Source organism: Geodermatophilus saharensis (assembly GCF_900188205.1).
Taxonomy (GTDB): domain Bacteria; phylum Actinomycetota; class Actinomycetes; order Mycobacteriales; family Geodermatophilaceae; genus Geodermatophilus; species Geodermatophilus saharensis.
Genome location: NZ_FZOH01000003.1, coordinates 590,598 through 648,268, shown reverse-complemented (window position 1 = coordinate 648,268; position 57,671 = coordinate 590,598). Strand labels below are relative to the sequence as shown.

The 57,671-nt window shown below is 75.3% G+C and carries 52 protein-coding genes (2 of these 52 cut by a window edge); 35 read left to right on the top strand and 17 right to left on the bottom strand.

Going from position 1 to position 57,671, the window contains the following annotated elements:
- The 8 genes from CHC04_RS10985 to CHC04_RS10950 all read left to right on the top strand — a co-directional run.
- Window positions 1–25, top strand: partial view of a sugar phosphate isomerase/epimerase family protein gene (locus CHC04_RS10985; protein WP_089403911.1) — the end only. Its footprint begins 947 nt before the window's first position; the window shows 25 of its 972 coding nt (coding positions 948–972); its start codon lies off the left edge, out of view; it ends in the stop codon at window positions 23–25.
- A complete protein-coding gene (locus tag CHC04_RS10980; protein ID WP_141233760.1) occupies window positions 22–969 on the top strand; it encodes a sugar phosphate isomerase/epimerase family protein in 948 nt (315 codons plus the stop codon). The genes CHC04_RS10985 and CHC04_RS10980 overlap by 4 nt, the downstream gene beginning before the upstream one ends.
- Window positions 966–1,946, top strand: a complete 981-nt coding sequence (locus tag CHC04_RS10975) for a sugar phosphate isomerase/epimerase family protein (protein WP_089403910.1) — start codon at window positions 966–968, stop codon at window positions 1,944–1,946. The genes CHC04_RS10980 and CHC04_RS10975 overlap by 4 nt, the downstream gene beginning before the upstream one ends.
- Window positions 1,946–2,356 carry a C-glycoside deglycosidase beta subunit domain-containing protein gene (locus CHC04_RS24550; protein WP_089403909.1) on the top strand — a complete coding sequence of 137 codons (411 nt, stop codon included), beginning with the start codon at window positions 1,946–1,948 and terminating at the stop codon, window positions 2,354–2,356. Before CHC04_RS10975 ends, CHC04_RS24550 begins: the two co-directional genes overlap by 1 nt.
- Window positions 2,353–3,411 (top strand): sugar phosphate isomerase/epimerase family protein, encoded by a 1,059-nt coding sequence (locus CHC04_RS10965; RefSeq protein WP_089403908.1) that lies wholly within the window; start codon window positions 2,353–2,355, stop codon window positions 3,409–3,411. Before CHC04_RS24550 ends, CHC04_RS10965 begins: the two co-directional genes overlap by 4 nt.
- 14 nt (window positions 3,412–3,425) lie before the next feature.
- A complete protein-coding gene (locus CHC04_RS10960) occupies window positions 3,426–4,202 on the top strand; it encodes a TIM barrel protein (protein ID WP_089403907.1) in 777 nt (258 codons plus the stop codon).
- Entirely contained in the window at window positions 4,199–5,122 is a 924-nt protein-coding gene (locus CHC04_RS10955; RefSeq protein WP_089403906.1) for a ThuA domain-containing protein, read from the top strand. Before CHC04_RS10960 ends, CHC04_RS10955 begins: the two co-directional genes overlap by 4 nt.
- A 348-nt stretch (window positions 5,123–5,470) precedes the next feature.
- Complete coding sequence (locus CHC04_RS10950; RefSeq protein ID WP_089403905.1) at window positions 5,471–6,364, top strand: helix-turn-helix transcriptional regulator; 894 nt, start codon at window positions 5,471–5,473, stop codon at window positions 6,362–6,364.
- A gap of 87 nt (window positions 6,365–6,451) precedes the next feature.
- Here CHC04_RS10950 and CHC04_RS10945 read toward each other — a convergent pair whose 3' ends face one another.
- The 5 genes from CHC04_RS10945 to CHC04_RS10925 form a co-directional block, all read right to left on the bottom strand.
- Complete coding sequence (locus CHC04_RS10945; RefSeq protein WP_089403904.1) at window positions 6,452–7,717, bottom strand: multidrug effflux MFS transporter; 1,266 nt, start codon at window positions 7,715–7,717, stop codon at window positions 6,452–6,454.
- A gap of 200 nt (window positions 7,718–7,917) precedes the next feature.
- Window positions 7,918–9,012 (bottom strand): LacI family DNA-binding transcriptional regulator, encoded by a 1,095-nt coding sequence (locus CHC04_RS10940; RefSeq protein ID WP_176449937.1) that lies wholly within the window; start codon window positions 9,010–9,012, stop codon window positions 7,918–7,920.
- 136 nt (window positions 9,013–9,148) lie between these two features.
- Window positions 9,149–9,985: a carbohydrate ABC transporter permease gene (locus CHC04_RS10935; RefSeq protein ID WP_089404059.1), complete on the bottom strand. Its 837-nt coding sequence runs from the start codon at window positions 9,983–9,985 to the stop codon at window positions 9,149–9,151.
- A gap of 37 nt (window positions 9,986–10,022) precedes the next feature.
- Window positions 10,023–11,018: a carbohydrate ABC transporter permease gene (locus tag CHC04_RS10930; protein ID WP_089403903.1), complete on the bottom strand. Its 996-nt coding sequence runs from the start codon at window positions 11,016–11,018 to the stop codon at window positions 10,023–10,025.
- 7 nt (window positions 11,019–11,025) lie between these two features.
- Entirely contained in the window at window positions 11,026–12,288 is a 1,263-nt protein-coding gene (locus CHC04_RS10925; protein WP_217897293.1) for an extracellular solute-binding protein, read from the bottom strand.
- Window positions 12,289–12,423: 135 nt separating this feature from the next.
- On the opposite strand from CHC04_RS10925, the gene CHC04_RS10920 reads away from it, so the two are divergent.
- From CHC04_RS10920 to arfA, 4 genes are all read left to right on the top strand, one after another.
- Window positions 12,424–13,695 carry an endo-1,4-beta-xylanase gene (locus CHC04_RS10920; RefSeq protein WP_089403901.1) on the top strand — a complete coding sequence of 424 codons (1,272 nt, stop codon included), beginning with the start codon at window positions 12,424–12,426 and terminating at the stop codon, window positions 13,693–13,695.
- Window positions 13,696–13,769: 74 nt separating this feature from the next.
- A complete protein-coding gene (locus CHC04_RS10915; RefSeq protein ID WP_089403900.1) occupies window positions 13,770–16,139 on the top strand; it encodes a beta-xylosidase/alpha-l-arabinosidase in 2,370 nt (789 codons plus the stop codon).
- Window positions 16,139–17,125, top strand: coding sequence for an acetylxylan esterase (locus CHC04_RS10910; RefSeq protein WP_089403899.1), 987 nt, complete (start codon window positions 16,139–16,141; stop codon window positions 17,123–17,125). The genes CHC04_RS10915 and CHC04_RS10910 overlap by 1 nt, the downstream gene beginning before the upstream one ends.
- A complete protein-coding gene (gene arfA, locus CHC04_RS10905; protein WP_089403898.1) occupies window positions 17,125–18,627 on the top strand; it encodes an arabinosylfuranosidase ArfA in 1,503 nt (500 codons plus the stop codon). Before CHC04_RS10910 ends, arfA begins: the two co-directional genes overlap by 1 nt.
- A gap of 45 nt (window positions 18,628–18,672) precedes the next feature.
- On the opposite strand, the gene CHC04_RS10900 is transcribed toward arfA, so the two are convergent.
- The 3 genes from CHC04_RS10900 to CHC04_RS24905 all read right to left on the bottom strand — a co-directional run bounded on the left by CHC04_RS10900 (window position 18,673) and on the right by CHC04_RS24905 (window position 20,488).
- Window positions 18,673–19,488 carry an alpha/beta hydrolase gene (locus CHC04_RS10900; protein ID WP_089403897.1) on the bottom strand — a complete coding sequence of 272 codons (816 nt, stop codon included), beginning with the start codon at window positions 19,486–19,488 and terminating at the stop codon, window positions 18,673–18,675.
- A gap of 38 nt (window positions 19,489–19,526) precedes the next feature.
- The gene (locus CHC04_RS10895) at window positions 19,527–20,255 is read right to left on the bottom strand and encodes an enoyl-CoA hydratase/isomerase family protein (RefSeq protein ID WP_089403896.1); all 729 of its coding nucleotides are present in this window, start codon (window positions 20,253–20,255) and stop codon (window positions 19,527–19,529) included.
- 80 nt (window positions 20,256–20,335) lie between these two features.
- A complete protein-coding gene (locus CHC04_RS24905; RefSeq protein ID WP_245817113.1) occupies window positions 20,336–20,488 on the bottom strand; it encodes a hypothetical protein in 153 nt (50 codons plus the stop codon).
- A 53-nt stretch (window positions 20,489–20,541) separates the two neighbouring features.
- Between CHC04_RS24905 and CHC04_RS24900 the strand changes: the two genes are divergently transcribed.
- A complete protein-coding gene (locus CHC04_RS24900) occupies window positions 20,542–20,811 on the top strand; it encodes a hypothetical protein (RefSeq protein ID WP_245817112.1) in 270 nt (89 codons plus the stop codon).
- A 181-nt stretch (window positions 20,812–20,992) separates the two neighbouring features.
- Here the strand turns inward: CHC04_RS24900 and CHC04_RS10885 are convergent, their stop codons facing one another.
- Entirely contained in the window at window positions 20,993–21,478 is a 486-nt protein-coding gene (locus CHC04_RS10885) for a DUF1579 family protein (protein WP_089403895.1), read from the bottom strand.
- 105 nt (window positions 21,479–21,583) lie between these two features.
- A complete protein-coding gene (locus CHC04_RS10880) occupies window positions 21,584–21,766 on the bottom strand; it encodes a hypothetical protein (RefSeq protein ID WP_089403894.1) in 183 nt (60 codons plus the stop codon).
- Between the two features lie 382 nt (window positions 21,767–22,148).
- Here CHC04_RS10880 and CHC04_RS10870 point away from each other — a divergent pair, with 382 nt between their 5' ends.
- On the top strand, window positions 22,149–24,335 hold the full coding sequence (locus tag CHC04_RS10870; protein WP_089403892.1) for an alpha-galactosidase: 2,187 nt from the start codon (window positions 22,149–22,151) through the stop codon (window positions 24,333–24,335).
- Window positions 24,336–24,418: 83 nt separating this feature from the next.
- A complete protein-coding gene (locus tag CHC04_RS10865; protein WP_176449936.1) occupies window positions 24,419–25,618 on the top strand; it encodes an MFS transporter in 1,200 nt (399 codons plus the stop codon).
- Between the two features lie 58 nt (window positions 25,619–25,676).
- On the opposite strand, the gene CHC04_RS10860 is transcribed toward CHC04_RS10865, so the two are convergent.
- A complete protein-coding gene (locus CHC04_RS10860) occupies window positions 25,677–27,596 on the bottom strand; it encodes a universal stress protein (protein ID WP_141233758.1) in 1,920 nt (639 codons plus the stop codon).
- 307 nt (window positions 27,597–27,903) lie between these two features.
- On the opposite strand from CHC04_RS10860, the gene CHC04_RS10855 reads away from it, so the two are divergent.
- From CHC04_RS10855 to CHC04_RS24100, 7 genes are all read left to right on the top strand, one after another.
- Entirely contained in the window at window positions 27,904–28,335 is a 432-nt protein-coding gene (locus CHC04_RS10855) for a universal stress protein (RefSeq protein WP_089403889.1), read from the top strand.
- Between the two features lie 305 nt (window positions 28,336–28,640).
- Window positions 28,641–29,663: a zinc-dependent alcohol dehydrogenase family protein gene (locus tag CHC04_RS10850; protein ID WP_089403888.1), complete on the top strand. Its 1,023-nt coding sequence runs from the start codon at window positions 28,641–28,643 to the stop codon at window positions 29,661–29,663.
- A gap of 19 nt (window positions 29,664–29,682) precedes the next feature.
- A complete protein-coding gene (locus tag CHC04_RS10845; RefSeq protein ID WP_089403887.1) occupies window positions 29,683–30,093 on the top strand; it encodes a (R)-mandelonitrile lyase in 411 nt (136 codons plus the stop codon).
- A gap of 34 nt (window positions 30,094–30,127) precedes the next feature.
- Window positions 30,128–31,165 carry an NAD(P)-dependent alcohol dehydrogenase gene (locus CHC04_RS10840; RefSeq protein WP_089403886.1) on the top strand — a complete coding sequence of 346 codons (1,038 nt, stop codon included), beginning with the start codon at window positions 30,128–30,130 and terminating at the stop codon, window positions 31,163–31,165.
- Window positions 31,166–31,420: 255 nt separating this feature from the next.
- Window positions 31,421–32,815: a hemolysin family protein gene (locus CHC04_RS10835; RefSeq protein WP_089403885.1), complete on the top strand. Its 1,395-nt coding sequence runs from the start codon at window positions 31,421–31,423 to the stop codon at window positions 32,813–32,815.
- Window positions 32,812–33,837, top strand: coding sequence for a CNNM domain-containing protein (locus CHC04_RS10830; protein ID WP_089403884.1), 1,026 nt, complete (start codon window positions 32,812–32,814; stop codon window positions 33,835–33,837). Before CHC04_RS10835 ends, CHC04_RS10830 begins: the two co-directional genes overlap by 4 nt.
- 138 nt (window positions 33,838–33,975) lie before the next feature.
- Complete coding sequence (locus tag CHC04_RS24100) at window positions 33,976–34,620, top strand: sensor histidine kinase (RefSeq protein ID WP_089403883.1); 645 nt, start codon at window positions 33,976–33,978, stop codon at window positions 34,618–34,620.
- Window positions 34,621–34,648: 28 nt separating this feature from the next.
- Here CHC04_RS24100 and CHC04_RS10820 read toward each other — a convergent pair whose 3' ends face one another.
- On the bottom strand, window positions 34,649–37,405 hold the full coding sequence (locus tag CHC04_RS10820; RefSeq protein WP_245817111.1) for an ATP-binding protein: 2,757 nt from the start codon (window positions 37,403–37,405) through the stop codon (window positions 34,649–34,651).
- 543 nt (window positions 37,406–37,948) lie between these two features.
- Here CHC04_RS10820 and CHC04_RS10815 point away from each other — a divergent pair.
- The 4 genes from CHC04_RS10815 (at window position 37,949) to serA (ending at window position 42,117) form a co-directional block, all read left to right on the top strand.
- Window positions 37,949–38,737: a sigma-70 family RNA polymerase sigma factor gene (locus CHC04_RS10815; protein WP_176449935.1), complete on the top strand. Its 789-nt coding sequence runs from the start codon at window positions 37,949–37,951 to the stop codon at window positions 38,735–38,737.
- 86 nt (window positions 38,738–38,823) lie between these two features.
- Window positions 38,824–39,738, top strand: coding sequence for a sensor histidine kinase (locus tag CHC04_RS10810; protein ID WP_217897292.1), 915 nt, complete (start codon window positions 38,824–38,826; stop codon window positions 39,736–39,738).
- 105 nt (window positions 39,739–39,843) lie between these two features.
- Window positions 39,844–40,689, top strand: a complete 846-nt coding sequence (locus CHC04_RS10805; RefSeq protein ID WP_089403879.1) for an SDR family NAD(P)-dependent oxidoreductase — start codon at window positions 39,844–39,846, stop codon at window positions 40,687–40,689.
- A 222-nt stretch (window positions 40,690–40,911) separates the two neighbouring features.
- Window positions 40,912–42,117: a phosphoglycerate dehydrogenase gene (serA, locus tag CHC04_RS10800; protein ID WP_089403878.1), complete on the top strand. Its 1,206-nt coding sequence runs from the start codon at window positions 40,912–40,914 to the stop codon at window positions 42,115–42,117.
- A gap of 9 nt (window positions 42,118–42,126) precedes the next feature.
- Here the strand turns inward: serA and CHC04_RS10795 are convergent, their stop codons facing one another.
- On the bottom strand, window positions 42,127–42,828 hold the full coding sequence (locus CHC04_RS10795) for an NRDE family protein (protein ID WP_245817110.1): 702 nt from the start codon (window positions 42,826–42,828) through the stop codon (window positions 42,127–42,129).
- A gap of 41 nt (window positions 42,829–42,869) precedes the next feature.
- The gene (locus CHC04_RS10790) at window positions 42,870–44,144 is read right to left on the bottom strand and encodes a HupE/UreJ family protein (RefSeq protein ID WP_089403877.1); all 1,275 of its coding nucleotides are present in this window, start codon (window positions 44,142–44,144) and stop codon (window positions 42,870–42,872) included.
- A gap of 176 nt (window positions 44,145–44,320) precedes the next feature.
- Here CHC04_RS10790 and CHC04_RS10785 point away from each other — a divergent pair, with 176 nt between their 5' ends.
- Window positions 44,321–44,902, top strand: coding sequence for a hypothetical protein (locus CHC04_RS10785; protein WP_089403876.1), 582 nt, complete (start codon window positions 44,321–44,323; stop codon window positions 44,900–44,902).
- Window positions 44,903–44,938: 36 nt separating this feature from the next.
- Here the strand turns inward: CHC04_RS10785 and CHC04_RS10780 are convergent, their stop codons facing one another.
- Window positions 44,939–45,841 (bottom strand): AraC family transcriptional regulator, encoded by a 903-nt coding sequence (locus CHC04_RS10780; RefSeq protein WP_089403875.1) that lies wholly within the window; start codon window positions 45,839–45,841, stop codon window positions 44,939–44,941.
- A gap of 41 nt (window positions 45,842–45,882) precedes the next feature.
- Here CHC04_RS10780 and CHC04_RS10775 point away from each other — a divergent pair, with 41 nt between their 5' ends.
- Together CHC04_RS10775 and ftsH are read left to right on the top strand one after the other, a co-directional pair.
- Window positions 45,883–46,722, top strand: a complete 840-nt coding sequence (locus CHC04_RS10775) for a phytanoyl-CoA dioxygenase family protein (protein ID WP_089403874.1) — start codon at window positions 45,883–45,885, stop codon at window positions 46,720–46,722.
- A 216-nt stretch (window positions 46,723–46,938) separates the two neighbouring features.
- Window positions 46,939–49,032, top strand: coding sequence for an ATP-dependent zinc metalloprotease FtsH (gene ftsH / locus CHC04_RS10770; RefSeq protein ID WP_089403873.1), 2,094 nt, complete (start codon window positions 46,939–46,941; stop codon window positions 49,030–49,032).
- A gap of 22 nt (window positions 49,033–49,054) precedes the next feature.
- Here ftsH and CHC04_RS10765 read toward each other — a convergent pair whose 3' ends face one another.
- Window positions 49,055–49,897, bottom strand: coding sequence for an ABC transporter permease (locus CHC04_RS10765; protein WP_089403872.1), 843 nt, complete (start codon window positions 49,895–49,897; stop codon window positions 49,055–49,057).
- The gene (locus tag CHC04_RS10760) at window positions 49,894–50,895 is read right to left on the bottom strand and encodes an ATP-binding cassette domain-containing protein (RefSeq protein WP_089403871.1); all 1,002 of its coding nucleotides are present in this window, start codon (window positions 50,893–50,895) and stop codon (window positions 49,894–49,896) included. Before CHC04_RS10760 ends, CHC04_RS10765 begins: the two co-directional genes overlap by 4 nt.
- Before the next feature lie 190 nt (window positions 50,896–51,085).
- On the opposite strand from CHC04_RS10760, the gene CHC04_RS10755 reads away from it, so the two are divergent.
- From CHC04_RS10755 to CHC04_RS10730, 6 genes are all read left to right on the top strand, one after another.
- The gene (locus CHC04_RS10755) at window positions 51,086–52,510 is read left to right on the top strand and encodes a cytochrome ubiquinol oxidase subunit I (RefSeq protein ID WP_089403870.1); all 1,425 of its coding nucleotides are present in this window, start codon (window positions 51,086–51,088) and stop codon (window positions 52,508–52,510) included.
- 2 nt (window positions 52,511–52,512) lie between these two features.
- Window positions 52,513–53,547 (top strand): cytochrome d ubiquinol oxidase subunit II, encoded by a 1,035-nt coding sequence (cydB, locus tag CHC04_RS10750; protein ID WP_089403869.1) that lies wholly within the window; start codon window positions 52,513–52,515, stop codon window positions 53,545–53,547.
- The gene (gene cydD / locus CHC04_RS10745) at window positions 53,547–55,214 is read left to right on the top strand and encodes a thiol reductant ABC exporter subunit CydD (protein WP_089403868.1); all 1,668 of its coding nucleotides are present in this window, start codon (window positions 53,547–53,549) and stop codon (window positions 55,212–55,214) included. Before cydB ends, cydD begins: the two co-directional genes overlap by 1 nt.
- Window positions 55,211–56,830, top strand: a complete 1,620-nt coding sequence (cydC, locus tag CHC04_RS10740) for a thiol reductant ABC exporter subunit CydC (RefSeq protein WP_089403867.1) — start codon at window positions 55,211–55,213, stop codon at window positions 56,828–56,830. Before cydD ends, cydC begins: the two co-directional genes overlap by 4 nt.
- 46 nt (window positions 56,831–56,876) lie before the next feature.
- Window positions 56,877–57,305, top strand: coding sequence for an ester cyclase (locus tag CHC04_RS10735; protein ID WP_089404057.1), 429 nt, complete (start codon window positions 56,877–56,879; stop codon window positions 57,303–57,305).
- A gap of 167 nt (window positions 57,306–57,472) precedes the next feature.
- Window positions 57,473–57,671, top strand: partial view of a M28 family peptidase gene (locus CHC04_RS10730; protein ID WP_089403866.1) — the 5' end (the start) only. It continues 1,385 nt past the right edge of the window; 199 of the gene's 1,584 nt are visible here — the first part of the coding sequence; its start codon is at window positions 57,473–57,475; its stop codon lies beyond the right edge, outside the window.

Here is a 57,671-nt window from a genome sequence, read left to right as displayed (position 1 = left end):
GCGCGTGCTGGGGGTGGCCAAGTGAGCGACGAGCGCGCGATCAAGTGGTCGTACATGGACCACTGGCGGAGCAACGGGCCGGCCGGGCCGGTCGACCAGTGGCACTCGCACCGGACCATGTCGGCGTTCCTCAAGCAGATCAAGGCCGTCGGGTTCGACGCGATCGACACGTTCGACTTCCGGATCTGGCAGATGTACGGCGACTACGGCGGCCCGGCGAAGTACCAGGAGATGGTGCAGGACCACGGCCTGGAGCGGATCGTGAACACCTTCCACGCCGCCGACTACGACGTCCGGAACTACGCGCCGCACCTGCCGGAGACGCACGAGAACATCCTCGAGGACTTCCGCGTCACGATGGGCCGCTGGTCGGAGATCGAGCTCGACAACATCATCGTGATGCCGGCGACCCTGTACTACGACATGGAGCCGGTCACCGAGGACAAGCTCAAGTACTCGGCGGAGTGCTGGAACAAGGTCGGCGAGATCACCGCCGGCTCCGGCGTGCGGCTCACCTGCCACCACGAGTTCTTCTGCGGCATCCAGAGCGAGCCGGACATCGACACCTTCTACTCGTACACCGACCCGCGGTACGTCTCGCTGTTCGTCGACACCGCCCAGCACTGCATCGCCGGGGTGGACCCGGTGGCGCTGTACGACCGGCACGCGCACCGGGTGAGCGGCTTCCACTTCAAGGACACCCGCAACGTGGCCACCGGTGACGACCACCGGCACCGCCCGGACTCCGAGATCATGGCGCCGACCACCGGCAAGTGGTTCCACGAGATGGGCACCGACCAGGGCCTGGTCGACTTCGCGGCGATGATGACCGCCGTCCGCGACAACGGGTACCGCGGCTGGATCTCCGTCGAGCACGACAAGGCCAACAAGGAGGGCGGCGACTACTCCGAGAGCACCGCGATCTCCCGGTGGTACGCGAAGAACGTCCTCGAGGAGATCTACCGGTGAACGGGATCCGGTGGTCCTACGCGATCAACCAGTGGAAGCCCCAGTTCGACGACTTCGTCCGCCGCGAACAGCACGAGCGCGCGCTGAAGACCATCTCGATCGCCGGCTTCGAGGGCGTCGAGCTCACCTACGGCACCGGCCGCTGGGAGCCGCTGGGCAACCCGCAGCAGCTGGCCGCCAACTTCGGCTCGGTCGCCGGCTTCCGCGACTTCGTGCGCGGCTGCGCGCTCGACGCGGTGAGCAGCTGGTACTGGGACCCGGCCGAGCGGTCGATGGAGCACCTCACCGGGCCGCTGTCGCCGCTCGCGGAGGCCGACGTCCCGGCGATCGTGGCGAGGGCGACCGAGCTGGCCGAGGCGCTCGCCGCGCTCGGCGGGTCGGTGCTGCTCGTGCGCCCGGTGGGCGGCGCCGGTGACGTCGAGCCGCTGGACGACGACGCGATCGGCCGGCTGGCCGCCTGCTGGGAGGCCGTCGGCCGGGCGACGTCCGAGCACGGCGTGCGGACGGCGCTGCACGTGGACTTCCTCTCCGCGCTGCGCCGCGACCACGTGCCGCGGCTGCTCGACCGGACCGACCCCTCGCTCGTCGGCCTCGCCGTCGACACCGGCGAGCTGACCGCGGGCGGCATCGACCCGGTGTCGGTCATCGAGCGCTCCGGTGACCGCGTGTGGCACGTCCAGTTCAAGGACGCCCTGGCGGTCGACGACGCCGAGGAGTACCTGCAGCCGCACGCGCACTGGACGGTGCGGGTGCGCGGGGGAGCGCGGGAGGTCCCGCGCTGGTTCGCCGAGCCGGGCGTCGACGGCGGCCTGGTCGACTTCGCCGCCGTCACCCGGGCACTCCAGGCCGCCGACTACGACGGCTGGATCGTCGTGGAGAGCGACCAGAGCCCGCACCCCGCCGCCAGCGCCCTGCTGGCCGGTTACCTCGTGCAGCGCGAGCTGCGCCCGCTCGTCGAGGGGAAGGAGGCCGCCTGATGGCGACCGGCGACACCGTCCTGTCCGACGACAGCCTGATCCGGCGTCCGGAGGGGCTCGGGATCGCGCTGACCGTCCCGTGGTACCGCAGCCTCTGGCTGTCCAGCGTCAGCGGCATCGCCGTCTCGGTCGAGGGCCGCGAGATCCCTTCCGACGACCTGCGGGTCGAGCTGGGGGAGCGGACCTACCGGGTCGACGAGCTCCGGGAGCAGTGGGACGTCCTGTGGTTCATCCAGGACCGGCTCGTCGTGGTCGTCCCGCTCGACGAGCCGCCGGCCGAGGGCCAGGAGGTCGACGTCGAGGTGACCGTGGACCTGCGGCTGCCCTACATGCAGATCGCGCCCACGACGTACGTCACCAACCACGCCAGCAACCGGCGCTCCCTCGTCGCGCACGGAGGACCCCGATGACCACGACCCTGCCCGCCTCCGTCGCCGCCCCGGCGGTCGAGGGGAGCGGCATCACGCTGGGGCTGACGCTCTACTCCCTGACCAGCGAGTGGGCCGCCGGCCGGTACGACCTCGCCGGCCTGCTCGACGTCGTCGACGCCGCGGGCATCGGCCCGGGCATCGAGATCGTCGCCTCGCAGACGATCCGCAGCTACCCCGAGGTGACCGACGACTTCGTGCGTGACTGGCGCGAGGCCTTCGACCGGCACGGGTTCGTGCCCAGCTCGTTCGGCTGCAACCTCGACACGGGCCGCCGCCGCGACCGGGACATGACCCCGGACGAGGAGTTCGAGTTCACCGTCGCCCAGTTCCGCAGCGCGCACGCGCTCGGCTTCCCGCTGGTGCGCATCCAGAGCGCCAAGCCCTCGCTCATCCGCCGGCTGCTGCCGGTGGCCGAGGAGCTCGACCTGACGATGGGCTGGGAGCTGCACGCCCCGCTGGGGCCGAACTCGCCGAAGGTCCTGGAGATCCGCGAGACGTACGCGGAGATCGACTCGCCGCGGCTGGGTTTCGTCGCCGACTTCAGCTCGACGATGCACAGCATGTCGCCGACCATCCTGCGCAAGCTCGCGAGGATGGGGCTCGGGCAGGAGGAGCTCGGCCGGCTGCAGGAGATCTGGGCGACCGACGCCGACATCGACGCGAGGCACGGCGAGTTCGTCGAGTACCTGCACTCCCGCGGCATCGCGCCGGAGTCGCTCGGCTCGTTCGCGCGGCTGGCGTTCAACATGCACGGCCACGTCGACCCCGCCGAGTGGGCCGACATCATGCCGCAGATCGTGCACGTGCACGCCAAGTTCTACTACGTCGACGAGCACGGCGACGAGCCGGCGATCGACTACCCGGCGATCGTCCGCGAGTTCGTCCGCGGCGGCTACGAGGGCTTCTTCTCCAGCGAGTGGGAGGGCCACGCCTTCGCCGACCTCGACGAGGCCGACCCCGTCGACCTCGTCCGCCAGCAGCACGACCTCATCCGCCGGTCGATCACGGCCGCCCTCAGCGACCCTTCCCACTGACAAGGACTCCTGACGTGTACCAGCTCTCCGCCAACATCGAACTGCTCTTCACCGAGGCCGGCCCGGACGCCGGCGACCGGGTCCGCGCGGCGGCGGCCGCCGGCTTCGACGCCGTCGAGATGTGGTTCTCCACCGACAAGGACCTCGACTCGCTCGGCAAGGCGCTCGCCGACACCGGCGTGCAGCTCACGTCGCTGCTGGCCGGCCCGAGGATGGGCTTCACGTTCCCCGGCACCGACCTGGCCCCGGCCCAGGAGGGGCTGGACCTCGCGGTCGAGCACGCCGCTCAGCTCGGCTGCCCCCGGATCGTGCTCGCCTCGGGCGTGGGCTTCCCGGGCATGAACCGGCAGCGCAACCACCAGGTGGTCATCGACATGTACGGGGAGGCCGTCGAGCGGCACCGCGGGGCGGACGTCGACTTCGTCCTGGAGCCGGTCAACTCCCGGGTCGACCACCCCGGCGCGCTCACCGACCGCACCGAGGACGCCGTCCACGTCGCCCGCGCCATCGGCAGCGACCGGTTCGGCATCCTCTACGACCTCTACCACTCGATCGCCCAGGGCGAGGACCCGGCGACCGAGCTGGCGAACGCCGCGGGCTTCGTGAAGTACGTGCAGCTCGCCGACGTGCCGGGCCGGCACGAGCCGGGCAGCGGTGACGTCGACTGGCCGGCCCAGCTGGCCACCCTCCGGGCATCCGGCTACGACGGCCCGATCGGCCTGGAGTACTTCCCGGCCGTCGAGACCGTGCAGTCCGTCGAGTACATCCGGTCGGTCGCGGCGGACGCGTGACGGAACCGCCGGCGAAGCTCGACGTCCTCATCGCCACGGGCAAGGTCACCGTCGAGCACGACAACGAGTTCCGGTCCTTCCGGCACCACACGCACATGCTCACGACGCTGCTCGAGTCGACCGGCCGCTTCCGGGTGCGGGTGCTGGAGGAGTTCCGCGGCGTCGGCGACGAGCTGCTCGACCGGTTCGACGCCGTCCTGGTCGTGTACGAGGGGCGCGACGACTACCACTCGGTCGCCGAGGGCTTCGGGACGACGACCGAGCAGGCGCTGCTGCGCTTCGTCCGGGAGAAGGGCCGAGGGATCGTCTGGTTCCACGGCTCGTCGGTGCAGGAGCCGGAGTGGGGCTGGCCCGAGGAGTTCGACCGGATGCGCGGCGCCACGCTGAGCAGGACCACGGGCCTGCGCCCCCGGCCGCAGGCCGAGGTGACGGTCCGGTTCCCCGAGCCGCGGCACGCCGTCACCGAGGGGTTGCCCGCGGAGTGGTCGGTCGTCAACGACGACGTGCTGACCGGCGCCCGGATGGACCCGTCGGCGACGGTCCTGCTGACCGTGTTCGACGACGTGGCGACCTACCGGCGGGCCGGCTGGCCGAACGCGCACACCCCGGTCGACATCCCTGCCGGCGGGATCGAGGACCTGCCGGGCATGGACACCGACCAGCCACTGGCCTGGGTCAACGAGTGGGGCGCAGGGCGCAGCGTGAGCATCGTCCTGGGGCACGACTGGGACACCTTCCGCAAGATCCCGTTCATGACGCTGCTCGTGCGCGGCGTCGAGTGGGCGGCCACCGGGCGGGTCACCCTCGGACCGCCCGAGCGCACCGGCGCGGCGCGGTGGCGGGTCTGGCCCTACTACGCCGGTGACCCGTCGCGGTTCGACCGCGCCACCCCGGCGGGCGCGGCCGCCGCCCTGCACTGACCCCGCCGGAACCGCCCGCAGGTGGTGCCCGGCCCGCCCGCGGTCGTCGGTGACGTGGAGGTCGAACCGCCCGAGCCCGTCCGGTCGGGGGGCGATCCCGCGCTGTCGCCCCGCCGCCTCGCCGAGGAGGCCGGTCCTCGCCGTCGCTGCTCGATGACCGCGTTCAGCGGTCGAGCTGCGGCAGCACCTGGCTGACGGCGGCCTGGAACTCGTCGGCGGCCGCCGGGTCCCCGGCCAGCCGGGGGAACGACTCCACGGAACGCCGCCGCGCGCAGGCGTGGGAGGGCGGCTCTGCGGGGGGAGAAGCTCGACCTCCCTGGTGCGGTGCACCGCCCTACCGTCGAGGGGGTGGACAACCGCTCCGACATCCGCGAGTTCCTCGCGACGCGCCGCGCCCGGATCACCCCCGAGCAGGCCGGGCTGCTGCCCGGTGCCGGCCGGCGCCGGGTGGCCGGGCTGCGCCGCGAGGAGGTCGCCGTCCTGGCCGGGGTGAGCACCGACTGGTACACCCGGCTGGAGAAGGGGCACATCGCCGGCGTCTCCGAGGACGTCCTGGAGGCCGTCGCCCGGGCGCTGCAGCTCGACGAGGCCGAGCGGCGCTACCTGTTCGACCTGGCCCGCGCCGCCCGGCCCGGCCGCGCGCCCCGGCGGCGCAGCCGGGCCCCGGTGCCTGCGCGGGTGCAGTGGATGCTGGACTCGATGCGCGACTCGGCGGCGTTCGTCGCCAACGGCCGGCTGGATGTCGTCGCCGCCAACACCCTGGCCCGGGCGCTGTACTCACCGGTCCTCGACGAGCCCCGGTGGCGGGCGAACATCGCCCGGTTCCAGTTCCTCGACCCGCGGGCGCGGGACTACCACGTGGACTGGGACGCCGCGGCCGACGTCACCGTCGCGCTGCTGCGCACCGAGGCCGGCCGCGACCCCCACGACCGGGACCTGCGCGAGCTCGTCGGGGAGCTGTCGACCGTCAGCGAGCAGTTCCGCACCCGCTGGGCGGCGCACGACGTGCGGCTGCACCACGCCGGGGTCAAGCAGTTCCGCCACCCCGCCGTCGGCACGCTGGAGCTGGTGTTCCACAGCTTCGACCTGGCGCACGCCGAGCAGGGCGAGCTCGTCATGACCGTCTACACGGCCGAGCCCGGGACCCCGGACGAGGACGGGCTCAGGCTGCTGGCCAGCTGGGCGGCGACCCACGTGACCGCCGCATCGGATGCGGCTCCCTCCGCAGCCGACCCCGGCTGACCGGCCACCGCCCGGGCGCGGTCCGCCGTGCCCCGGTGGCGCCCCGGTGGTGCCCCGGTGGTGCCCCGGTGGTGCCCCGGTGGTGCCTCAGTGGGCGACGGCGACCGCCGCCGCGTCGGGCAGGTCGGGCAGCTGCCACGGCCGGACGACCGTGCCCAGCACCAGCAGGCCCAGCAGCAGCCCGCCCCCGACGGTGAGCGCCATCGCCGTGGCGTCGTTGCCGAGCAGCCCGACGAGCGGGGAGACGGCGGCGCCGATGCCGAACTGCACGGCGCCCAGCAGGGCGGCCGCGGAGCCGGCGGTCTCGCCGTGCGCGGCCAGCGCGAGCGCCGGGGCGTTGGGCAGCGCCAGGCCGACGGCGGCGAGCACCGCCCACAGCGGGACGACGACGCCGGCGAGCCCGCCCCACCCGCCGGCCGCGAGGGTCAGCAGGACCAGCGCCGCGACGGTGCCGGCCAGCATCGCCGCGGACAGCACCTGCGCCGGGGACCACCGGCGCAGCAGGACCGGGTTGAGCTGCGTGGCTCCGATCAGGAAGAAGGCGCCGGCGCCGAACAGCACGCCGAACTGCTGCTCGTCGAGGCCGAACTGCCGCTGGTAGACGAAGGAGGACCCGGACACGTAGCTGAACAGCCCGGCCATCGTCAGCCCGGCCACCAGGACCAGCCCGACGTACACCCGGTCGCGCAGCAGCCCCCGGTAGGTGCGCAGGGTCCCGGCGACCCCGCCGGTGACGCGGCGGCCCGGCGGCAGCGTCTCGGGCACGGTGAGCCGACCGACGACGAACAGCAGCAGGCCGTACAGCGCCAGAGCGGCGAACACACCGCGCCAGGAGGTGACCCGCAGCAGCTCCCCGCCGACCGTGGGGGCCAGCACCGGAGCGGCGCCCATGACCAGGAACAGCCGGGACAGCATGGTCGCGGCCGCCCGCCCCTCGAACAGGTCCCGGACGATGGCCATGGCGACCACCCCGCCGGCGGCACTGCCCACGCCCTGCAGGACGCGCAGGACGCCGAGCACCTGCACGGTCGGCGCGACCAGGACGAGCAGCGAGGCCACCACGTGCAGCACGGTCCCCGCCAGCAGCGGCCGGCGCCGGCCGAGCGCGTCGGAGAGCGGGCCGATGACCAGCTGCCCCAGGGCGAGGCCGACCAGCGTGCCGGTCAGCGTCAGCTGCACCATCGGGGAGCTGGTGCGCAGGTCGGTCGCGATCGCCGGCAGCGCGGGCAGGTACATGTCGATGGTGAAGGCGCCGACGGCGACGAAGGCGCCGAGGACGAGCACCAGCACCGCCCGGCGTGGCGGCGGGGCCTCCTCGGGCACGGCGGTGCTGCGGTCCTGCGTGGCGGTCACGGTTGTTCCCCCTGGGCGCGCGGAGACGCCCCGTGTCGACGGTCGTTGCAGAAGACAAGCATCGCCGGTGGCCGCTCATTCCGCCCGCGGAGGAATCCCCGGGAGACGGCCGCGGTGCGTCCGTCGGGTCCGGGGGCGGCCCGCAGGAACCGGCCCCGGCCCGCGGGCGGTGTCAGGAGGGCGGTGTCAGGACGGCGGTGTCAGGAGGGTTGCCCCGGACGCGCGGTGGACGCCCGGACGACGAGCGAGGTGGCCTGGGTGCGGTGCTCGTCGGCCGGGTCCTCGCCGGAGATGAGCGCCAGGAGCATGTCGGCGGCCTCCTTGCCCATCCGCCGGATCGGCTGCTGCACCGTGGTCAGCGGGGGTGTGGCCACGGCGGACTCCGGGATGTCGTCGAAGCCGACCACCGACAGCTGACGCGGTACCTCGAGCCCGAGCTCCGCCGCCACCTCCAGCGTCACCAGCGCCGAGAGGTCGTTGGCCGCGAAGACCGCCGTCGGCGGCGACGGGAGCGAGAGCAGCTCGCGGGCCGCCTCGCGCGCGATTTCCGGCTCGAAGCCGCCGGACCGCACCAGTGCCTCGTCCACCGGCAACCCCGCGGCGACGAGCGCCTCGCGGTAGCCCTGCTCCCGCTGCTGCGCGGACAGCAGGTCCGAGCGTCCCGTGATCATGGCGATCCGGGTGTGGCCCAGACCGATCAGGTGCTCCACGCCGAGCCGCGCGCCCTGCAGGTTGTCGGCGGTGACCGAGGGCAGTCCCGCCGGACCGGTGTGCGGATCGACCGCCACCACCGGTCCGTCGGCCTGCACGTCGGTCACGGTCGGCGTGACGAGGACGGCGCCGTCGACGAGGCTCCCCATCAACCGGCTCAGCGACCGGCGCTCCCACCCCACCCGGGCCTCGACGTGTCCGCCGGCGGAGTAGGCGATCAGCTCGTAGCCGGAGCCGTGGATCGCGTCGGCGACCCCCTTGAGGACCTCGGTGCTGAAGGGCTCGAAGTCCATGACCAGCACGCCGACGACGTTGGTGCGGCGGTTGCGCAGGCTGCGCGCGACGAGGCTCGCCTCGTACCCGAGCCGGTCGATGACCCGGGTCACGTGGTCGATCGTCTCGGCGGACACGCCGTAGCGGCCGTTGATGACCTTCGACACCGTGGAGATCGAGACGCCGGCCTCCGCGGCCACCTGCTGCATCGTCACCCGGCCGCGGAGCGACGGCACGGGAGGGGACCCGTCGCCCGGTCCCACCACGAGGCCCGGGTCGACGACGTCGTCCCTCGGCGCATCGAGTTCCATGGTCCTCTTCTCGGTCAGGCCCTCGGTGGTCACAGTGCCAGAGGAGGGGGCTGCGCTGTCCAGGACACCGGCGCCGGAGGTCCCGCCCACCCGGAGCCGGTCCCCGCGGCGGCTCTCCGGGTGGGCCGGGCCCGGCTCAGCCCTTCACCGCACCCTGGAGCCCGCTGACGATGCGCCGCTGCATGGCCAGGAACAGCATGAGCGCGGGGATCATCGCGATGGTCGTGAACGCCAGCACACCCGCGGTGTCGGCCGAGTGCTCGGTGGAGTAGTCGGCCACGCCCAGCGGGAGGGTGCGCATGTCCCCCTGGAGCAGCAGGAGCGGGAGCAGGTAGGCGTTCCAGGAGGCGACGAAGGCGAGGACGCCGACCGTGACCAGGCCGGGCATCGACAGGGGGAGGGCGATCCGCCAGAAGATGCCGACCCGGGAGGCGCCGTCGAGCATGGCCGCCTCCTCGACCTCCTTCGGCAGCGCCATCAGGAAGGGCCGCAGGATCACCACCGTCGTCGGCAGCGCGAACGCCGCCTGCGGCAGGGCGATGCCCCACCAGGTGTTGCCCAGCTGCAGGTCGCGCGTCACCAGGATGAACAGCGGGACGATGGCCACGGCCGCCGGGAAGAGCAGCCCCAGCACGAACACCAGGAACAGCGGCTCGCGGAACCGGAACTGGTAGCGCGCCAGGGGGTAGGCGGCCATCACGCCCGCGAGCACCGCCACCACCGTGGTGATGAGGGCGACCGCCGTCGAGTTCAGCGCGTAGCGCCAGAAGTCGGGGTTGGTGACGACGCCCCGGTAGTTCTCCAGCACCCACGGGTCGGGGAGCCCGGCCGGGTCGCGCGCCAGCTGCTCGTTGCTGCGGAAGCCGCCGAGCGCGCCGTAGAGCACCGGCCCGAGCGTGACCGCCACGACGGCGGCCGCCACCAGGTAGACCAGCGGGCCACCCCGCCCGTACGTCGTCGCCCGTCGGGCCATCACCGGGCCCTCCTCTCGTGTGTCGTCTCCACCGGGGTCACGCGTCCTTGGTGTCGCGGCGCAGCACCAGGAACTGGTAGGCGACGGCCAGCGCGAACCCGATCAGGAACAGCACGACCGACGCGGCTCCGGCGATGCCGAAGTTGCTCCGCTGCGTGCCCTGGCTGACGAGGTAGGTCGCCATCGTGGTCGTCGCGTTGGCCGGCCCGCCGCCGGTCAGGATCCAGACCATGTCGAACAGCTGCAGCGAGCCGATCATGGACAGGAAGACCCAGGTCCGGATGGTGGGCGCGAGCAGCGGGATCGCGATGCGGCGCTGGGTCTGCCACCACGAGGCGCCGTCGAGCTGCGCGGCCTCGGAGAGCTCGTCGGGGACGCCCTGCAGCCCGGCCAGGAACAGCAGCACGGCCAGGCCCAGGTACTTCCACGTCAGCACGACGAAGACCGTGGCCAGCGCCAGGTCGGGGGTGCCGAGGAAGCCCTGCTCGGGGACCGGGACCCCCACCGACGTCAGCATGGTCTCGAGGAGTCCGGACCGGGGCTGCAGCAGCTGGAACCACACGACGCCGGCGATGACCTCGGCGAGGACGTAGGGGACGAAGATGATCGTCCGCAGCAGCCCCCGCCCCCGGATGCGGCGGTTGAGCAGCAGCGCCAGCGCCAGCCCGAGCGGCAGCTGCACGAGGATCGACGCGAAGACGATGACGAAGTTGTGCACCACCGCGTCGGTGAAGACGTCATCGGCCAGCACGCGGGCGTAGTTCTGCAGGCCGACGAAGTCCACCATCGGGCCGAAGCCCTTCCAGCGGTAGAACGACATCCGGGCCGCGGAGAAGACCGGGTAGACGACGAAGACCGCCATCAACGCCAGGGCCGGCGCCACGAAGAAGAGGATCTCCAGGCGCTTGCGACCCCGGTCACGACCGGGGCGGCCGGTCCCACCGGGAGTCCGGCCGGTCACCCGGCGCGCACTCGCGCGCCGGGTGACCGCCGCCCCCGGGTCCGCCGCCGTGACGGCGCCCTGGGAGGTCATGGTCGGATCACTGCTCCTGGTCGGCGGCCTGCTGGGTCTGGTCCACGATGTCCTGCGGCGTCGCCTCGCCGGCGAACATCAGCGCGATCGCGTCGTTCATCGCACCGCCGACCGACGCCCCGAAGGCCGTGTCGAAGTACAGCTGGACGTACGGCGCCGCGTCGCGGACCTCGAGCAGCTGGGCCAGCGCCGGGTCGGAGACGGCGCCCCCGGCGGCGGGGATCGTCGGCAGACCCATGTCGTTCTCGGCGAAGCCGGTCTGCACCTCGTCGGAGAGCAGGTACTTCACGAGGTCGACCGCCGCGTCGGGAGCCTCCTGCGAGACCGCCCACGCGTCGCCGCCACCCAGCTGCGCCTCGGGGTCACCCTCGCCGCCGTCGACCGCCGGGAACGGGAACCAGCCGGTCTTGTCGCCGAGGCCCTGGCCGTCCTCGGTGAGGCCCTGCATGACGCCGGGCTCCCAGTGGCCGGTCAGCTCCATGGCGACCTGCCCGGTGGCGAGCAGGCCGGAGGCCGAGGTGGCACCCTCCTGCGCCGGCGTGGTCAGGAAACCGGGGTTGAAGGGCTCGGTGTCGATCAGCGTCTGGAGCTCCTCGCCCGCCTGCACGAAGCACGGGTCGGAGAAGTCGAGGCTGGTGACGGCGTCGGTCAGCACGTCCTCGGAGCAGGAGCGGACCGCCGTGTAGTACCAGTAGTGGGCGGCCGGCCACTTGTCGCCCGCGCCGAGCGAGATCGGCGTGATGCCGGCGCCCTTCAGGGTCTCGATGGTGGAGGCCAGCTCCTCCATCGTGGTCGGCGGGGCCGTGATGCCCGCCTGCTGGAAGAGCTCGGTGTTGTACCAGAAGCCCACGACGCCGACGGAGAACGGCAGCGCGTAGGTCTTGTCCTCGACCTGCCAGCCGGCCACGGAGCCGCCGATCTGGTCGATCTCCTCGGCCGCGTCCTCGGACAGGTCGCGGACCATGCCGGCCTCCACGTGGTCGGCGAGCTCGCCGCCGCCGCGCTCCATGTAGACGTCCGGCACGTCGCCGCTCTGGAACGCCGCCTCGAGCTTGTCGACCATGTCCTCGTGGGCCATGGCCACGACCTCGACCTCGACGCCCGGGTGGGCCTCCTCGAAGTCGGCGGCCACCTGCTCGTAGTAGCCCTTGCCGGGCTCGTTGTTCGAGTTGTGCCACCAGGTGATCGTGTTGTCGTCGCCTCCCGAGGCGCTGTCACCACCACCGCCGCAGGCAGTGGCCGTCAGCAGCACCGCGCTGCTGCACAGCACCGAGAGAGCCGTTCGCCCCGAACGCCGCATGTTTGAACCCCTTCGTCCTTCCGCACGCCGTGGTGGCGTGGAACACACCACCGAAGGTCGCAGCCAGGTCTTGCGCTGTCAATCGTTGTCGATAACGATTTCCTAGTGACCTGCTCCACATCTCCCGACGCCGTCCGCCGCATCGAGGGCACGCTCGTCGTGCGCTCCGCCGACGGCTCTCCCCGTGCGGACACCGACGTGGTGGTCGAGCAGACCCGGCACGACGTCGCCTTCGGCAACATCGGCTTCGACTTCGTGGGGCTGGCCAACGACGAGCACGGCGAGGCGCGCGAGAACGTCTTCGGCGGAGCCGACCCGGAGGCGGCCGAGCGCCTGGAGCACCTCTGGCTGGACGTGTTCGACACCGCGACCCTGCCTTTCTACTGGGCCGGCTTCGAGCCGGTGCAGGGGCAGCCCGACACCCGGCGCCTGCAGGCGGCGGCCGCGTGGTTCCGCGACCGGGGCGTGTCCGTCAAGGGCCACCCGCTGGTCTGGCACACGCTCGCCCCGGACTGGCTGCGCGAGTACCCCGACTCCGACGTCGAGGCGACCGTGCGGGCGCGGGTCCGACGCGAGGTCACGTCCTTCGCGGGGCTCGTGGACACCTGGGACGCGATCAACGAGGTCGTGATCATGCCCGTCTTCGCGAACGAGGACCGCCAGAACGCGATCACCCGGCTGTGCCGGCGCATCGGTCGCATCCCGACCATCCGCCTGGCCTTCGAGGAGGCCCGCGCGGCGAACCCGGCGGCCACCCTGGTGCTCAACGACTTCAACCTGTCGACGGCGTACGAGTGCCTGATCGAGGGGGTGCTCGAGGCCGGCGTGCAGGTCGACGCGATCGGCCTGCAGAGCCACATGCACCAGGGCTACTGGGGCGAGGAGCGGACGCAGGAGGTCCTGGAGCGGTTCGCCCGCTACGGCCTCCCGCTGCACTGGACCGAGACGACGCTGGTGTCCGGGGACCTCATGCCCCCGGAGATCGTGGACCTCAACGACCACCGGGTCGACGAGTGGCCCTCCACGCCCGCGGGCGAGGAGCGGCAGGCCGACGACGTCGTCCGCCACTACTCCACGCTGCTGTCGCACCCCGCGGTCGAGGCCGTGACCTACTGGGGCATCACCGACCGCGGGGCCTGGCTGGGTGCCCCCGCGGGACTGGTGCGCGCCGACGGCACCCCCAAGCCGGCCTACGACGCCCTCCGGGGCCTGGTCAGGGGGGAGTGGTGGCTGCCGCCGACCCGGCTGCGGACCGACGGCGAGGGCCGGGTGACGGTGCGCGGGTGGGCCGGGACCTACTCGGTCTCGGCGGGGGACCGCTCCGCGTCGTGGCAGCTGCGACCGGACGCGCCGCCGGCGGCGGTCACCCTGGCCTGACCGCCGCACCGAACCCACCGCACCGACCCCCGCCGCACCGGCGACGAACCAGACAGGACGGATCCCCGAACAGCATGCGCACCGACCTCGACACCGGCAGCGACACCGGCAGCGATCCCGAGTCCGCGCCCTGGCGCGATCCCGGCCTCCCCGCCCAGGACCGGGTGGCCGACCTCGTCCGGCGCATGACGCTGGAGGAGAAGGTCGCCCAGCTCTACGGCGTCTGGGTGGGCATCGACGCGACCGCGGGCGAGGTCGCCCCGCACCAGCACGAGATGGCCGGCGCGCCGGTGGACTGGGACGACCTGGTCCGCAATGGACTCGGGCAGCTGACCCGGCCGTTCGGGACCGCACCCGTCGACCCGCTCGTGGGGGCCAAGGGCCTCGCGGAGAGCCAGCGGCAGATCGTGGCGGCCGGCCGCTTCGGCATCCCGGCGCTGGTGCACGAGGAGTGCCTCACCGGGCTGGCCGCCTGGACGGCGACCGCCTTCCCCTCGCCGCTGTGCTGGGCGGCCAGCTTCGACCCGGACCTCGTGGCGCGGATGGGCGCGTTGATCGGGCAGAGCATGCGCCGGCTCGGGGTCCACCAGGGGCTCGCCCCCGTCCTCGACGTCGCCCGCGACCTGCGGTGGGGACGGGTCGAGGAGACCATGGGCGAGGACCCGCACCTGGTCGGCACGATCGGCAGCGCCTACGTCCGCGGCCTGGAGTCCAGCGGCGTCGTCGCCACGCTCAAGCACTTCGTCGGCTACTCCGCCTCCCGCGCCGGGCGCAACCTGGCGCCGGTCTCCGCCGGCCCCCGGGAGATCGCCGGCGTGCTGCTCCCGCCGTTCGAGATGGCCCTGCGGGCGGGCGCCCGGTCGGTGATGAACTCCTACACCGACCTCGACGGCGTGCCCTCGGCGGCCGACCCGGCGCTGCTCACGTCCCTGCTGCGGGAGACCTACGGCTTCACCGGCACCGTGGTCGCCGACTACTTCTCCATCGCCTTCCTCCAGACCCTGCACGGCGTGGCCGGCTCACCGGCGGAGGCGGCCGCGCGCGCCCTGGAGGCGGGCATCGACGTGGAGCTGCCGACGGTGAACTGCTACGGCGGGCCGCTGGTCGACGCGGTGCGCAGCGGCGCCGTGGACGAGGGCCTCGTGGACCGGGCGCTGCGCCGGGTGCTGCTGCAGAAGTGCGAGCTCGGCCTGCTGGACCCCGACTGGTCGCCGGACTCGCCGGCGGTCGTCGACGGCGAGGTCACCCTCGACTCCGCGGAGTCCCGGGCCGTCGCCGGGGAGCTCGCCCGCCGCTCGGTGGTCCTGCTCGCCAACGACGGGACGCTGCCCCTGCGGCCCGGGCTGCGCCTGGCGGTGGTCGGCCCCCGCGCCGACACCGCCCAGGCGATGCTCGGCTGCTACTCGTTCCCGATGCACGTCGGCGTGCACCACCCCGACGTGCCGGTGGGGGTGGACATCCCGACGCTCGCCGACGCGCTGCGGGCGGACCCGGCGGCCTACGACGTCGTCGTCGCCGAGGGCTGCCCGGTGCTGGGCGGCGACGACGAGGGCATCGCGGCCGCCGCCCGGGCCGCGGCCGACGCCGACGTGTGCGTCGCCGTCCTCGGCGACCAGGCGGGCCTGTTCGGCAACGGCACCTCCGGGGAGGGCTGTGACGCCGTGGACCTGCGGCTCCCCGGCCGCCAGGAGGAGCTGCTGGAGGCCCTGCTCGCGACGGGGACGCCCGTGGTGCTCGTCCTGCTCGTCGGCCGGCCGTACGAGCTGTCCCGCCAGGTCGACCGGCTCGCCGCGGTCGTGTGCGGGTTCTTCCCCGGCGAGGAGGGCGGCCCCGCGGTCGCCGACGTCCTCAGCGGGCGGGTGGCCCCGTCGGGCCGGCTGCCGGTGAGCTTCCCGCGCGCGGGGAGCAGCCAGCCGGCGACCTACCTCGCGGCGCCGCTGGGCCGGCGCACCGACGTCAGCACGGTCGACCCGACCCCGCTGTTCCCCTTCGGGCACGGGCTGGGGTACGGCTCGGCGACCTGGGCGGGGGTCCGCGCGGCCGGCGGACCGGAGTGGGACACCGAGGGCACCACCGAGGTGGAGGTCGAGCTCCGCAACGACACCGACGGCGAGGTCACCGAGGTCGTGCAGGTCTACCTGCACGACGTCGCCGCCGAGGTGGTCCGGCCGGTGCAGTCGCTGCTCGCCGCGCGGCGGGTCGACCTCGCGCCGCACTCCGGCGCCACCGTCCGGTTCACCCTGCACGCCGACCTGACCTCCTTCCCCGGGCGGGACGGCGCGCGCGTCGTCGAGCCGGGGGACGTGGAGCTGCGGGTGGGTGCCTCCAGCGCCGACGTGCGGGAGGTGCTGCCCCTCACGCTGACCGGCAGCCGCCGCACCGTGGGGTTCGAGCGGGTGCTGCACCCCGGGTCCGTCGTCGAGCCCGGACCGGCTCCCGCCTGATGCCGCACACCGACCTCCCGCTGGAGGAGCTCCGGCGCTACCACCCGCAGCTCCCGGCCCCGGACGACCTCTGGGACTTCTGGGACGCGACCCTGGCCGAGGCGGCCGAGTTCCCGCTGGACGCGTCGTGCACGCCGGTCGACACCGGCCTGGTCGCCGTCGAGACCCAGGACGTGTCCTTCGCCGGCTCCGGCGGGTCCGAGGTCCGCGCCTGGCTGCACCTGCCCGCGCGGGCGCTGCGGGGCGAGCGCCCGCTGCCCGCCGTCGTCCAGTACCAGGGCTACAACGGCGGGCGGGGCCTGCCCCACGAGCACGTCCTCTGGGCGTCGGCGGGGTTCGCGCAGCTCGTCGTCGACACCCGTGGGCAGGGGAGCGGCTGGACCGTGGGGGACACCGGTGACCCGGTGGGCTCCGCCGCGGCGCAGCCCGGGTTCCTGACCCGGGGTGTGCTCTCGCCGCAGGACTACTACTACCGGCGCGTCCACACCGACGCCGTCCGCGCGTTCGAGGTGCTGCGCACCCACCCGGAGGTCGACGGCGACCGGGTCGCGGTGACCGGCATCAGCCAGGGCGGCGGCATCGCGCTGGCCGTCTCGGCGCTCGCGGGCGGGGTGCGGGCGGTCCTGCCCGACGTGCCGTTCCTCTGCGACTTCCCCCGGGCCGCGCGCATCGCCGCCGGCGACCCCTACGCCGAGATCGTGCGGTACCTCAAGGCGCACCGCGACCGCGTGGACCGCGTCTTCGAGACCCTGTCGTACTTCGACGCCGCGGTCCTCGGCCGCCGGTCGGCGGCGCCGGCCCTGTTCTCCGTCGCCCTCATGGACGAGGTCTGCCCGCCGTCGACGGTCTTCGCGGCCTATCACGCGTACGGCGGCCCCAAGGAGATCGAGGTCTACCCGTTCAACGACCACGAGGGCGGGCAGGCGCACCAGCAGCGCGCCCAGCTCCGCTGGCTGCGGAGCGCCCTCGGGGTGGAGGGGGTCTGATGCTGCGCGCCCGCCTCACCGTCGACCGGGCACGACCGGTGGGCCCGGTGTCCCGCCGGCTCTTCGGCGCCTTCGTCGAGCACATGGGCCGCGGCGTGTACGGCGGCATCCACGAGCCGGGGCACCCGCAGGCCGACGAGGACGGTTTCCGCCGCGACGTCATCGACCTGGTCAGGGAGATGGGGGTGACGACGGTCCGGTACCCCGGCGGGAACTTCGTCTCCGGGTTCCGGTGGGAGGACGGTGTCGGGCCGCGCGAGCAGCGCCCGGTCCGGCTCAACCTCGCCTGGCACAGCACCGAGACCAACGAGGTCGGGCTGCACGAGTTCGCCGCGTGGCTGGAGCGGGTCGGCGCCGAGCTCATGCTGGCCGTCAACCTCGGCACGCGCGGCACCCTCGAGGCGCTGGACCTGCTCGAGTACGCGAACGTGCCCTCCGGCACCACGCTCGCCGACCAGCGGGTCCGCAACGGGCGCACCCGGCCGTTCGACGTGCGGATGTGGTGCCTGGGCAACGAGATGGACGGCCCCTGGCAGCTCGGCCAGCGGTCCGCGGAGGACTACGGGAAGCTCGCCGCCCGGACGGCGAAGGCCATGCGCCAGCTCGACCCGCACCTCGAGCTGGTCGCCTGCGGCTCCTCGGGCGCCGGCATGCCGACCTTCGGCGACTGGGAGCGGACCGTCCTCACCCACGCCTACGACGACGTCGACTACATCTCCTGCCACGCCTACTACGAGGAGAAGGACGGCGACCTCGGCTCCTTCCTCGCCTCCGCTACGGCCATGGACCGGTTCATCGAGACGGTCGTCGCCACCGCCGACCACGTGAAGGCCGTGCGCAAGAGCCCCAGGACGATCGACATCTCGTTCGACGAGTGGAACGTCTGGTACCTGTCGAAGGTCCCGGCCGGCCTCGCGAAGCGCATCGACGACTGGCCGCTCGCGCCCCGCATCAGCGAGGAGCCCTACACCGTGGCCGACGGCGTGGTCGTGGGCAGCCTCCTGATGTCCCTGCTCCGGCACGCGGACCGGGTGACGAGCGCCTCGATGGCCCAGCTCGTCAACGTGATCGCCCCGATCGCGGCCGAGCCGCGGGGACCGGCGTGGCGCAAGTCGACGTTCTTCCCGTTCGCGACCACCGCCCGCCTGGCGCGCGGCGTCTCCCTCCGGGTGGACGTCGACTGCCCCGGCTACGACAGCGCCGAGTACGGGGAGGTGCCCGTCGTCGACGCCGCCGCCACCGCCGACGACGACGGAGCCGCGCTCTTCCTCGTGAACCGCTCGCGGACGGAGGAGGCGGAGGTGACCGTCGACCTCGCACCGCTGGGTGTGGCCGCCGTCGGGGAGGCACTCACGCTGTCCGACCAGGACCCGTACGCGGCGAACACCACCGACCGGCAGGACCGGGTCCGGCTCCGGCCGAGCCCCCGGGCCGAGGTCACCGGGCGCACGCTCCGGGTGACCCTGTCGCCGGTCTCCTGGACGGCCGTCGCCCTCCACTGACCGCGGGACCGCCCGCGGCCGGCCAGGACCTCGCCGTCGCGCCGGTCAGAACCCGGACCCGGCCAGCCAGTCCAGGAACGCGGGGAACCAGGCGTCCGAGGGAGCCCCCTGCGGCCGGATGCCGAAGCCGTGCCCGCCCCGCGCGTAGGCGTGGGCCTCGACGGGAGCGCCGGCGCGCCGCCAGGCGTCGTAGAGGCGTAGTGAGCTGTCGACGATGGTGTCGCCGAGCGAGTCGTCGGTGGCCCAGGCGAGGAACATCGGCGGTGCCGGCTCGGGCACCGGGATCCCGTCCCACCACGCCGGGTAGACCGGCGCGAGGAACGACGGCCGCTCGGCCGCGGTCCCGTCCAGGGTGGTCACCAGCGACACGAACGCGCCGGCGGAGAAGCCGAGCATGCCGATCCGGTCGGGGGCCAGGCCCCAGCCGGCGGCGTGGTCGCGCACGTGCCGCACCGCCGCACCGCCGTCGGCCAGGCTCGGTGCGCGCTGCGCCCGCGAGACGTCGGCGACGTACCCCGGCTCACCGAACACCCGCTCCAGCACGGCCCCGAACTCCTGCTCGGCGACCGGGGTCGGCACGACCCGGTAGTGGAGCACGAAGGCGGCGATGCCCCGCTCGGCGAGCCGCTCGGCCACCCACGCCCCCTCGTTGTCGACGGAGAGGAAGTGCAGGCCGCCACCGGGGGCGACCACCACACCGGTCCCCGTGCGGCTGCCCGGGGCCGGGAGGTGGGCCGTCAGCGTGGGGACGGCGACGTTGCGGAGGTTCCGCCGGTCGTCGGGGTCCCAGGGGAGGCGGAAGGCGATCGGGGCGTCCGCCTCCTCCTGCTCGCCGAGCGGAACGGGCTTCAGGCGCTGCACGTGCGCTCCTCCTGGTGGGTCCTCGCGGTCGCCGGGGCCTACCGCCGGGCCAGTGCCGCCAGCGCGGCCTCGATCCGCTGCCGCGTGTCGTCGGAGGTCCACCCCGCGACGACGGCGGCGTCGCCGTCGGAGGTCGCCGCGATCGCCGCGTCCGCGGGGCGGTGCAGGGCGGCCTTGGTCAGCCGGTAGGACCCCGGTGACCGGCCGGCCAGCTCGGCGGCCAGCCCGACCGCCTGCGGCAGCAGCTCGCCGGGCTCGACGAGCTGGTCGACCACCCCGAGCGCCAGCGCCAGCTCGCGATCGGCGGTCTGCGCCCCGAGCAGGACCCGACCGGCGCGGGGGCCGAGCGCGTGCCGGGCGATCTCCAGGGCGGCGGTGGGGAAGGGGACGCCGACCGCCAGCTCGGTCAGGCCGATCCGCCCGCCCGACATCAGCCGCAGGTCGCAGGCCAGGGCCAGCACGCAGCCGCCGGCGATCGCGTGCCCGTTGACCGCCGCGACCGTGGGCCGCGGGTGGTCGAACACGGCGCGGAACGTGCGCGACAGCGCCGCCAGGAGCGCCTCGGTGTAGGGCCGGCCGCCGTCGAGGATGCGGCGCAGGTCCACCCCGGCGGAGAACGACGAGCCGCTGCCGGTGAGGACCAGCGCGCGGTCGGAGGCGGTGACCGCCGCGGTGAGGGCGTCGAGCAGCTCCACGTCGAGGGCGCCGACCCGGCCGTGCTCGATGCGCAGGACGGTGACGTCGCCGTGCTCCTCGGTGACCAGCACCGGGTCATCATCCACCCGCGCGGGCGCCCCCGCGGGGCCGTCCCGGAGCGGTCCGGAGCGGCCCCTGGACGCTCCGGGTGTCAGACGGTCTCGGGTCCCCGGAGGTGGGCGAGGACGACGTCCGTCTCGGCGACGTCGAGGACGTCGATCCCCATGATCCGCACGCCCTCCTCGCGCAGCGTGCGGGCCTGCTCCCGCGACTCCTCGAGGTGGGCGCGGCCGTCGAAGACCACCGTGCCGACGGCGGAACCGCTGGTCCGTCCTGCCGGTGTCGCCGCGGATCCAGGTGAGCCGCGCACGCGCCGTCGCCGGCGGTGTGCTCGCGGTGGAGGACGGCGATCTCCCACTCGCGCACCTCGAGGTCGTCGTCCGCCCCGAAGCGGTCCACCAGTTCGCGGCGCATCGGGGCGACGCGCTCGGCGCTGCCTCCATCGCCTGCCGGTCGGCCCAGGCCGACGTCGTGATGCACCGGCCGGTCTCGCGGTCGCACACCATCGACAGGCCCACGCAGCCGGGCATGTCCTGGACGGCCGGCCAGACCTCGTCCCGCACGTAGCCGATGGCGTCGTCCAGCGAGCCGGGGGTGCCGCGGATGGTGGTGGATCGGGCGTACATGCCACCCTCATCCCGGACGGCGGCGACGCGCCTGCGGCATCGCCGCTCTGCCGAGGGTCCTCCCTCACGGGCGCCGGACGACGGGCCTCCGCGCGGCGGGCCGTCGCCGCGACGCGGCGCGCTCAGCCGCCGTCGTCGACGCGGGTCTCGGTGGCCCGGTAGCCGCCGCCGGGCCACTCCCAGCGGCCGTCGACGGTGCCGGCGGCGCGGTCGATCGTGCCGCGGAAGCGCGCGGGGGAGTCCTTCGACCCGTGCCAGACGGTGAGCTCGTCGCCCTCGACCTGCCAGATGTACTCCAGCGCGAAGGAGCAGTACGGGCCGGGGCCCTCGGTGCTGAAGGACATCGAGCGCAGCGTCTGCTGCGCGTGGTCGTAGCCGATGTACTCGGCCCCCTCGCGCTCGTCCCCGTCGATCCTCATCTGCTGCACGAGGAAGTGCCCGCCCTCGAGCCAGCGCCGGGTCACCGTGCCGGTGAAGGGTGCGCCGCCGTCGAGGTCGGTGCCCTCCAGCCGCCACGTGCCGGCCAGCACGTCGAGGTCGCGCAGCCTCGGGTGCGGCTCGGGGGTCCGGGGTCCGCTGGTCCGGTCGGCGCTGCCGGGCTCGGTCATGACGGGGTCCTCTCGAGAGGGACGCCGGCGGTGCGTCCACCACTGAGACCCCCGCGTCGGGCGGGAGTCATCGCCGCACCGTCGTCCTCCCCGGGGCGGAGGCCGCTACGCCTGGACGAGCTCGTCCGTCGTCTGCACGACCGTCAGCTCCACCCGGTTCTCGGCGCTCGCCCGCAGGCGGGGCACGACGTCGGGGGTCCCGGCATACCACGGCGGGTTGTGGGAGGTGCCGTGGTGGACGGGGACGAGCTGCCCGGCTCCCAGCACGACCGCCTGCTCGGGGGACATGATGACGGGCTGCCCGCTGGGGGTGACCCCGGGGAGTCCACGGTGGCCGCGTCGACGGACAGGGAGATCCGGGCGCTGGACGTCCTCCTGGAAGGACGTCGAGCGGCGGCGTCCCCGGCGCCGAGCGCGTCCAGCCCGCGGGCCCGGCGGAGCAGGTCGGCCGATGGAGGGCCCGCGTCCACCACGGCCGGGCGGTCTGCCAGGATCTCCGGCGCGATCGCGATGGGTCACCCCGGCGTGACCCGCAGAGCCGTCAGGTGACCGGCCACGTCGCGTCCCCCGAGCTCCGGAGCACACCCTGACCGACACGTTCCGCACCCCACCGGCGCCGACGCCGCCCACCGCCTCCGAGGCGGCGACCGAGCGCCAGAGCACCGACCCGGTGCCCGCCGGGTCGCCCGGCGGCGGCCGGCTGGTCCACTGGCGGGCCGCCGGGGTCAGCGTGGTGCTGGCCACCGGCCCGGTGGGCGGGCTGCTGCCCTCGATCGTCCACTGGGGCCCGGACCTCGGGGAGCTGGGGGACGACGACCTGGCCGCCCTGGACGTGGCCGCGACGCCGTCGGTGGGGGACCACCCGACCGACGTGGTGGTCCGGCTGACCCCGCTGCCCGAGCACGCCCGCGGCTGGGTCGGCCGGCCGGGGCTGGAGGGTTCGCGGGCCGGCCGCGACTGGTCCCCGGTCCTGCGACTGCGGTCCCAGGAGATCACCGACCCCGGTGCGGGCACCGCCCGCCTCGTGGCCACCGCCGACGACCCGGTCGCCGGCCTGGAGGCGCTGCTCGAGCTCGAGCTCACCCCCTCCGGCCTGCTGCGCGCCCGCGCGCGGGTCACCAACACCGCCGACGACGCCGCGGAGCCCTACCGCCTCGACGCCCTGCGCCTGGTGCTGCCGGTGCCGCCGCGGGCCGTCGAGCTGCTGGACTTCACCGGCCGGCACACGATGGAGCGGGTGCCGCAGCGCACGCCGTTCGCCGCCGGGCTGCACTCCCGCGAGGTGCGCACCGGCCGCACCGGGCTGGACGCGGTGCACCTGCTCTGCGCCGGCACGGCCGGGTTCTCCTCCCGCTCCGGGGAGGTGTGGGCGGTGCACCTGGGCTGGTCGGGCAACCAGGCGCACTACGCCGAGCGGCTGCACAACGGCGCGCGCGTGCTCGGTGCCGGTGAGCTGCTGCTGTCCGGGGAGGTGGAGCTGCCCCCGGGCGCCTCCTACACCTCCCCGTGGCTGTACGCCTCCCACGGCCAGGGTCTGGACGCGGTCGCGGGCCGCTTCCACACCTGGCTGCGCGCCCGCCCCACCCACCCGGCCCGCCCACGGCCGGTGACGCTGAACACCTGGGAGGCGGTGTACTTCGACCACGACCTCGGCCGGCTGACCGGGCTGGCCGAGACCGCCGCCCGGCTCGGGATCGAACGGTTCGTCCTCGACGACGGCTGGTTCGGCTCCCGCCGCGACGACACCTCCGGGCTGGGGGACTGGCGGGTGTCGGCCGACGTCTGGCCCGACGGCCTGCACCCCCTGGTCGACCGGGTGCACGAGCTCGGCATGGAGTTCGGCCTGTGGGTGGAGCCGGAGATGGTCAACCTCGACTCCGAGCTGGCCCGGGCGCACCCGGAGTGGCTGTTCAGCGCCGGCGGGCGGGTCGGCGACCCCTCCCGCAACCAGCACGTGCTCGACCTGGCCCACCCCGGCGCCTACGAGCACGTCCGCAGCCACCTGCAGGCGCTGCTCGACGAGTACGACATCGCCTACCTCAAGTGGGACCACAACCGGTACCTCGTCGACGCCGGGCACACCCCGCACGGGGAGCCGGGGGTGCACGCCCAGACCCTGGCCACCTACCGGCTGCTCGACGAGCTGCGGGCGGCCAACCCGGGCCTGGAGATCGAGTCCTGCGCCTCCGGCGGGGGACGGGTCGACCTGGGCATCCTGCAGCGCACCGACCGGGTGTGGGCCTCGGACACCAACGACGCGCTCGAGCGGCAGGGCATCCAGCGCTGGACCGGGCTGCTGCTGCCGCCGGAGCTGGTCGGCACGCACGTCGGCCCGCCGCGCTCGCACACCACCGGCCGCACCCACGACCTGTCCTTCCGCGCGGGCACCGCGCTGTGGGGGCACATGGGCGTCGAGTGGGACCTCGCCGACGTCCCCGACGGCGAGCTGGAGGAGCTGGCCGCCTGGATCGCGCTGCACAAGCAGCTGCGCCCGCTGCTGCACCGCGGCACCGTCGTCGACGGCGACCACCCCGACCCGCAGGTGCAGGTGCACGGCGTCGTCGCGCCCGACCGCGGCGACGCCCTGTACGCGCTCGTCGCCGTCGGCCGCTCGGTCACCTGGCCACCAGGCCCCGCGCGCCTGCCCGGCCTGGACCCCGACCGCCGCTACCGCGTGCGCCTGCAGCCCCCGGGCGTCGACACCGGCGGCGCCTGGCCCGGCCTGCCGCCCTGGTGCGCCGGGGAGGACGGCGTCGTCCTCACCGGCCGCACCCTCGCCCTCGCCGGGCTGCAGGTCCCGCCGGTGCACCCCGAGCACCTGCTGCTGGTCCGGGCCACCGCCGTCCAGGACGGCTGAGGTCGGCACCGGCGGCTCCGGGGTGGTGGACTCGGCGGGTCGGACGGGCACGCTGCGGTGTCCGGGGCGGGGGAGGGGGCGTCGTGCAGGTGCGGCCGCGCGGGCTCGTCCTGCTCGTGGCGCTCGCCTCCGCCGTCGCCCAGGCCTTCGGCCGGTTCTCCTACGCGCTGCTGCTGCCGGCGATCAACCGCGACCTGCTGGGCTCCTACGCCGTGGCGGGGCTGGTCGCCACGGCCAACGTCACCGCCTACCTCCTCGGGACCGTGGCCGTCAGCGCGCTGTCCCGGAGGGCGCGGCCGGCCGCGATGATCCAGGCCGGGCTGGCCTGCAGCGCGACCGGCCTCGCGCTGCTCACCCGGGCCGGCGGCGTCGGGGGGCTGGTCGTCGGGCTGACGCTGACCGGCGTGGGCGGTGCCTTCATCTGGGTGCCGGCCCCCGGCCTCGCCGGCTCGGTGGTCCGCCCGTCGCGCCGAGGCGCGGCCATCGGCGTCGCCGGGTCGGGCATCGGCGGCGGCATCGTGTTCGCCAGCGCCCTGACCTGGACCCTGCAGGCCCGCGGCGGCGACGCCTCCTGGCGGACGGTCTACCTGGTCGAGGCGGCGATCGCGGTGGCCGCGCTCGTCCTGTGCCTGCTGCTGCTCCGCCCGGCGCAGCACCGCGACGACGACGCGCCGGTCCGCACCGCCGCGCTGCGCCGGGTCCCCGGCTGGATCGGCCTGACCGGCGGCTACGCCGCCTACGGCCTGGCCTACTCCGTCTACACCAGCTACCTGGTGACCGCGCTGGAGGACGACGCCGGCTTCTCGGCCGGCCACGCGTCGGCGGTCTACACCCTGGTCGGCGTCGGCCTGGTCGCCGGCGGGGTGGTGCTCGGGCCGCTGTCGGACCGCTGGGGCCGCGGCGCCTCGCTGGTCGGCGGCTACCTGGCGATGGCCGGCGCCATCCTGCTCGTGCCGCTGGGCCGCGAGCCCCTGGCCTCGGTGTCGGCCCTGGTGTTCGGGCTGACGATGTCCGGGCTGCCCGCGGTCATCGCCGCCCGCCTGTCGGACTTCCTCACCCCCCGGGAGTTCGCCGGCGCCTTCGGCCGCTGCACCCTGGCCTTCGGCCTGGCCCAGCTGTGCGGGCCCCCGCTCGGTGGCGCCCTCGCCGAGGGGACGGGCGGTTTCCTCGTCCCCTTCCTCCTCGCCGGGCTCGTCGCGGCGGCCGGTGCCGCCCTCAGCGTCGACGTCCTGCGCGCTCCGGCCGCGGGCGCGCCGGGGCCGGGACGGGGTCGCGCCGGCTGACCGCCCGACCACGGCGGGGCGGGCCCGGGTCAGGTGACCCCGGGCCCGCCCCGGCCGCTCACCGGCCCGGTCGCGGACCTGCCGCGTCCCCTCCCGCGACCGGGCCGGCGCGGTCGGCGGCCGCCTCCGGCGCGGACGCGAACAGCCGCTCCTCGTCCAGCGCCGACGTCTGCACGACCAGGACGTCGCAGACGGCGTTGCGCACGACGCCGGCGGGCACCGACCCCAGCATCTGCCCCTCGCTGGCGCCCAGCCCGCGGTTGCCGACGACGATGAGGTTCGCCGGGTTGTTGCCGACCGTGTCGAGCAGGGCCTGCGCCGGGTCGCCGGCGACCAGCCGCTGCTCGATGAACCGGGCGCGCTCGCGGGTCAGACCGGTGACCGACCTGCCCAGCGCCTCCCGGGCGGCGTCGGCGCCGTGGATGTCGCGGTGCACCTTCCCGCCCGGGGTCGAGGCGGCATCCGGTGTGCCGTCGCGGTAGGCCGTGACGACGACCAGCCGCGCCTGGGCGGCCTGGGCCACCTCGGCGGCGCGGTCGACGGCGTACAGGCTCGTCGGCGTGCCGTCGGACCCGACCACGACCCGGTCGTAGACGGTGATGCTGCGCTTGCTGCCCAGCGGCACGATCGGGGACTCGTCGGCCTCGTCGGGCGGGTTGACCCACAGCATCGCCACCGCGCCGATGGCGAGCAGGATGCCGGCGAGCCGGATCGCGTTGGCGCCGCTGCCGCCGAGCAGGTTCGTGAAGATCCAGCCGAACGTCACCGTCTGGATGAGCATCGGCACGACGATCATCATGTTGAGGATCCCCATGTAGACCCCGGTGCGGTTGGCCGGGACCATGCTGGCGACCATCAGGTACGGGATGCCGACCGCGCTGGCCCAGAAGACGCCGAGCCCGATCATCGGGATCAGCGCGACGTACTGGTTGTCGATCTGGGCCAGCCAGATCAGCGAGGCCGCGGCCAGACCCAGGGCCACCGCGTGCACCCGCTTGGCGCCGATCCGGCGGGCGAACCCGACCAGGAACAGGGCGGAGACCATGGTGACGAAGTTGTAGCCGGCGTTCTGCAGGCCGCTCCAGGCGATGGCGTCGTCCCAGGCGCGCCCGCCCTCCTCCGGCGTGGCACCGAAGACGGTCTCACCGAGACTGACCGCCAGGAACTGCCAGTAGATGAACATGGCGTACCACTGGAAGAGGAACACCACGCCGATCTTGTGCATGGCGACCGGCATGACCCGGACGGCGTCGGCGATCTCGCGGACCGCGTGGTGCAGGCCCTTGGGCGCCGAACGGATCTCGGCGAGTTCCTCGTCGGAGGGAGTCAGTTCCTTCGTGCGCGCCATCGCGGTCAGGACCGTCAGCAGGATGCAGAACGTGCCGATGAGGAAGCAGACGTACATCCAGTAGGGCACGCCGTTCCCGGCGGTCTCCTGCAGTGCCGACACCTTCTGCAGGATGAACAGCGACAGGTTCGCCAGCACCGCGCCGGCCCCGGTGAACATGCTCTGCGTCAGGAAACCCCGCGCCAGCTGCGACTTCGGCAGCCGGTCGGAGATCAGCGCCCGATAGGGCTCCATCGAGGTGTTGTTGCCGGCGTCCAGGAGCCAGAAGCAGATGACCGCCAGCCACAGCACCCCGACGAACGGGAACGCGGCCAGGATGATCGCGCAGAGGATCGCGCCACCGATCACGAACGGGCGACGGCGCCCCCAGCGGGGACTCCAGGTGCGGTCGCTGATCGCCCCGATCAGCGGTTGGATGACCAGCCCGGTCACCGGTCCGGCGAGGTTGAGGATCGGCAGCTGCTGGGGCGTCGCCCCGATCAGCAGGAAGAGCGGGTTCACCGCCGACTGCGTGAGGCCGAAACTGAACTGAACCCCGAAGAACCCGAGGTTCATCATCAGGATGGCGCTGCCCGACATCAGCGGTTTGCGCTCGACCTGCTCGGTACCCGCGGAAACGGACTCTGACATCGTGGCGGTCATGGCGACCCCTTCGGCCGACGCGGTCCCGGTCAGATCAGCGCCGCGACGCTAAGCCCGCCGTGGAGGGGCCGCAACACGAGTGCCACCGTTCTCGGGAATGCCTGTTCAGCCCTAGCGAGCAGCATCCGAGTCCATCACGGATCCGGTTGTGCGGGCAACGAAATGGCGATCGTGAACGCTGGCGCCACCATTTCCGGCCGTTCCTCGACTCGACGGGCCGGGCACCGTGTAATAGCGTTCCGCGCGGACACGTGCAATCAGCGCCGGTGCGTCGACACGCGAAGAGGAGACGACCGTGGGTGTGTGGAAGTCCATCGTGGTCGGCGTCGACGGGTCACCCGGGAGCCGCAAGGCGCTGACCTGGGCCGCCGCGGAGGCCGCCGACCACGGGGCGGACCTGGTCGTCGTCAACGTGTGGGAGCACACGCTGCTGCCACCGGCGGGCAGCGTCAGCGTCTCGGAGCACTACGTGCCCGACCCGAGCCAGCGCACCGCCGAGGACCTCGTGCAGGTCATCAAGGAGGAGCTCGGCGAGGACCCGCCGGTGCTGGTCCACCCGCACGTCAAGCAGGGCCGGCCGGCCAAGACGCTCATCGACCAGTCCGCCAACGCCGACCTGCTCGTGGTCGGCAAGCGCGGTCACGGCGGCTTCGCCGGCCTGGTGCTCGGGTCGGTCAGCCAGCACGTCGTCGCCTACGCCCGGTGTCCGGTGACCGTCGTCCACTGAGGGTCCTCCAGTGAGGCGCGACGGGCGGGTCAGGACGCGTCGGCAGCGGTCCCGCGTGCCCGCGGCGCGGTAGCGCGGCCCGACCCCCTCGCGGGGCGACCCGACCCGCGGCGGTCGCGGATCCGGTGCGGTCGTCCACGTCCCGACGGTGGCGCGACCGGCCGCCGGAGGGAGGTCGAGGTTCTCCCCCCGACGAGCTCGACCCCCCGCGCCCGCCGGGAACGGGGTTCCGTGGGGTGCAGCCACCCGACGACCCCGACCCCGGACGCCCCGGGACCCGAACAGCCACAGAGGGAGAGACCGCCATGCGAGGAACGCTGCTGTACGCCCCCGGCGACGTCCGCGTCGAGGAGCGCGAGGTGCCCCGGATCGAGCAGCCCACCGACGCCGTCATCCGGCTGGCCGCCGCCTGCGTCTGCGGCTCGGACCTGTGGCCCTACCGCGGCATCGAGGCCGTCGACGGCCCCACCCCGATGGGCCACGAGTACGTCGGCGTCGTCGAGGAGGTCGGCAGCGAGGTCCGCGACATCCGGCCCGGCCAGTTCGTCGTCGGCTCCTTCTTCGCCTCCGACAACACCTGCGAGATCTGCCGGGCCGGCTACCAGACCCACTGCGTCAACCGGCAGCCCGGCGCCGCCACCGGCGCGCAGTCCGAGTACGCCCGCATCCCGCTGGCCGACGGCACGCTCGTCGCCACGCCCGGCACGCCGCCGGACGACCTCGTCCCCGGCCTGCTCGCCGCCTCCGACGTGCTGGGCACCGGCTGGTTCGCCGCCGTCGCCGCCGAGGCCGGGCCGGGCACGACCGTCGCCGTGGTCGGCGACGGCGCCGTCGGCCTGCTCGGTGTCCTCGCCGCCCGGCAGCTCGGCGCGGAGCGGGTCATCGCCTTCAGCCGGCACGCCGACCGGCAGGCCCTGGCCCGGGAGTTCGGCGCCACCGACATCGTCACCGAGCGCGGCGCCGAGGGCGTCGCGGCGGTCAAGGAGCTCACCGGCGGGCTGGGTGCGCACTCGGTCATCGAGGCCGTCGGCACCCAGGAGTCGATGATGCAGGCCATCCACGCCACCCGGCCCGGCGGCCACGTCGGCTACGTCGGCGTCAGCCACGACGTCTCGCTGCCCGGGGAGGCGCTGTTCTCCTCCGGCGTGCACCTGCACGGCGGTCCGGCGCCCGTCCGGCGCTTCCTGCCCGAGCTCATCGACCTCATCTGGAACCGGACCATCGACCCGGGGCGGGTCTTCGACCTGGAGCTGCCGCTGGAGCAGGCCGCCGAGGGCTACCGGGCGATGGACGAGCGGCGCGCCATCAAGACCCTGCTCCGCCCCTGACCCCCGGGGGGACGACACCGTGCAGATCACCCGCAGCTCCCTCGACACCGCCAAGGGCCCGGCCGACTGGTTCACCGGCGACGTGTACGTCGACGCCGTCGCCGCCGCGCCGGACCCGTCGCGGGTCAGCGCCGACCTGGTGCACTCCACGCCGGGCGCGCGCACCCACGGGCACCGCCACCCGCTGAGCCAGACCGTGTTCGTCACCGAGGGCGTGGGCCCGTGCCAGCGCCGCGGCGGCCCGGTCGAGGTCATCCGCCCGGGCGACCGCGTGCTCTTCGAGGCCGACGAGGAACACTGGCACGGCGCCGCGCCGACCCGGCTCATGGTCCACCTGGCCATCAACGAGGGCGACGCCGACCACGCCGTCGTCCACTGGCTCGCCCCCGTCACCGACGACGAGTACCTCGCCACCCCGGCGACCGCCTGACCCCGCACCCGCCGAACAGAGGAGATCCACCCCCGTGCGCGTGACCGCCTACGCCGCCCCCGCCGCCGGCGAGCCGCTGGCCCCCACCACCGTCGAGCGCCGCGAGGTCGGGCCCGGCGACGTCCTGATCCGCATCGAGTACGCCGGCATCTGCCACTCCGACATCCACACCGTCAACGGCGACTGGGGCCCGCAGCCCTTCCCCGTCGTCCCCGGCCACGAGATCGTCGGCACCGTCACCGAGGTCGGCAGCGACGTCACCCGGCACCGGGTCGGCGACCGCGTCGGCGTCGGCTGCATGGTGAACTCGTGCGGGCGGTGCGCCACCTGCCGCAGCGGCGACGAGCAGTTCTGCCTGGACGGCACGGTGTTCACCTACGCCTCGCCCGACCGCGACGGCACCACGACGCAGGGCGGCTACTCCACCCACGTCGTCGTCGACGCCCGCTTCGCCCTGTCCGTCCCCGAGGGCCTCGACCCCGCCGCCGCCACGCCGCTGCTGTGCGCGGGCATCACCACCTACGTCCCGCTGCGCCGGTGGGGCGCCGGCCCGGGCACGCGGGTCGCCGTCGTCGGGCTCGGCGGGCTCGGCCACGTGGCGGTGAAGATCGCCCACGCCCTCGGGGCCGAGGTCACCGTGCTGTCGCAGTCGCTGAAGAAGCAGGAGGACGCCCTGCGGCTCGGCGCCGACTCCTACTTCGCGACCTCCGACCCGGACACCTTCGCCCGGCTGGCCGGCCGGTTCGACCTGATCGTCAACACCGTCAGCGCCGACATCGACGTCGACGCCCACGTGCGGCTGCTCGCCGTCGACGGCACCCTGGTCAGCGTCGGCGTCGCGCCCAGCCCGATCAGCGTCGACGGCGGGCTGCTGTCCCAGCGGCGCTCGGTGGCCGGCTCGATGATCGGCGGCATCGCCCAGACGCAGGAGATGCTCGACTTCTGCGCCGAGCACGGCATCACCGCCGACGTCGAGGTCATCCCGGCCGACCGGGTCAACGAGGCCTACGAGCGGGTGCTGGCCTCCGACGTCCGCTACCGCTTCGTCATCGACGCCACGACGATCGGCTGACGGCCGGGCCGGGGCGGGGAGTTCCTTCGACCCTGGTGCCCCCGGCGGCCGCCGCGGGACCGTCGCCGTGGCCAGGGAACCGCCGGGCCGCCGTCCGGGCGCTCTGCCCCGCCACCGGAACGCCGGCGGCGGCCCCGCCGTTCTGCTGGGGGCGCCACCGGTGCGCCCCTCAGCCCCGTCGTCGAAGAGAGCCATGAGTCCGTACCACAGTCCCCAGGCCACGTCCCCCGACCGCGGTGAGGGGGTGCGTGGCCGGTGACGGAGGTGCTCTCGCTGCTCCTGGGCGTCCTGGTGGTCCTCGGGATCACCGCTGTGACGGGGTACTTCGTGGCCCAGGAGTTCGCCTACATGGCGGTCGACCGCTCGACCCTCGGCGCCCGCGCCGAGGCCGGCGACACGGCGGCCGCCCGGGCCCTGCGGGTGACCCGGCGGACGTCGTTCATGCTCTCGGGCGCCCAGCTGGGCATCACCGTCACCGGGCTGCTGGTCGGCTACGTCGCCGAGCCGCTGATCGGGGAGTCCCTCGGCGCGCTGCTCGGCGGCGTGGGGGTCCCGACGGCGGTCGGCCTGGGCGTCGGCGCGGTCCTGGCGCTGCTGTTCTCCACGCTGGTGCAGATGCTCTTCGGCGAGCTGTTCCCGAAGAACCTCGCCATCGCCCGGCCCGAGCCCGTGGCCCGCTGGCTGGCCGCCTCCACGACGGTGTACCTGCGGGTGTTCGGCTGGCTGATCCAGGTGTTCGACCGGGCGTCGAACCTGCTGCTGCGGGTGCTGCGGATCGAGCCGGTGCACGACGTCGAGCACGCGGCCACCGCGCGCGACCTCGAGCACATCGTCGAGGAGTCCCGGGAGAGCGGTGACCTGCCGGCGGAGCTGTCGGTGATGGTCGACCGCATCCTCGACTTCCCCACCCGGGACGTCGAGCACGCGATGATCCCGCGACCGCGGGTGGGCACCGTCGCCGCCACCGACACCCTGGGCCACCTGCGGGAACTGATGGCCACCGGTCACTCCCGCTACCCGGTGCTGGAGGAGGGCACCGGCGACGTGCTCGGCGTCGTGCACCTGGCCGACCTGCTGACCACCACCGAGCCGGACTCCGCGCCGGTGACCGCGATCGCCCGCCCCTGCCTGGTGGTGCCGACCCTCGCGTCGCTGCCGGACGTGCTGCGCCTGCTGGGCGAGACCAGGAACCAGCTCGCCTGCGCCGTCGACGAGTACGGCGGCTTCGCCGGCGTCGTCACGCTGGAGGACCTCGCCGAGGAGCTGGTCGGGGAGATCACCGACGAGCACGACGCCGACGTCGACCCCGGGTACGTGCCGGTGGCCGGGGACGGCGTCTGGGAGATGGCCGGGGACGTGCACGTCGACGAGGTCGAGCGCGCGCTCGGCGTCGACCTGCCCCGCGGGCACTACGAGACGATCGCCGGGCTGGTCATCGCCGCGCACGGCGACCTGCCCGAGCCCGGCACCGCGCTGACCGTCGAGCTGCCGCCCGACCCCGGCGACCTCATCCACGACGACCGGCCCGCGCCCCGGCACCTCGACGTCGAGGTGCTCGCCGTGGAGCGGCACGTGCCCTCCCGGGTGCGCCTGGAGCTCCCCGCCCGCACCGACGACGTCACCGCAGCCGCCGAGGGGACCTCCCGATGAGCGACAGCCCGTGGGTCGTCGTCCCCGCCACCGTGGGCATCGTCGCGCTGTCGGCGTTCTTCGTGGCCGTGGAGTTCGCCGCGCTGGCCGCCAAGCGGCACCGGCTGGAGGAGGCCGCCCCCACCAGCCGCTCGGCGCGGGCGGCGCTGCGCAACTCCTCGGAGCTGACCCTGCTGCTCGCCGGCTCCCAGCTGGGCATCACCGCGGCCACCCTCGCCCTCGGCGCCATCAGCAAGCCGGCGGTGCACCACTGGCTGACCCCGCTGTTCGAGACCTGGGGGCTGCCGGCGGTGGCCGCCGACGTCGCCGGGTTCGTCCTCGCGCTGCTGGTGGTGACCTTCCTCCACCTGGTGGTCGGGGAGATGGCCCCCAAGTCGTGGGCCATCGCCCACCCGGAGCGCTCGGCCACCCTGCTCGCCGCGCCGATGCGCGCGTTCATGGCGGTGTTCCGCCCGCTGCTGCGCGCCCTCAACGCCGCGGCCAACGCGCTGGTCCGGCGGGTCGGCGTGCAGCCGGCCGACGAGCTCGCCGTCGGGCACAGCCCCGACGCGCTGCGCCACCTGGTGGAGCACTCGGCCAACGTCGGGGCCCTGGACGCGAGCTTCTCCGCGCAGATCTCCGGCGCGCTGGACCTCGAGCGGCTCACCGTCCGGGAGCTGCTGGGCCCGGCGTCCCGCCCCAGCGGGGTCCGGGCCGCGGCGACCGCCGGCGAGGTGCGGGCGGCGACCCGCGCCTCGGGGCACCTGCGCATCCTGCTCGGCGCGGTGCCGGGGGAGGAGGTCACCGGGGTGGTGCACGTCCGCGACACCCTCACCGCACCCGACGACGCGCCCGCGGCGCCCCTCGCCCGGCCGGTGTTCTCCCTCGGCGCCGACACCACCGTCCACGCCGCGCTCCGGGCGATGCGGGAGACCCGCAACCACCTCGCGCTGGTCACCGACGGCGACGCGGTCGTCGGCGTCGTCACGCTGGCCGACGTGCTGCACCGGCTCTTCCCGCAGCAGGCGGCCACCGCCGGCTGACCGGTCACGACGGCGGCGCGCCACGCCGACGGCGGAACCCGATCCGCGGTCCCGGCCGTTTCCCGGGTGTCACCGCCGGGAGCACGGGCCGCGGACCCGCGCCCGCCGTCGGACCGACCACCACGGATCGGAGTTCCCATGCTCGTCGGCCAGGACGCCCTCGCCGACCTCGACCCCCTCGAGGTCCGGGACGACCACGACGCCCTCGTCCGCGAGGCCGCGCTGGTGCACGCCCGGGCCCGGGCCGCCGAGCACCTCGTCCGCGAGGACCCGGCGGCCGCGGTGCGGGCGCTGCGCGGCCTGACCCGCTCCAGCGGCGCGGTCTACGACGCGCTGCGCGCCGGCGTGCTCCCGGAGCCGGCCGGGGACGACGCCGGTGCCCTCGCCGGCCCGGTGGCGCTGGCGGACCTGCTCGGCGGCTTCCGCGCCTCCGGGGGAGCGGTGCGGTTCACCGCGACCGGCCCGGAGGGGCGGCTGTCCCCGGAGGGCGAGGCGGCGGTGCGGTCGCTGCTGGGGGAGGTGCTGCGGTCCGCGGGCGCGGCGGCGTCGCTGTCGGTGTCGCTGACCTGGTCGGCGACCCACCTGGACCTGCTCGTGGTGCTCGACCCGCCGCGCGGCGGGCGCGCTGCCCCGCCGGCCCCGGTGACCGCCGGGGACCTGGCGCGCTGCCGGGAGCCGGTGCGCCGCGCCGGGGGCTCGCTGCGGGTGGAGATCCCGGAGTCGGGTGGCTCGGTGGTGGCCGCTGCCCTCCCGGTGGCCGCCCCGGCGGTCGCCGGGACCTGACCGGGACCCGGCCGGCCCCGGCGACGGGCTAACCGGGCGGCGGCGGACCCTCCGGGAGGTGCCGCCGCAGCTGCCGGCGGTCGGTGACCCCGAGCTTCTCGAACACCTTGCGCAGGTGCCACTCCACGGTGCGGCGGCTGAGGTGGACCGCGGTGCCGATCTCGCGGTTGGTGAGGCCCGCGGCGGCGAGGCGGGCGATGCGCTCCTCCTGGCCGGTGAGCCGCCACGGGCCCGTCGCGGAGCGCGCCCGCACCGACTCCCCGGTGGCCAGGAGCTCTTGGCGGGCGCGCTCGGCGAAGGCCCCGGCGCCCATCGCCGACAGCGCCTCGTGCGCCGCCCGCAGCTGCACCCGGGCGTCGACGCGGCGGCCCTCCCGCCGCAGCCACTCCCCGTGGAGCAGCCGCGTCCGGGCCAGCTCCAGCTGGACCGGGGTGCGGGTGAGCCGGTCGACCGCCTCGCGGTACAGCGCGTCGGCGTCCTCGCCCCGGGACAGCAGGGCCTGCCGGCCGGCCGCCACCCCGAGCGCCCACTCCGTGCCGCTGGCCCGGGTCGCCGCGGCGAGGGACTCGAACGCCGCGGCCGCCGCCCGGGGATCCCCGCTGCGCACCCCCGCCTCGACCAGCTCCGCCAGCGCCCACCGCGACGGGCCGAGCCCACCGGGGTCCGCGGCCGCCTCGGCCGCGCGGCGCGCGTCGCCGTACCGGCCCAGGCCGTTGGCCAGCACGGCGCGGGCCCACTGCACGGTGCTGACCGCGTGGCCCTCGCCGTGGGCGAGGGCGTCGGCCAGGCAGCTCCGCAGCACCGGCTCGGCCTGGTCGGGGTCCCCCCGGACGGCGAGCAGGCCCGCCTCCGCGGAGGACGCGCGGGCGATCCCCGCTCCCTCGGTCACCGACCGGGCCTCCGCCACCAGGGACGCGGCACCCGCGAGGTCCCCGGCGCACACCCGTGCCAGCGCCCGGGCCTCCAGCGCCGACGGGAGCACGCCGAGTGCCCCGGCCTCCCGTGCCGCCGCCAGGTGCCGCCGGGTGAGTGCGTCCCAGCCGGTGGGGTCCCACAGCGACGCCGCCGTCACCGCCGCCAGCCGGACCGGTCCGGCCGCCTCGTCCACGGGCAGCTCCCCGGTGAGGAAGCCCCGCACGGCCCGCTGCAGGAGCGGTGCCGCCGCCGGGTCGCCGTCGGTGAACAGCACGGCGAGCCCCTCGAGCAGGGCGTCCTCCCGGCCCGGTCCGGCGGGCAGCGGCGTGCCGCGCACGGCCTCGGCGACCCGCCGCGTCGCGGGACCGGCGGCCGTCCGCCCGCGGGACACCGCCGCGCGGAACGCGTCGAGGTGGGCGTCCCGGGCCAGCCGCGGGTCGAGCGTCGCCCAGCGGCGGGCCACGGCCAGCAGCTGGGACAGTGCCTCGTCGGTGCGGTCCGCCGCGAGGGAGATCCGCCCGCGCAGCAGCTCGGCGCGGCCCCGTTCGGCCTCGGGGAGGGGCTGCTCCCCGACGCCGACCACCAGCGCCGCGGCGTCGTCGAACGCGCCCGCCGCCACCTTGGCTCGCGCGGCCTGCAGGCCGCGGCGGGTCCGCCGGACGGGATCGGCGGTCAGCTGGGCGGCCTTCTCGAGGAAGGCGGCCGCCGCGGCGGGCCCGCCGGAGGTGAGTGCCCGGCCGGCGGAGCGCTCGAGCTGCGCGGCGACGTCCTCGTCGGGTCCGGTGGCGGCACGGGAGAGGTGCCACGCCCGCCGGTCGGGATCCGCCTCGGGGTCGGTGGCCTCACCGAGCGCGCGGTGGACGGCCCGCCGCTGCGCCGGTGCCGCCGAGCGGTAGACCGCGGACCGCGCGAGCGGGTGCCGGAACCGCACCCGGTGGTGCAGCGTCACCAGGCCCGAGGCCTCCGCGGCTCCCGCCGCCCCGGGCCCGATGCCGAGCCTCCCGGCGGCGCGCCACAGCAGGGCGAGGTCACCGGTCGGCTCGGCGGCCGCCGTCAGCAGCAGCCGCCGGGTCGGCTCGGGCAGGGGTGCCACCTGGCGCAGGACCTCTCCTTCCAGACGGCGGTCCAGGGGGCCGGTCACGGCCGTGGCGCCGCCGAACGCCAGCTCGGTCGGCGACAGGCCGCGCGAGAGCTCCAGCAGCGCCAGCGGGTTGCCGCGGCTCTCGACCAGGATGCGGTCGCGGACGCGCGGGTCGAGCCGGCCGGTCGCGGTGGAGTGCAGCAGCGCCGCGGCGTCGCCGTCGGCCAGCCCGCGCAGGCGCAGCGACGGCAGTCCCGTCAGCCGCGGCTCCTCGTCGGTGTCGCGGACGGCCAGGACCACGGCGACCGGCCCGGTGGGAAGCCGGCGGCAGACGAACTCCAGCGTGCGGGCGGAGGGGCGGTCCATCTCCTGGACGTCGTCGACGAGGCAGACCAGCGGCCGCTCGGCCGCCACCGCGGCCAGCAGGGACAGCACCGCCAGTCCCAGCACGAACCGGTCCGGAGCGCCGCCGGGCCGCAGCCCGAACGCGGTGTGCAGCGCCTCCCGCTGGGGAGGCGGCAGCGCGTCCCCCCGGTCGAGCAGGGGACCGCACAGCTGGTGCAGGCCGGCGAAGGCCAGCTCCCGTTCCGACTCGACACCGGCCGCGCGGCGGACCCGGCAGCCTCCCGCGCGCTCGGCGACGAACGCGAGCAGGGCGGTCCTGCCGATCCCGGCCTCGCCGCGGAGCACCAGGACCTGGCTGCGGCCGGCCTCCGCCGCGGCGACCAGACCGCTCAGCCGCTCGCACTCGGCTCGCCGGCCCACGAGCCGGGGCGCCGTTCCGGACACGCGCACGCTCCACCGCCTGGGGTCCTCAGCAGGGCGCGCGGGCCCTCGGGGAGGGGCCATCGGCGCCGGGGAACGGGCACGCGCGCGGGACCGGACGGCGGCCGTCGCGACCGCGGGGAGGCCGGGTGCGTGCCGGGGAGAGCCACGGGTGCGCACCGGCCCGTGGGGGACCGACGTCCGGGGTGGTCGACGCCACCGGGGGATCCGCCGGGATGCTGGGTGCTCCGCCCCCGGGGACTCCGGGAGGGCGGGAGAGGGGAGCGCTGCGCCGCGGTCGACGGATCGCGTCGCGGTGCACTGCAGGGATCGCTCGGGTCGGTTCCGAGGTGGGTCCTCGCCCACGGCGGTCAGCTCGTGACCATGTCGACCTCCTGCCGCTGGGGGTGCACGGACTCTCCAGTAAGCCGCCGCGGGGCGCAGCCAAGGGGTTCCCGACCGGTTCCGGCTGGGTCGGGATGCGTGCGACGATCCCCGGGCCCGGCGAGCGAGGGGGTGGAGGATGGTCCGACGGCCGGGACGCGTGCGGCCGGACCGTCCGTCGCGGTGACGTCCGCGGCGCGGCTCACCCCGCTGCAGGAGCGCGACCTCGTGATCGCCGCCGAGGCCGGGGACCGCCGGGCGTGTGCCGACCTGGTCGACGCGTTCCTCCCCGAGATCGCCGGACTGGCCAACGCCTACCGGCACACCCCCGGGGTCGAGCGGCGCGAGCTGCTGCAGGAGGGCGTCGCCGGGCTGCTCTTCGCCGCCCGCCGCTTCGACCCCGCGCTGGAGACGCCCTTCTGGGCCTACGCGTCGTTCTGGGTGCGCAAGGCCATGCAGGAGCTCGTCGCCGAGCTCAGCCGCCCCGTCGCGCTGTCCGACCGCGCCGTGCGCGGCCTCGCCGCGGTGCGGGCGGCCCGCGCCGACCACCTGCGCGAGCACGGCGTCGAGCCGACCCCCGACCAGCTCAGCGGCTCGACCGGACTGCGCCGGCAGCAGGTCGAGCAGCTGCAGGCGGCCGAGCGCAGCCCCCGCAGCCTCGAGGAGCGCCTCGGCCGCGGCGACGAGCCCGGGGCCACCGTGGCCGACCAGCTCCCCGACCCCCGCGCCGAGCTGGCCTTCGACGTCGTCCTCGACGACATCGAGATCCGGGAGGTGCACGCGCTCGCCGAGCGGCTCGACGAGCGCGAGCGGTACGTCATCCGCGCCCACTACGGCCTGGGCGAGCCCGCGCGGAGCCTGCGCGAGATCGGCGCCAGCCTCGGCGTCACGGCGGAGCGGGCCCGGCAGATCGAGGCGGGCGGGCTGGGCAAGCTGCGGGCGTCCCTCACCCGGTCGGCCCGGGTCCGCTGAGACGGTCCGCTGAGAACGGGCTTGCGACCGGGAGCCGGCGGCTTACTGGAGACGTCGTCACGGGGGACCGGGGAGGGGCGGTGGCCATGGGGTCGGCCGGATCGGCGTTGCGCCACGACGCGTTCGTCTACGACGACGAGGAGTCCTTCCTCGCGCTGTCGCTACCCTTCCTGCGGGAGGGGCTGGAGGCCGGGGAGGGCGCGGTCGTCGCCCACACCCGCCGCGGGCTGGCCGCGGTGCGCGACGCGCTGGGCCCGGACGCGGAGTCGGTGACCTTCGTCGACGTCGGCGCCGCCTACACGCGCCCGGCCAGGACGCTGGCCGCCTACCACGCCGTCTACGCCGACGAGCTGGGGAGGGTGCCCTCGCTGCGCGCGGTGGCCGACGTCCAGGTCGGCCCCGACCCGGGGGACCGGGCGGTGTGGACGGCGTACGAGGCGGCCTTCAACCGCTCCTTCGCGCACCTGCCGGCGTGGGTGCTGTGCACCTACGACACCGGTGCGGTGCCCGAGGAGGTCTGCGAGGACGTGTGGCGGACGCACCCGCAGGTCGTCACCGGCGGCACCTGGCAGGCCAGTGACCGGTTCGACGACGTCGACGCCCTGGTGCGCGCCCTCGCCGCTGCCCCCGACCCGCCGGCGCGGCTGCGGCCGGTGCCCGCCGGCCGCGACGCCGAGGAGTTCCGCGAGCACCTGGCCCGGGAGCTGGCCGCCGAGGGGGTGCCCCCCGCCCGGGCCCTGGACGCGCTGCTCGCCGCGACGGAGGTGTACGCCAACGCCGTGCGGCACGGGGGCGGGGTGCGCACCGTGCGCGCCGGACGCGCCGGCGGGCGGTTCGTGTGCGAGGTCGTCGACCGGGGACCGGGCTTCGACGACCCGCTGGCGGGCTACCTGGCGCCCCGGCCGGGGGTCGGGGCCGGCCTGTGGGTCGCCCGCCAGCTCACCTGGCAGATCGACTTCGCCCGGGCGGCCGACGGCTTCACCGCCCGGATCGTGCTCTGAGGGCGCAGCCCGCCCCCGGGTCCGGTGCACTGGTCCCGGCCCCGGCACCCGAGCCCGGGAGCGACACCGGCGCGGCGGCGGCCGCCGCCGGGGACGCTCCCCGCCATGACAGACCGCAGCCCCTCCACCTGGTTCGTCACCGGCGCCTCCTCCGGGATCGGGCTGGCGCTCGCCCGGGCCACGGCCGGCCGCGGCGACCGGGTCGCCGCCCTGGCGCGCGACGTGTCGGTGCTCGCCCCGCTCGCCGACCAGCACGACGACCGTGTGCTCGCCCTCCGCGCCGACGTCCGCCGGCCGGCCGAGGTCGACGCCGCCGTCGCCCGCGCCATGGAGGTCTTCGGCCGCCTCGACGTGGTGGCCGACAACGCCGGCTACGGGCTGTTCGGCGCGGTGGAGGAGTCGACCGACGAGCAGGCGCGCGCCGTCTTCGACACCAACGTCTTCGGGCTGCTGCACGTGCTGCGGGCGACCCTGCCGGTGCTGCGCGCCCAGCGCGGCGGGCACGTGCTGCAGGGCTCGTCCTACTACGGGCGGGTGGCGCACGCCGGGGTCGGGCTGCTGGCCGCCACCAAGTACGCGGTGGAGGGCCTGACCGAGGCCCTCGTCGGGGAGGTCGAGCCGCTGGGGATCCGGGTGACCCTGGTCGAGCCCGGCCCCACCGCGACGGCGTTCGGGGCCAACCTGCAGGTCGCCGCCACCATCGGCGACTACGACCCGACGGTGCGCGAGGTGCAGCGGGCGATCGCCGCGCTGCCGCCGGAGGCCTCCAACGGGCCCGACCGCGTCGCCGCGGCGATCCTGACCGCCGTCGACCCCGACCGCCCGCCGCGGCGGCTGGTGACCGGCAGCTACGCGGTGCAGGAGATCCGCGCCGCGCTGCAGGCCCAGCTCGACGAGCTCGAGGCCTGGTCCGGGACCGCCGCCGCCGTCGACGGCGCCGCCGCGGCGTGACGCCCGCGCGGCGGGCGCGACGGACGCACCCGGAGGGCGGCGGGCCGGGAGGCCCGCCCTCCGGTGCAGGCAACTGGTCTGCCGACCGGCCCGGGCCCCGGCCCGTGCCGGGGACGCCCGGGGCACCCCCGTCGGGGCAGGGCCGGGGTGGCGGGTCCCGGGGCGCCGCCGGGCGCTGGGAGACTCGTCGGCGACGTGCACGACGAGAGGGACGGGTCCGACATGCCGAGAGCGCTGCTGCTGGAGAACATCGACCCGGTGGCGGTGGAGCTGCTGTCCGCGGCCGGCTACGAGGTGGAGTCGCTGCGGGGAGCGCTCGACGAGGCGGACCTGACCGCCGCGCTCGACGGCGTGGACCTGCTGGGCATCCGGTCCAAGACGCAGGTGACCGCGAAGGTGCTGGAGAGCCGCCCGGAGCTGGCGGCGGTGGGCGCCTTCTGCATCGGCACCAACCAGATCGACCTGCCCGCGGCGGCCGCGGCCGGTGTGGCGGTGTTCAACGCGCCGTACTCCAACACCCGCAGCGTCGTCGAGCTGGCCATCGCGGAGATCATCAGCCTGGCCCGGCGGCTGACCGACCGGGACCGCGCGCTGCACGACGGGGTCTGGGACAAGTCGGCGGCCGGCAGCCACGAGATCCGCGGGCGGACCCTGGGCATCGTCGGCTACGGCAACATCGGCAGCCAGCTGTCGGTGCTCGCCGAGGCCCTGGGCATGCGGGTGCTGTTCTACGACCTCGAGGACAAGCTGGCGCTGGGCAACGCCGAGGCCTGCGGCAGCCTCGAGGAGCTGCTGGAGCGGGCCGAGACCGTCACGCTGCACGTCGACGGCCGGGCCGGCAACGCCGGGATGTTCGGCGCCGAGCAGTTCGCCCGGATGCGCCGGCGCAGCCTGTTCCTCAACCTCTCCCGCGGCTTCGTCGTCGACCACGAGGCGCTGCGCGAGCACGTCCTGAGCGGGCACATCGCCGGCGCCGCCGTCGACGTGTTCCCCGACGAGCCGCGCGAGCAGGGCGACGCGTTCGACTCGGTGCTGCGGGGGCTGCCCAACGTCATCCTCACCCCCCACGTGGGCGGGTCGACCCAGGAGGCCCAGTACGACATCGGGCGGTTCGTCGCCGGCAAGCTGGCCGACTACAGCCGCACCGGGACGACGACGCTGAGCGTCAACCTGCCCGCGGTGGCCCTCCACGGGTCCTCGGCGGCCCGGTTCGCGCTGCTGCACCGCAACGTGCCCGGCGTGCTCGCCGCCGTCGACGCCCTGGTCGGTGAGCACGGCCTGAACGTGGACGGGCAGGTGCTGGCCACCCGCGGCGAGTTCGGCTACGTGGTCACCGACGTCAGCGCCGTGCTGCCGGAGGAGCTGCTGGCGCAGCTGCGCGCCCTGCCGGCGACCGTCCGCCTGACGACGTTCCCCCCGCTGCCCTGATCCGGGGGTTCAGCGTCCCCGCGTGGTCGCGAGGTCGGTGACCTGCCACGACCCGGCGGTCCAGGGGCGGCGGCTGAACTCCAGGCGCAACGCGCCCGGGCGGGCCTCGAGCAGCTGACCGCACACGGTCGCGAAGACCATCCCGTCCTCCTCGTGGCGGACCACCAGCGCGCCGGGGTCGTCCTGGGGCGGTGCGCTCTGCACCAGTGCGCGCCAGCCGTCCGGGGCGTCCGCGGCGGTGAAGGCGGGCAGGTGCCGGTCGGCCTTGCGGTCCTCCGGGCCGCCGGAGGTGATCATCGTCGTCCCCTCGGCGTGCGCGGTCGTGGTGAGGGACTCGCCGTCGAAGTCCCAGGTGGTGAGCCCGTCCGGGGCGGCCAGCACGAGCCGGAAGCTCGCCATCCCCTCCAGCTGCGCCTGCGCGAGCCAGTCCGGGCCGTGCGTCACCCCGAGCAGCGGCAGCACGCCGCGGCTGGCCGCGCCCGGCTCGGCGGTCGGCTTCTGCGGGCGGTTGAGCACCAGGGCGCTGACGCCGGTGCCCACGTCGGTGGCGCACCAGGTGCCGCCGGCGGCGGAGTCCCGCCCGCCGACGACGTCGGGCAGCTCGGGCCACCAGCGGCCCGGGTCGTCGAACCCGCGCGTCGTCAGCTCGTCGCGCAGCGCCAGGACGCGGACCGGACGGCCCGCGGACCAGCGCACGACCACGGTGCACACGCGGCCGATGCTGCCAGGGGTCGGGCGTCCCCGCCCCGGCGTCACCTGGTGGCGGGGACGGGGGGCTCGGCCGGCACGCCGCCGACCGCCGGCCGGGACGGGACGCGGCGGTCGGCGAGCCAGCAGCAGACCGCCACCAGGGCCAGGCCGGCGACTCCGGTCCAGGGACGGGCGATGACCGCCTCCTCCGCCCCGGCCAGCGGGTCGGCCAGCACGCCGAGGCGGTCCAGCGCCCAGCCGAGGGCCGCGACGAGGGCGACGGCCGCGCCGGCCAGGCGCACCGCGGGGTACCAGCGGGTCCGCGACGCCAGGTACAGCGACGGGAACACCAGCGCGACGGTGAGCAGCTGGGCCAGCTCGACGCCGACGTTGAACGCGAGCAGCGCGGGAACCGACGCCGTGCCGCCGAGGCCGAGGTCGGTGAGGATCCCGGCGAAGGCCAGCCCGTGCACGAGGCCGAAGCCGCCGGCGAGCAGCACCTCCCCGCCGCGGGCGAGCGGGCGGGCGGCGTGCACCGCCGCCGCCCCCACCGAGACGGCGACGAGCACCTCGACCGGCGCGGCCGGCACCGACACCCAGCCGAGCGCCGAGGCCATCAGCGTCAGCGAGTGGCCCACGGTGAACGCCGTGACGACAGCGAGGACCCGTCGCAGCGTCGGGACCGGCCCCTCGCGCCGCCGCCATCGCCCGGCGACCACGACGACGGGTGCCACCAGCAGCAGGGTGAGCAGGAACAGCAGGTGGTCGGCGCCGGCGAGCACGTGGTGCAGGCCGTACCCCACCATGTCGGTGATCCCGGTGGCGGCCACGTCGCCGACCTGCAGGCTGGCGTCGGCGGCGGTCAGGACGCCGGCGGTGGAGATGTCCCCGGCGGCGTCGGTGAGCACGACGACGGCCTCGTGCGTGGGGTCGGCCTCGATGCCCCCGTCGTAGGCGAGCGTGAACGCCGACGGGTCGGCGCCGCCGGGGTCCAGGGTCACCTCCACGCCGATCGAGTCGATGCCCTCGACGGACTCCCGGACGACGCCGGTGTACGTCTCGGCCCACGCCCTGCCGTCGGCGCCGGTGACGGTCAGGTGATCGTCGAGGTAGGCGACGACGGCGTCGGCGGAGGAGGAGCCGGTGTCGGTGCCCAGCGCCCGGTCGAGCGTCGCCGTCGCGACGCTGACGGTGACGTCGACGGAGTCCTCGCCGACCCGCACCGACAGCGTGCTGCTGTGGAGGCTGTGCGCGCTCGCGGGCGTCGGGGTGAGCAGCACCAGGCCGCCGGCGAGGGCGGAACCGGCGGCGAGCCGGCGGGGGAGGGGGGAGGGCATGGCGCCCGACCGTGCCGACCGTTCCTGGGAGGTCCCCGGGCGCGGGCTGGGAACTCGTCACCCAGCGCGACCGCATTGTCTCCCAGTGTTCTCGCAGGGCTCGCCCAGCCCGACCGGAGACGCGCCGCCCACCGTGGGGCCCGACCGACTCCCTCCGAGCACGAGAGAAGCCCCCGATGAAGCTCCGCAGGACCCTCGCCGCCGTCCTCCTCGCCGCCGTCGTCCCCGTCGCCGCCGCCTGCGGCACCACCGTCGAGGCCGCCACCGCCGGCAGCACGGTGTCCAGCGACAGCAGCAGCACCGACAGCGGCACCTCCGGCAGCAGTACCACCGATGGCGGCCCGGGCGGCGGGGGGCCGGGCGGCATCGACGTCGCCTCCGTCACCACGGAGGCCCAGCTCGTGGAGCTGGTGCAGGAGGCCTACGGCGACGCGGGCCTGGGCCTGCACCGCGGGCACCAGCCCGTCGAGGACGTCCTGGACGAGGTGCTGGCCATCAGCCACGACGAGCTGCACGTGCGCATGGACGCCGGGCAGAACCTGGCCGCCGTCGCCGAGGACGTCGGCGTCGACCCGCAGGACCTCGTCGACGCGCTCGTCGCGGAGTACGGCCCGGCCATCGACACCCTGCTGGCCGACGGCACCATCACCGAGGACGAGGCCGAGCAGTACCGCGCGGCGCTGGAGGAGGCCTTCACCTTCCGGGTCACCTGGGACGGCGAGCAGGCCACGCCGACCTTCTCCGGGCTGGACGCCTGACGTCCGTCCCGGTGCCGACCCCCGCCGGCCGGTGGCTCAGACGAGGTCGCGGCGGGCCAGCCGGCGGCGCCGGCAGGCCGCCGGCGGCTCGCCCACCTCACGGGTGAAGGCGGCGTAGAAGCTGCTGGTCGACCCGAAGCCGGCCCGCCGGGCGACGGCGTCGACGTCCGCTCCGGTGACCAGCAGCAGCCGCTGGGCCTCGGCGAGCCGGCACCGCAGCAGGAACGCGCCGGGCGTGGTGCCGGTGACCGCCCGGAAGGCGGCGGTCGCCGTGGCCGGGTGCAGGTGGGCGGCCGCCGCGACCTCGGTGACGCCGACCGGCTCGCGGAACCGCGCCGCGACGAAGGCCGCCATCTCCGCCACCCGCCGGGCGTGCCGGTCCCCGGCGGTCTCCGGCGCGGGGTCGTCGTCGCCGGTGTCGTCGTCGACCGGGGCCGGGGCGGTGACCGACAGCCGCTCCAGCAGCGCCCGCGCCTCCAGCCGGGCCGCCCGGGCCCGCGCGGGCACGCCGCCGGCGAGGTCGGCCGCCCACCCGGCGAACCGCGCGGCGTCGGCGGAGCGGCCGGGCAGCACCCACCGCTCGCCGCGCAGCAGCGCCGCGGTCAGCCGGCCCTCGACGTCCCACTCCAGCGCGTCGGCCAGCGGCACGGTCAGCCACCGCACCGCCGCGCCGTCGGCGGCCGCGCTGACCCGGTGCGGCAGCGCGCCCCAGGCCACGACCAGCGTCCCGTCGTCCACCCGCACCCCCCGGCCCGCGTGCTCGTGCTCCACCCAGCCGCCCACGGCCAGCGCGAGCTCGACGTCGTCGTGCCGGTGCGCGCGGCGCATCACCGGCCGGGTGCTCAGCCGGCAGGCCAGCCCGTGCTCCTCGTGCACCGGGCCGGCGAGCAGCGGCTCGGGCGCGGACCCGGCGAGGATCCGGGAAGCACCGCCGTCCATGCCGGGAGTCTCCCGCGCCGGTGCGGCCGAGCATCGGGGGCATGACCCCGCTGTCCCTGACGCCCGACCAGGTCGCCCGCTTCGACGCCGACGGCTACCTCGTGCTGCGCGACCGGATCCCCGCCGACCTGCTCGCCCGGCTGCGCGCCGCCGCCGACCGGTGGACGGCGATGCCGCCCACCGGCGACCACCTGTTCTCGAACGGCGTGCTGTGGCGGGTGGACTACCTGCACGACAAGGGCGAGGACGCCTCGCTGGAGCTGCTCGGCAGCCCGGAGGTGCTCGGCATCGCCGAGTCGCTGGCCGGGCCGGACCTGGTGCCCACCTACGAGTCGCTGGTGGTCAAGGCGGCGGGCGCCGGCGCGCCGGTGCCCTGGCACCAGGACGCCGTCCACGCCCGGCGCCACCGGCTGTTCAACGTCGACGTCTACCTCGACGCCGCGCTGCCCGGGCAGGGCGCGCTGCGGGTGGTGCCCGGCTCCCAGCGGGCCCGCACCGACGCCTGCGGCCTGCGGGACGAGCACGGCTGGGACGTCCCCGGCGCGGTGGAGGTGCCGATGTTCCCGGGGGACGTGCTCGTCCACGACGACATGGTGGTGCACGGCTCGCCGCCCACCGCCGGCTCGCCGCTCCGGCGCACCGTCTACCTGGAGTTCCGGCCCGCCGCCTCGGTGGTGGAGGACGGCCCCTGGGACGACGCGTGGCTCGCCGCGCGGATGCGGCTGCTGCCGGCCGCGCTCGCCGCGCACGCCGCCGCCCGGCCCACCGCGCCGCGGCACCACTGGCGGCCCTCGCCGCACCTGGTGCCCGGCGACGACGGCGTCGACCTGCGGGTGGCCCACGGCGTGCACACGCCGGGGGAGTGGTGCAGCGCCGGGTGACGCCGACGGCTCGCGCCCGGTGTCGACCTGGTGTCGTCTCCGGGCGCGGGAGGCAGCACCGGGTCGACACCGCGCGGTGCCGATGGCGACGGGCGGGACGGCCGCCCAGGGAACGGGCCAGGGGCACTCCCTGGCGCGACGGGCGCCGGCGGGGCGGCACGGTGGTGCGGCAACCGCGGCGGACGAGGCTGCGCCCGACACCCCGGGAGGACCCCGATGGCCAGTGCCACGACGCCGGGGGAGCCGGTCGCCCCGCAGGACGACGGCGGACGCCGGCGCGGGCTGTGGGCCCGGCTGCGCGGGCGCGAGGACGGCACCCCGCACCGCCCGGCGCCCTGGCGCGTCGAGGGCATGCCCGAGGACCGCGGCCGCACCGACGGGCAGCGGCCGCGGCTGGGCTGGTTCTGGTGGCTGGTGCTCGCCGCGCTCGTCGCGAACTGGGTCATCGCCGCGGTGGCGATGGGACCGGCGCCGCGGGCCGAGGTCCCCTACACGTTCTTCACCGCCCAGGTCAGCGCCGGGAACGTCGCCTCGGTGACCTCGACGGACGAGACCATCGACGGCCGCTTCACGACCGCCGTCGACCCGCCCGGGCCGGAGGACTCGGCGGAGCGCTTCACCACGCAGCGGCCCTCCTTCGCCACCGACGACCTGCTGTCGGCGCTGGAGGCGCAGAGCGTCACCGTCGACGCGCGTCCCCCCGACGCCGGGCCGCCGCTGTGGGTGCAGGTGGTCGTCGGCTTCGGTCCGACCCTGCTGCTGGTCGGGCTGCTGCTGTGGTTCCTGCGGCGCCGGGCGGCCTCCGGGGCGGGCGGCGCGCTCGGCGGCTTCGGCCGGTCCCGGGCGACCCTCTACCGGCCCGACAGCGGCCGGCGGACGACGTTCGCCGACGTCGCCGGCATCGACGAGGTCGAGCACGAGGTCAGCGAGATCGTCGACTTCCTGCGCGACCCCGGCCGCTACAGCCGCCTCGGGGCCCGCATCCCGCGGGGCGTGCTGCTGTCCGGCCCGCCCGGCACCGGCAAGACGCTGCTCGCCCGCGCGGTGGCCGGGGAGGCCGGGGTGCCGTTCTTCTCCATCTCGGCCTCGGAGTTCATCGAGGCGATCGTGGGCGTCGGCGCCAGCCGGGTGCGCGACCTGTTCACCCAGGCCAAGAAAGTGGCCCCGGCGATCGTGTTCATCGACGAGCTCGACGCCATCGGCCGGGCCCGCGGCGGCGCGGGCGTCACCGGCGGCGTCGACGAGCGGGAGCAGACGCTCAACCAGGTGCTCACCGAGATGGACGGCTTCCAGGGCAACGAGGGCGTCGTCGTGCTGGCCGCCACCAACCGCCCCGAGATCCTGGACCCCGCCCTGCTGCGGCCGGGCCGCTTCGACCGGCGGGTGACCGTCGGCGCCCCCGACCGCGCCGGGCGGCTGGCGATCCTGCGGGTGCACACCCGCGGGGTGCCGCTGGACCCCGACGTCGACCTCGCCGCGGTGGCCGCCGCGACGCCGGGCATGGTGGGCGCCGACCTCGCGAACCTGGTCAACGAGGCCGCACTGCTGGCCGCCAAGCACCGCCGCGACACGGTCACCGGCGCCGACCTCGGCGAGGCGCTGGAGAAGACCGTCCTCGGCACGGTGCGCGGCATCGTGCTGTCTCCGGAGGAGAAGCTCAGCACCGCCTACCACGAGTCCGGGCACGCGCTGCTCGGCATGCTCACCCCCGGGGCCGACCCGGTGCGCCGGGTGACGATCATCCCGCGGGGGCAGGCGCTCGGGGTGACCGTGCAGACGCCGGAGGGCGACCGGTACGGCTACTCGGCGCGGTACCTGCGCGGGCGGATCGTCGGCGCGCTGGGCGGGCGGGCCGCCGAGGAGGTCGTCTACGGCGACGTCACCACCGGCGCGGAGAACGACCTCGAGCAGGTCACCCGCATCGCCCGCCAGATGGTCGGCCGCTGGGGCATGTCCGCCGCGGTCGGCCCGGTCGCGGTGCTGCCGGCCTCCGGCGAGCAGCCCTTCGGCCTCGACGGCGTCGCCCCGGCGACCCGGGAACTCGTCGACGTCGAGGTCCGCCGGCTGGTCGAGGAGTGCTACGCCGAGGCGCTGGCCACGCTGAGCGGGAACCGCGAGCGCCTCGACCGGCTCGCGCACGTCCTCCTCGAGCGGGAGACGCTCGAGGCCGACGAGGCCTACGCCGCCGCGGGCCTCACCCCGGCCACCGCCCCGGCGACGGACCCGGCGGCCGCGGCCCGGGGCGAGGCGCCGCCCGCGCCCCGCGCACCGGGCCCGCCCCAGGACGTCGCCGCCGCACCGGCCCGCTGACGACCCGGGCCGGTGCGCGCGGTCAGTCCCGGGAGCGGCGGCGGAACGCCGACACCGCCAGCGGCGCGAACACCGCGGTGAGCAGCAGCGACCAGGCGATGGACACCGCGACGGCGTGCTGCAGCGGCCAGGCGGCGTCGGCCGGTGCCGGCAGCCCGTTGCCCCACAGGTCCCGGCAGGCCTGGGTCAGCGCCGAGACGGGGTTCCACTCGGCGATGGTGCGCAGCCACGCGGGCATGCTCTCCGTCGGGGCGAAGGTGTTGGCCACGAACGTCAGCGGGAACATGACGGTGAACATGAACCCCTGCACGGCCTCGACGGTGCGCATCAGCGAGCCGACCCAGATGCCCAGCCAGATCATCGCGAAGCCGAACAGCAGCAGCAGGGCGAACCCCAGGACGCCGTCGACGACGCCGTCGCGGATCCGCCAGCCGATGAGCAGCCCGGTCACCGCCATGACCGCGACGCCGATGCTGGAGTGGATCAGGCTGGACATGCTCCGCCCGACCAGCACCGCCGGCCGCGGCACCGGCAGCGACTTGAAGCGGTCGACGAACCCCTTCTGCAGGTCGTTGGTCAGCCCCATCGCCACGATGGCGGAGGAGAAGACCATCGTCTGCACCATGATCCCGGGCAGCAGGAACTCCCGGTAGTTCGAGCCGGCCACCGCGATCGCGCCGCCGAACACGTAGGCGAACAGCAGCACGAACATCACCGACTGCACGGTGACGTCGAGCAGCATCTCCGGCATCCGCCGGATGTGGATCAGGTTGCGCCAGACGATCGTGGCCGAGGCCCGCAGCAGCGACGGCGGGTCGATCTGCGGGCGGGTCGTGGCCCGGGGCGGGGACTGGGTGGCGGTCACGGCGCGGCTCCCTCGGGGGCGGTCCCGGTCGTGGTGGCGGCGGTGGGGCTGTCGGTGGACTCGGCGCGGTGGCCGGTCAGGTGCAGGAAGACGTCGTCGAGGCTGGGCCGGGCCAGCCCCAGGTCGTCGAGCTCGATCCCGCTGTGCTCGAAGACGGTGGCGATGCGGGTCATGTCGCCCAGCCCGCCGGCCTGCGCCGTCAGCCGCCGGCTGCCCGCCTCCACGTGCACCTCGGGGGAGTGGGCGCGCAGCAGCGCCGCGGCCGCCTCCAGGTCGGCGGCGGAGGTCAGGGTGACCACGACGCTGGCCTGCCCCGCCTGGTCCTTGAGCTGGGTCGGGGTGCCGGCGGCGATGACCCGGCCCCGGTCGACGACGACGATCTCGTCGGCGAGGTGGTCGGCCTCCTCCAGGTACTGGGTGGTCAGCACCAGCGTGGTGCCCTCCTGGACCAGCTCCCGGAGCACCTCCCACAGCCCCGACCGGCTCTGCGGGTCCAGGCCGGTGGTGGGCTCGTCGAGGAAGAGGATCGGCGGCGCGGCGAGCAGGCTGACGGCGAGGTCGAGCCGGCGGCGCATGCCCCCGGAGTAGGACTTCGCCGGCCGGTCGGCGGCCGCGGCGAGGTCGAAGCGCTCCAGCAGCTCCTCCGACGCCCGCCGCACGTAGCCGCGGGACAGCCCGTAGAGGCTGCCGATCAGCCGGAGGTTCTCCCGCCCGGTGAGGATCTCGTCGACCGTCGCCGCCTGGCCGGTCAGGCCGATGCTGCGCCGGACCGCCTGGGGCTCCTCGACGACGTCGAACCCCGCCACCCGGCCGGTGCCGCTGGTGGGCACGCTGAGGGTGGTCAGCATCCGCACCAGCGTGGTCTTGCCCGCGCCGTTGGGGCCGAGCAGGCCGAGGACGGTGCCGGTGGGGACGACGAAGCTGACGCCGTCGACGGCGCGGTGGTCGCCGAAGTGCTTGGCCAGGTCGACGGCCTCGACCGCCGGGGAGTCGTTCACGCCGTCAGGATGCGACCTGCAGTGCACGTGAGGTCAACGCATTTCCGGCACCGCCGGTCCGTGCAGGTCAGCGACTCGCGCTGCACCCCAGCCGGTTGCGTGCAATGGTCGTGCCCGGACGGCCGGCTCCCCCTGGCGTGACCCCCCGCGCTCCCTCCCCGGCCGGACTCCGGACCGAGGTGGTGCCCGCGTGGACGTGGTCGATCTCTCCCGTTTCCAGTTCGCCTCGACCAGCATCTTCCACTTCTTCTTCGTGTCGCTGACCGTCGGCCTGGCGTTCCTCATCGCGGTGATGGAGACGATCGCCTACCGCCGGTCGGACCGGCGCGAGGTGTACGGGAAGATGACCAACTTCTTCGGTCACCTGTTCCTCATCAACTTCGCCGTCGGCGTGGTGACCGGCATCGTGCAGGAGTTCCAGTTCGGGATGAACTGGAGCCGGTTCTCCTCCTTCGTCGGCAACATCTTCGGGGTGCCGCTGGCCCTCGAGGTGCTCATGGCGTTCTTCCTCGAGAGCACCTTCATCGGGCTGTGGTGGTTCGGCAAGGACCGGCTCAGGCCGTGGATGCGGCTGGGCAGCATCTGGCTGGTGGCGATCGGCACGCAGATCAGCGCGTTCTGGATCGTGCTGGCCAACGCCTGGATGCACCACCCGGTCGGCTACGAGGTGGTCGACGGGCAGGCCCGGCTCACCGACTTCACCGCCGTCGTCTTCAACTACAAGGCCTGGCTGTACTTCGCCCACGTGCAGGGCAGCGCCTGGGTCGTCGCCGGCTTCCTGGTCCTCGGCGTCAGCGCGTACCACCTGCTCAAGCGGCAGGACTCCGACGTGTTCTCCCGGTCGCTGCGCATCGGGCTGGTCTTCGCCGCCATCGGCACCGTCTTCTCCATCGTCAGCGGGCACACCGCCGCGCAGGTGTCCCGCGAGGACCAGCCGATGAAGTTCGCGGCCATGGAGGCGCAGTGGGAGACCTCGGACTCGCCGGCGCCGTGGTCGCTGGTGGCGGTCATCGACCAGGAGAACCGGGAGAACACCTTCAGCCTCGAGATCCCCTACGTCGGCTCGATCCTGGCCTACAACAGCCTCGAGGGCCGCTACGAGGGGCTCAACCCGCTCAACGAGGAGTACCAGGAGCGCTACGGCGAGGGTGACTACATCCCGCCGGTGGCCTGGGTCTACTGGTCGTTCCGGATCATGGTCGCCATCGGGTCGCTGCTGCTGGCCACCGCGTTCCTCGGGCTGTTCCTGTGGTGGCGGCGCAAGCGCGGGCTGGACACCACCCGCTGGTACCTGCGGGCGCTGGTGCTGTTCATCCCGCTGCCCTGGATCGCCAACTTCACCGGGTGGATCGTCACCGAGATGGGCCGCCAGCCGTTCATGGTCTACGGCGAGCTCACCGTGACCGAGGGGGTCAGCGCCAACACCGCCGGGGAGGTCCTCGCCGGCCTGATCGGCCTGTGGGCGGTCTACCTCGCGCTCATCGGCCTCGACGTCTACCTGCTCACCGTGACCGCCCGGGCCGGCATCCACCGCAAGCCCGAGGCCCAGCTGGTCGCCGCACCCGCGCCCGACTACGAGGGCGCCGGGTTCCAGGGGTACGAGAAGAGGGACTGACGGTGGACCTCGTCACGCTGTGGTTCTGGCTGATCGCGCTGACGTTCACCCTCTACTTCTTCCTGGAGGGCTTCGACTTCGGCGTGGACGTCCTGCGGCCGACGCTGGCGCGCACCGAGGCCGAGGAGCGCGCGCTCACCGGCACCATCGGCCCGTTCTGGGACGGCAACGAGGTCTGGGTGATCGCCGCCGCCGGGCTGATGTTCTCCACCTTCCCGGTCTGGTACGGCGCGGTGTTCAGCGGCATGTACCCGCTGTTCGTGCTCATCCTGCTGGCGCTGCTGCTGCGCGGGGTCTCCTTCGAGTACCGCAACCAGGTCGACAGCGAGCGGTGGCGCGCCTTGTGGGACTGGATGTCCTTCGGCGGCAGCGTCGTGCCGTCGTTCCTGTGGGGCGTGATCATGGCCAAGCTCATCGAGGGCCTGCCCGTCGACGCCGACGGCCGCGTCGAGGGCGGGTTCGCCGCGATGTTCACGCCCTTCTCCGTCGTCGGCGGCGTCACCACGCTGCTGCTGTTCGTGCTGCACGGCGCGAACTTCCTGCTGCTGCGGCTGCACACCGACACCGTGCTGTACCGGCGCGCCCGCAAGGCGGCGCTGCGCTGGGGGGCGCTGGCCACCGTGGCGATCGTGGCCTTCGTCGTCATGGGGTACGTGACCGAGGACCTGTTCGAGGACTTCGGCGTCGTGCCGTGGGCGTTCCCGATCGCCGCGTTCCTCACCCTGGCCAGCATCTGGCTGGCGCTGGTGCGCCGCCGCGACACCCTGGCGTTCACGATGAGCGGCCTGACCGTCCTGTTCGCCACCGTCACCGTGTTCATCGCGCTGTTCACCCGCGGCGAGGTGCTGCCCTCCACCCTGCGCGCGGAGTACGGGCTGACGCTGCAGGAGTCGGCCGCCCAGCACTACACGCTGGTGCTCATGACCTGGGTGGGCGCGATCTTCCTGCCGCTGATCATCGGCTACCAGATCTGGAACTACTACGTGTTCCGGGAACGGGTGCGTCCCGACGAGGGCGCCCTCAGCCACGGCTACTGATGGACCGCGGACCGACGGGCCGCCTGCTCGCGCTGCCCGCCTCACGCCGGCTGGTCGTCCTGTGCGGCCTGCTCGGGGTGCTGGTGTGGGCGCTGCTGGTGGTGCAGTGGGCCCTGGTCGCCGCCGTCGTCAGCGCGGTGGCCACCGGCGCGGCCACGCCGTCGGCGCTGTCGGGTGCCCTCGCCGGGGTGCTGGCCGCCTGGGCCGCCCGCGCCGCCCTGCTCGGCCTGCGCGACCGCGCCGCCGCCGGCACCTCCGCGCGGGTGCGCCGCGGGCTGCGGGAGGCCCTGCTCCGCAAGCTGGTGGCCCTCGGCCCCGGGCACGCGGCCGGGGAGCGCGCCGGTGAGCTGGTCACCACGGTCACCGAGGGCGTCGGGCGGCTCGACGGCGTCCTCGGCCGCTACCTGCCCGGCGCGGCGACGGCGGCCGTCGTCCCCCCGCTGGTCGCCCTCACCGTGCTGGTCCTCGACCCGGCCAGCGGCGGCCTGCTGCTGCTGACCGGGCCGCTGGTGCTGGTGTTCCTGTGGCTGACCGGCACGCTGGCCGCGCGGTCGGCCCGCGCCTCCTGGGAGACCCTCGCCCAGCTCGGCGCGGTACTGGTCGACACGCTGCGGGTGCTGCCCACGCTGGTCGCCTTCGGCCGGGCCCGCGGCAGCGCCCGCTGGCTGGCCGGGGTCAGCGAGGCCCACCGCCGCACCACGATGCGGGTGCTGCGCACCGCCTTCCTCTCCGGGTTCGTCCTCGAGCTCGGCGCCGTGCTGTGCACCGCGCTGGTCGCCGTCACCGTCGGCGTGCGGCTGTTCCAGGGCGGGCTGGAGCTCGAGCGCGCGCTGCTGGTGCTGTTGCTCACCCCGGAGTTCTTCGCGCCGCTGCGCGCCCTGGGCGCCGACCGGCACGCGAGCCTGGAGGGCCGCCCGGCCGCCGAGCGGGTGTTCGCCCTGCTCGACACCCCGGAGCCGGTCCACGGCGGCCGCCCGGTGCCCGCCGGCGTCCCGCACGTCGAGCTGCGCGGGGTCACCGTGCGGCACGGCGAGCGGGCCGCCCTCGACGGCGTCGACCTCGACCTGCCGCCGCTGTCGCGCACCGCGCTGGTGGGCCCCAGCGGCGCGGGCAAGACCACCGCCGTCCGGCTGCTGCTGGGCTTCACCGCCCCCGACGCCGGCGCCGTGCTCGTCGACGGCGTGCCGCTGGGCGACCTGGACCCCGGCGGCTGGCGGGCGCGGGTCGCCTACGTCCCCGAGCGGCCGTTCCTGGCACCGGGCACCGTCGCCGACAACGTGCGGCTGGGCCGCCCCGGCGCCACCGACGCCGAGGTCGAGCAGGCGCTGGCCCGCGCGGGGCTGCTCGACCTCGTCCGCCGGCTGCCGCAGGGCACCGCCACCCCGCTGGGCGAGGACGCCGCGCGGCTGTCCGGCGGCGAGCGGGTGCGGCTGGCGCTGGCCCGCGCGTTCGTCAAGGACGCCCCCGTGCTCGTGCTCGACGAGCCCACCGGCCAGCTCGACGCCGCCACCGAGGCCGAGGTGCTCGCCGCCCTCGACGAGCTCGCGCGCGGGCGCACCGTCCTCACCGTCACCCACCGGGCGGCGCCGCTGGCGCTGCACGAGCGGGTGGTGGCCCTGGCGGACGGGCGCGTCGACGGCGGGCGGGTGCCGGCGGTGCCGCGGTGAGGGAGACGCTGGCGCTGCTGCACGGGCCGCGCACCGCGCTGGCCGTCGTCCTCGGCGCGCTCACCGTGCTGTGCGGCGCGGCGCTGCTGGCCGTCTCCGGCGCGCTGATCACCGGCGCGGCGCAGCGCCCCTCGACCCTGCTGGTCCTCATGCCGCTGATCACCGGCGTCCGCCTCTTCGGCCTGTCCCGGGCCGCGCTGCGCTACACCGAGCGGCTGCTCACCCACGACGTCACGCTGCGGGCGGTCGCCCGGGTGCGCGCCCGGGTGCTGGAGCGGCTGGTGCCGCTCGCCCCGGCCGCGCTCACCGGCGCCCGCGGCGGGCAGCTGCTGTCGCGGGTCCGCACGGACGTCGACGAGCTGCAGGGCGTCGTCGTCCGGCTGGTGGCCCCCGCCGGGGTCGCGCTCCTGGCCGGCGGGACCGCGGTGGGGCTCACCGCCCTGGTCTCCCCGGCCACCGCCGCCGTCCTCGCCGGGCTGCTGGCCGTGCTGGGGGTCGCGGTCCCCGCGGCCGCCGCGCGGGCCGGGCGGCGCGCGGCGGTGGCCGCCGCCCGCGCCGACGCCGACGTCGCCGCCGACACCCTCGACCTGGTGCGCGGCCTGCCCGACCACCTCAGCGGCGACGGCGGCGCGACGGCGCTGCGCGCGCTGGGGGAGCACCTCGACCGGCAGGAGGAGGCGCAGCGGGCCGCGGCCCGGCTGAGCGCGGTCACCACGCTCTGCCGGGAGGGCGTGCCCGGCCTCGGGCTCGTGGCGGCGCTGTGGCTGGTCGGCACCGACGTCGCCGCGGGGAGGACCGGCCCGCTGCTGCTGGCCGGCTGCGCCCTCGGCGTGCTCGGCGCCTTCGAGGCGGTGGGCGGCATCGGTGCGGCCTGGAGCGCCGCCGGCGGCATCCGCGCCGCGGCCGGCCGGGTGCACGACCTCGCCGCCGCACGCCCGGCGGTGACCGACCCGGCCGAGCCGCTGCCGCTGCCGTCGGGCTCCGCGCTGCGGTTCGAGGCCGTCACGCTCACCCACCCCGGTGCGGTGCGCCCGGCGCTGCGCGGGCTCGACCTCGCCGTCCCCGACGGGGCCAAGGTGGCCCTCACCGGCGGCAGCGGAGCCGGCAAGAGCACCGTGCTCGCCCTCGCCCTGCGCGCCCGCGACCCCGACGCCGGCCGGGTCACCCTCGGCGGCACCGACCTGCGCCGGCTGCCGCTCGACGCCGTCCGGTCCCGCCTGGCCTGGAGCGCGCAGGCCCCGCAGGTGCTCGGCGCCACCCTGGCCGGCAACCTCCGCCTGGGCCGGCACGACGCGACCGACGACGAGCTGCGCGCCGTGCTGTCCGACGTCGGGCTCGACGGCGTGGCGGCGGACCTGGGCCTCGACGGCTGGGTGGGGGAGGGCGGCGAGCGCCTCTCGGCCGGCGAGCGGGCGCGGGTCGGGCTGGCCCGGGCGCTGCTCTCCCGCGCCGGCGTGCTGCTCCTCGACGAGCCCACCGCCCACCTCGACCCCGCGCTCACCGAGCGGGTCCTCGACCTGCTCGCCCGCGACCGGCGCACCGTGCTGCTGGTGACGCACGACCCCGCCGCCCTCGACGGCCGCTGGCGGGTCGCCCGCCTCGACGCCCCGGCCTGACCGCCACCCCCTGGTGCCGGCCGCGACCGCGGACCACCATGGCGTGATGGCGTTCGACGTCGACCGGCTGCTGCGCCTGTGGACCGACCCGCTGCCCGACGGGCCGGCCGCGGAGGACGCCTTCCGCGCCGTCTACACCGACCCGGTGACCGTCAACGGCGCCGGGCTGACCGCCGCCGACCTCGCCGCCCGGGCCCGGGCGGTGCAGGCGACCTTCGCCGACGCCGAGCGGGAGGTGGTCTCCGTCGTCGAGGACGGCGACCGGGTCGCGGTGGCCTTCCGGATGCGCGGGCGGCACGTGGGCACGCTGCACACCGCGGCCGGGCCGGTCGCGGCGACCGGCCGGCACCTGGAGCTGCGGGTCATCGACGTCCTCACCCTGCGCGCGGGCCGCATCGGCGAGGTGTTCATGGTCGCCGACGAGCTCGGCGCGCTCGCCGCCGTCGGCGCGGTCCACCTGGCCCCGGCCGGCTGACCGTTTCGCCGGCCCGGGGAGCGGGACCGGCGACACGCCGGACGCGACGGCCGAACTCGCCGTCGGGGGCTTCCCCCACTGTGACCTGCGCCTCTAGGTTCCGCCTGCCTCACCGCGCCGCGGCGCTGACCGCGGCCGGCTTCAACGACGAAGGAGGAACCTCCCGGATGACCCGCTCCCGCATGGTGGTCGGCGGACTGGCCACCGTGACCGCGCTCGGCGTGACCACGGTGCTCGGCATGTCGTCGGCAGCCGCCGTCCCCAACAACAACACCGCCGCCAAGCTGACCAAGGCCGTGACCGCCGAGGGCGTGCTCGACCACCTCGAGGCCCTGCAGGCGATCGCGGACGACAACGGCGGCGACC

Bases quoted from the DNA above. Each gene is read 5' to 3' on its own strand.
- CHC04_RS10735 (WP_089404057.1), top strand. From the start codon at position 56,877: ATGGCGTTCGACGTCGACCGGCTGCTGCGCCTGTGGACCGACCCGCTG.
- CHC04_RS10830 (WP_089403884.1), top strand. From the start codon at position 32,812: ATGAGCGACAGCCCGTGGGTCGTCGTCCCCGCCACCGTGGGCATCGTC.
- CHC04_RS10805 (WP_089403879.1), top strand. From the start codon at position 39,844: ATGACAGACCGCAGCCCCTCCACCTGGTTCGTCACCGGCGCCTCCTCC.
- serA (WP_089403878.1), top strand. From the start codon at position 40,912: ATGCCGAGAGCGCTGCTGCTGGAGAACATCGACCCGGTGGCGGTGGAG.
- cydD (WP_089403868.1), top strand. From the start codon at position 53,547: ATGGACCGCGGACCGACGGGCCGCCTGCTCGCGCTGCCCGCCTCACGC.
- CHC04_RS10965 (WP_089403908.1), top strand. From the start codon at position 2,353: ATGACCACGACCCTGCCCGCCTCCGTCGCCGCCCCGGCGGTCGAGGGG.
- CHC04_RS10780 (WP_089403875.1), bottom strand. From the start codon at position 45,841: ATGGACGGCGGTGCTTCCCGGATCCTCGCCGGGTCCGCGCCCGAGCCG.
- CHC04_RS10850 (WP_089403888.1), top strand. From the start codon at position 28,641: ATGCGAGGAACGCTGCTGTACGCCCCCGGCGACGTCCGCGTCGAGGAG.
- CHC04_RS10910 (WP_089403899.1), top strand. From the start codon at position 16,139: ATGCCGCACACCGACCTCCCGCTGGAGGAGCTCCGGCGCTACCACCCG.
- CHC04_RS10860 (WP_141233758.1), bottom strand. From the start codon at position 27,596: ATGTCAGAGTCCGTTTCCGCGGGTACCGAGCAGGTCGAGCGCAAACCG.
- CHC04_RS10935 (WP_089404059.1), bottom strand. From the start codon at position 9,985: ATGGCCCGACGGGCGACGACGTACGGGCGGGGTGGCCCGCTGGTCTAC.
- CHC04_RS10790 (WP_089403877.1), bottom strand. From the start codon at position 44,144: ATGCCCTCCCCCCTCCCCCGCCGGCTCGCCGCCGGTTCCGCCCTCGCC.
- CHC04_RS10940 (WP_176449937.1), bottom strand. From the start codon at position 9,012: ATGGAACTCGATGCGCCGAGGGACGACGTCGTCGACCCGGGCCTCGTG.
- CHC04_RS24550 (WP_089403909.1), top strand. From the start codon at position 1,946: ATGGCGACCGGCGACACCGTCCTGTCCGACGACAGCCTGATCCGGCGT.
- CHC04_RS10930 (WP_089403903.1), bottom strand. From the start codon at position 11,018: ATGACCTCCCAGGGCGCCGTCACGGCGGCGGACCCGGGGGCGGCGGTC.
- CHC04_RS10915 (WP_089403900.1), top strand. From the start codon at position 13,770: ATGCGCACCGACCTCGACACCGGCAGCGACACCGGCAGCGATCCCGAG.
- CHC04_RS10885 (WP_089403895.1), bottom strand. From the start codon at position 21,478: ATGACCGAGCCCGGCAGCGCCGACCGGACCAGCGGACCCCGGACCCCC.
- CHC04_RS10810 (WP_217897292.1), top strand. From the start codon at position 38,824: ATGGGGTCGGCCGGATCGGCGTTGCGCCACGACGCGTTCGTCTACGAC.
- CHC04_RS10775 (WP_089403874.1), top strand. From the start codon at position 45,883: ATGACCCCGCTGTCCCTGACGCCCGACCAGGTCGCCCGCTTCGACGCC.
- arfA (WP_089403898.1), top strand. From the start codon at position 17,125: ATGCTGCGCGCCCGCCTCACCGTCGACCGGGCACGACCGGTGGGCCCG.
- CHC04_RS10785 (WP_089403876.1), top strand. From the start codon at position 44,321: ATGAAGCTCCGCAGGACCCTCGCCGCCGTCCTCCTCGCCGCCGTCGTC.
- CHC04_RS10880 (WP_089403894.1), bottom strand. From the start codon at position 21,766: ATGTCCCCCGAGCAGGCGGTCGTGCTGGGAGCCGGGCAGCTCGTCCCC.
- ftsH (WP_089403873.1), top strand. From the start codon at position 46,939: ATGGCCAGTGCCACGACGCCGGGGGAGCCGGTCGCCCCGCAGGACGAC.
- CHC04_RS24100 (WP_089403883.1), top strand. From the start codon at position 33,976: ATGCTCGTCGGCCAGGACGCCCTCGCCGACCTCGACCCCCTCGAGGTC.